This is a genomic window from Pseudomonas sp. B21-059 (assembly GCF_026016285.1).
Taxonomy (GTDB): Bacteria; Pseudomonadota; Gammaproteobacteria; order Pseudomonadales; family Pseudomonadaceae; genus Aquipseudomonas; species Aquipseudomonas danubii.
The window spans coordinates 1-54702 of the sequence record NZ_CP087201.1; the positions used below are offsets into that span (position 1 = coordinate 1).

Here is a 54702-nt window from a genome sequence, read left to right on the forward strand (position 1 = left end):
GTGTCAGTGGAACTTTGGCAGCAGTGCGTGGAGCTTCTGCGTGATGAGCTGCCTGCCCAGCAATTCAACACTTGGATCCGTCCGCTACAGGTCGAAGCCGAAGGCGACGAGTTGCGTGTCTACGCACCGAATCGTTTTGTTCTCGATTGGGTCAACGAAAAGTACCTGGGCCGCGTGCTCGAGCTGCTGGATGAACACGGCAACGGCAGTGCGCCGGTTCTTTCCTTATTAATAGGCAGCAAACGCAGTTCGGCGCCTCGCGCTGCACCTAATGCGCCACTGGCCGCCGCTGCCTCGCAAGCGCTGCAAGCGTCAGCAGCCAATGCCACCCCGGCGGCGGCTCCTGCGCCAACTCCGGCACCGACTTCAGCTCCGGCCAAGAAAGCCGCGGCGCAGAAGAGTGCCGAGGTCAGCGAAGAACCCTCTCGTGACAGCTTCGACCCGATGGCGGGCGCCAGCTCGCAGCAGGCACCGGTACGCGCTGAGCAGCGTACTGTCCAGGTAGAAGGTGCGCTCAAGCACACCAGCTACCTGAACCGCACCTTCACCTTTGAAAACTTCGTCGAGGGTAAGTCCAACCAACTGGCTCGGGCAGCGGCCTGGCAGGTGGCGGACAACCCCAAGCATGGCTATAACCCGCTCTTCCTTTATGGCGGCGTCGGTCTGGGTAAGACCCACTTGATGCATGCCGTGGGTAACCACTTATTAAAGAAGAACCCGAATGCCAAGGTCGTGTACCTGCATTCCGAGCGTTTTGTTGCGGACATGGTCAAGGCGTTGCAGCTCAACGCCATTAACGAATTCAAGCGCTTCTATCGTTCGGTCGACGCATTGCTGATCGACGATATCCAGTTCTTCGCTCGCAAGGAGCGTTCCCAGGAAGAGTTCTTCCACACCTTCAATGCCCTCCTCGAAGGCGGCCAGCAGGTGATTCTCACCAGCGACCGTTATCCGAAGGAAATCGAAGGCCTGGAAGAACGCCTCAAGTCCCGCTTCGGCTGGGGCCTGACGGTAGCGGTCGAACCGCCGGAACTGGAAACGCGGGTGGCGATCCTGATGAAGAAGGCCGACCAGGCCAAAGTCGAACTGCCCCACGATGCGGCGTTCTTCATTGCTCAGCGAATTCGTTCCAACGTCCGTGAACTGGAAGGCGCACTCAAGCGAGTCATCGCCCACTCGCACTTCATGGGGCGCGACATCACCATCGAGCTGATTCGCGAATCGTTGAAGGACCTGCTGGCGCTGCAGGACAAGCTGGTGTCTGTGGATAACATCCAGCGCACCGTCGCCGAGTACTACAAGATCAAGATTTCTGATCTGCTGTCCAAGCGACGTTCGCGTTCGGTAGCCCGCCCCCGCCAGGTGGCCATGGCCCTGTCCAAGGAACTGACCAACCACAGCCTGCCGGAAATCGGTGATGTGTTCGGTGGCCGCGACCACACTACGGTGCTGCACGCCTGCCGCAAGATCAATGAACTTAAGGAATCCGACGCGGACATCCGCGAGGACTACAAGAACCTGCTGCGTACTCTGACCACTTGATGACTCCAACGCAGCTTATTAAGGCAAGGGACTAGACCATGCATTTCACCATTCAACGCGAAGCCCTGTTGAAACCCCTGCAACTGGTCGCCGGCGTCGTCGAACGCCGTCAGACCTTGCCGGTACTTTCCAACGTGCTGCTGGTTGTCGAAGGCCAGCAACTGTCGCTGACCGGTACCGACCTGGAAGTCGAGCTGGTCGGTCGTGTGCAACTTGAAGAGCCCGCAGAGCCGGGGGAAATCACCGTTCCCGCGCGCAAGCTGATGGACATCTGCAAGAGCCTGCCCAACGACGCGCTGATCGACATCAAGGTCGACGAGCAGAAACTGGTGGTGAAGGCCGGTCGTAGCCGCTTCACCCTGTCGACCCTGCCTGCCAACGACTTCCCGACCGTGGAAGAAGGCCCGGGTTCGCTGACCTGTCAGCTGGAGCAGAGCCGCCTGCGTCGCCTGATCGAACGCACCAGCTTCGCCATGGCCCAGCAGGACGTGCGCTACTACCTCAACGGCATGCTGCTGGAAGTGTCCGCCGGGATCATCCGCGCCGTGGCCACCGACGGTCACCGTCTGGCCATGTGCTCGATGCAGGCGGATATCGGCCAGCCCGATCGCCATCAGGTGATCGTGCCGCGTAAAGGCATCCTGGAGCTGGCCCGTCTGCTCACCGAGCCGGATGGCAACGTCAGCATCGTCCTGGGTCAGCACCACATTCGCGCCACTACCGGCGAGTTCACCTTCACCTCCAAGCTGGTGGACGGCAAGTTCCCTGACTACGAGCGCGTGCTGCCAAAAGGCGGTGACAAGCTGGTACTGGGTGACCGTCAGGCCCTGCGTGAAGCTTTCAGCCGTACCGCGATCCTGTCCAACGAGAAGTACCGCGGTATCCGTCTGCAGCTGGCCAATGGTCAGTTGAAGATCCAGGCCAACAACCCGGAGCAGGAAGAAGCGGAAGAAGAAGTGGGTGTGGAATACAACGGCGGCTCGCTGGAAATCGGCTTCAACGTCAGCTACCTGCTGGACGTACTGGGCGTGATGACCACTGAACAGGTGCGCCTGATCCTGTCCGATTCCAACAGCAGTGCGCTGGTGCAGGAATCCGACAACGACGACTCGGCTTACGTTGTCATGCCGATGCGCCTGTAATCATGCTCAGCAGAAGCTAGATGTCCCTCAGTCGCGTCTCGGTCACCGCGGTGCGCAATCTGCACCCGGTGACCTTCTCCCCCTCTCCCCGCATCAACCTTCTCTACGGCGCCAACGGCAGTGGCAAGACCAGCGTGCTGGAAGCCATCCACCTGCTGGGGCTTGCCCGCTCGTTTCGCAGTGCCCGCCTGTTGCCGGTGATCCAGTATGAACAGCTGGCTTGTACGGTCTTTGGCCAGGTGGAGTTGGCCCAGGGTGGGCACAGCAGCCTGGGGATATCCCGGGATCGTCAGGGGGAGTTCCAGATCCGCATCGACGGTCAGAATGCCCGCAGCGCGGCGCAGCTGGCGGAAATCCTGCCGCTGCAACTGATCAATCCGGACAGCTTTCGTCTGCTGGAAGGCGCTCCAAAGATCCGCCGACAGTTCCTGGACTGGGGAGTGTTCCATGTGGAACCTCGCTTCATGTCCACCTGGCAGCGCTTGCAGAAGGCCCTGCGGCAGCGGAACTCATGGCTGCGGCATGGTACACTTGACGCCGCTTCGCAAGCGGCCTGGGACCGGGAACTGTGTCAGGCCAGCGCTGAAATCGATGAATACCGCCGCGCATACATCAAAGCCTTGAAACCAGTCTTTGAGCGGACCTTGGGCGAGTTGTTGCAGCTCGAGGGCCTGACGCTTAGCTATTACCGTGGTTGGGACAAGGACCGAGAGCTCAGTGAAGTGCTCGCGGCCGCCCTGCACCGTGATCAGCAAATGGGTCATACCCAGGCCGGTCCACAACGTGCTGATTTGCGTCTGCGCTTAGGCGGACACAACGCCGCGGACATCTTGTCCCGTGGCCAGCAGAAGTTGGTGGTCTGTGCCTTGCGCATTGCCCAGGGGCACCTGGTGAGCCAGGCCCGTCGCGGTCAGTGTATTTATCTGGTGGATGACTTGCCGTCCGAGTTGGACGAGCAGCATCGCCGCGCACTTTGTCGCTTGTTGGAAGACTTACGCTGCCAGGTGTTTATCACCTGTGTAGACCACGAATTATTGAGGGAAGGCTGGCAGACGGAAACGCCAGTCGCTTTGTTCCACGTGGAACAAGGCCGTATCACCCAGACCCACGACCATCGGGAGTGAAGGCATGAGCGAAGAAAATACGTACGACTCGACCAGCATCAAGGTGCTGAAAGGTTTGGATGCCGTACGCAAACGTCCCGGTATGTACATTGGCGACACCGATGACGGCAGCGGTCTGCACCACATGGTGTTCGAGGTGGTCGACAACTCCATCGACGAAGCGCTGGCCGGTCATTGCGACGACATCAGCATCATCATCCACCCGGATGAATCCATCACCGTTCGCGATAACGGTCGCGGTATCCCGGTAGATGTGCATAAAGAAGAAGGCGTCTCGGCGGCAGAGGTCATCATGACCGTGCTCCACGCCGGCGGTAAGTTCGACGATAACTCCTACAAGGTATCCGGCGGTCTGCACGGCGTAGGTGTATCGGTAGTGAACGCCCTGTCCGAAGAGCTGATCCTCACTGTGCGCCGCAGCGGCAAGATCTGGGAACAGACCTATGTCCACGGTGTTCCGCAAGAGCGGATGAAGATCGTTGGCGACAGCGAAACCACCGGTACCCAGATCCACTTCAAGCCTTCGGCTGAAACCTTCAAGAACATCCACTTCAGCTGGGACGTCCTGGCCAAGCGGATTCGTGAACTGTCCTTCCTCAACTCCGGTGTCGGCATCATCCTCAAGGACGAGCGCAGCGGTAAGGAAGAGTTGTTCAAGTACGAAGGTGGCCTGCGGGCGTTTGTTGAATACCTGAACACCAACAAGACAGCGGTCAACCAGGTGTTCCATTTCAACGTCCAGCGTGAAGACGGCATTGGCGTGGAAATCGCCCTGCAGTGGAACGACAGCTTCAACGAGAACCTGTTGTGCTTCACCAACAACATTCCACAGCGCGATGGCGGCACCCACCTGGTGGGCTTCCGTTCTGCTCTGACGCGTAACCTGAATACCTACATCGAAGCCGAAGGCCTGGCCAAGAAGCACAAGGTTGCCACCACCGGTGACGACGCTCGTGAAGGCCTGACCGCGATCATCTCGGTGAAGGTGCCGGACCCTAAGTTCAGCTCCCAGACCAAGGACAAGCTGGTGTCTTCCGAAGTGAAGACCGCTGTCGAACAGGAAATGGGCAAGTACTTCTCCGACTTCCTGCTGGAAAACCCCAACGAAGCCAAGTTGGTGGTGGGCAAGATGATCGACGCTGCTCGTGCTCGTGAAGCGGCGCGTAAAGCCCGTGAAATGACCCGTCGTAAAGGCGCGCTGGATATCGCCGGCCTGCCGGGCAAACTGGCGGACTGCCAGGAAAAGGACCCTGCCCTGTCCGAACTCTACCTGGTGGAAGGTGACTCTGCTGGCGGCTCCGCCAAGCAGGGACGCAACCGCAAGACCCAGGCGATCCTGCCGCTCAAGGGCAAGATCCTCAACGTCGAGAAGGCGCGCTTTGACAAGATGATCTCCTCGCAAGAGGTCGGCACCTTGATCACCGCGCTGGGCTGCGGCATCGGCCGCGAAGAGTACAACATCGACAAGCTGCGTTATCACAACATCATCATCATGACCGATGCTGACGTTGACGGTTCGCACATCCGTACCCTGCTGCTGACCTTCTTCTTCCGTCAGTTGCCGGAGCTGATCGAGCGCGGCTACATCTACATCGCCCAGCCGCCGCTGTACAAGGTCAAGAAAGGCAAGCAAGAGCAATACATCAAAGACGACGAGGCCATGGAAGACTACATGACCCAGTCGGCTCTGGAAGATGCCAGCCTGCACCTGAACGACGAAGCTCCAGGGATCTCCGGCGAGGCGCTGGAGCGCCTGGTCAACGATTTCCGCATGGTGATGAAGACCCTCAAGCGCCTGTCGCGCCTGTACCCGCAGGAACTGACCGAGCACTTCATCTACCTGCCGGCCGTGACCATGGAGCAACTGTCCGATCACGCCGCCATGCAGGATTGGCTGGCCAAGTACGACGCCCGCCTGCGCACCTCCGAGAAGTCGGGCCTGGTCTACAAGGCCAGCCTGCGGGAAGACCGTGAGCGTAATGTCTGGCTGCCAGAGGTCGAGCTGATCTCCCACGGCCTGTCCAACTACGTCACCTTCAACCGCGACTTCTTCGGCAGCAACGACTACAAGACCGTCGTCTCCCTGGGCGCTCAACTGAGCACCCTGCTGGACGAAGGCGCGTATGTTCAGCGCGGCGAACGCAAGAAAGCGGTCACCGAGTTCAAGGAAGCCCTGGACTGGCTGATGGCGGAAAGCACCAAGCGCCACACCATCCAGCGATACAAAGGTCTGGGCGAGATGAACCCTGACCAACTGTGGGAAACCACCATGGACCCAAGCATGCGCCGCATGCTCAAGGTGACCATCGAGGACGCCATCGGCGCCGACCAGATCTTCAACACCCTGATGGGTGATGCGGTCGAGCCACGTCGCGACTTCATCGAAAGCAACGCCCTGGCGGTGTCCAACCTGGACTTCTGATCCAGGGACACAGCTGAAAATAAAAAGGCCGACGCTTGCGTTGGCCTTTTTTATTGGCAGATTGTTCAATCCCTCATCCATAACGATTTACGTTTTTATCCGGACAAGGCAGTCATGACGAATGCTCAAGAAAATCATTGAAGATGAATATGCCGGTAATCGTTGCCACACCCATGAGTGGTTGAACCCCGACTCGACGCAGGTGCTGTCCGCGCTCAACCGCCTGGACGGAAAGGCTTTCAGCTCGACGGTTTTTTTCTTCAGCGACGAGACCCTGATGCATATCGGGGGCGGTGCGGCCGATCAGTATGTGGTCTTTATTGCCCAGGACGTCGACCAATCGTTGCAGACCCTGCTCAGCGCAGACAGTCCTGACGATCAGCGGGTTGAATTGGTCGTGGGCGGCCAGTCCGGCAGTTACCCTCGGTATCAGTGTGTGGTTAAAGAGCGAGCGAGACAGGCCCTGGCTTATTTCTCGGCCTATGGCTCGGCTGATCCCGATCTGGCCTGGGAAGTGGAAGGCTAACTGGACAGTAAGGACGTTGACCTTGGCAGGTACAAGCAGCCACCTATGCGATGAAGCACGCTTCCCCATCGCCTGGCGTTTCAATGCCGCAGATTGTGGTCTGGGTGCTGACGACAAACAGCGCGTTGTGCTGTTTGATCAGGCAGAGTCACAGGTGCTGTGGGACCGGTTCATTCCAGTGCCCAGTCTGATCACTGGGCTGCCCAGCCTGTTTCAATGCCATGAAAAACCCACGCTGGATTTTGCCCAGCGCGGTGAGTCGTCATTGTTCTTCGAGCGGCGGCTGGGCCCGGCCAGGCTCTTTTCACCCTTTTTTTACAACAGCAATCGCTCGGAAATTTGTTATGGATGATGAAAACCAGGAAATATCGATCCGGGTTGTTGCGGGGCAGAACAGCCACGGCCCGGTCTATGAGCCGCTGCATGTACGGCGGATCGATGAGGACAGTTACGAGATTCTCTACTCACCGGGGCTGACGCTGAACCTGGCCAAGGGCGACATCATTTCGATCAAGGACCCCCAGGCCCCCGCCGTGGTGCTCAAGCGAGGCGGCAACTTCTGCATCCACATTTATGCAGATCATATTCCTGAAGAACATATCGTTGCCCTGGCGGCGGATGTGGCGAGCGAATTGGGCGGCATGCTCGACGGGCGCTATAAGGGCAATCTGACATTGTCGGTGCCGGCGCGAAACGGCATGGACAACATCGCCCTGTTCTTCAACCGCTTCCGCGAGACCACGGGCATCGAGTGGTACTACGCCAACATCTATAAAAACCTCGATGACACCGATGACGAGACCTTGCTCAATTGGTGGCTGGCCGAATGAACGAAAGACAGCAGCTTATCTGTGAGCGCTACGATCTAGCTCCCCAGGCACCGGAGCCGATGATTGCACTGGCCACCGGTTCCTTGGCACAGTCGCCCATCTATGGCACCCGGGTCGAGTTGCCGGAGAACGGCACGATCAGTTGGTTTATCCACTGCGGCGAACATTCCACAGCCTTGGATTTCTACCAGCCTCTGTGCGTCGAGCACCTGCCCGAGCTGTTGCCGGAGGTGATCGATTACCTGTATCTGCCAAGCGGGACGCGTTTCATCATCGACCGCGCCGGCTATGAAGATGTCTGGCAGGACCCGCAGTGATTTCAAGCCGCTTTTGACGGCAAGCAGTCAGTTGCCCTGCTCGTCAGGCGACGCGACACTTTCCAGCCGGTAGCCGTAACCGTAGATCGTCAGCAACTGCCAGCCACGGTCCGCGGTCAGTCCGAGCTTGTTGCGCAGACGGTAGATGTGGGTATCCAGGGGGCGCGAGGAAATGATTTCCTCGTGGGTCCAGAACCGTTCGTACAGGTACTCCCGGGACAGCGGCCGGCCCAGGTTGGCGAACAGGCAGCGGGCCAGACGGTACTCGCGCTCGGTCAGGCTGATGGGGGCACCGGCGCGGGTGACGGTCAGTTCGGCGTCATCGAAACTCAAGTCATTGAAGGTCAGGACCTCCTCGCTGTTGCTGCGCTGCAGGCCGTGGCGGCGCAGCACCGCATTGACCCGGGCCTTGAGTTCGTTGGGACGAAAAGGCTTGCTCAGGTAGTCATCGGCGCCGGTGTTCAGGGCCTGGACGATGTCGCTCTCGGCATCACGGCTGGTGAGCATGATGGCCGCCGGAGGGGAGTCCATGTGCTCGCGGGTCCAGCGCAGCAACGACAGGCCGCTGAGGTCCGGCACTTGCCAGTCGAGAATCAGCAGGTCGAAGGTTTCCCGCCGCAGTTGGCGTAGCAGGTCTTCGCCCCGTTCGAAGCGATGCAGGGACCAGGCGGCTTCACCGGGGCCGGGAATTTCTCGCAGTGTCTGTTCCACCCGTGCCAGTTCTGCGGGTTCGTCATCCAGTATCGCGACACGCATGCCAGGCAGTTCCTTATGGTTCGAAGAGCACCTGAGACGCAGATCCAGCGGCTTCAGGCTGGGGGAAGTTTAGGTGCCTTGGCTGATTCTGAACAATTATGGCGAATTGCTCTTGAGCCCCTGCTCCCTCGGTACGCTGATATCAAATAGCCGGTAAGGCACCTGGAGCACGGGTGCCTGGGGGGCTATCGCAGCAGCACGATACCGGCTCGCTCAAGCAAGGAAAAGAACCATGGGGAACATGTTCAGCAAAGGCCAGGTCGCGTTGGTCAGAATGTTCAGCGGCGATGATCCGCTGCGCCTGGTCAGTTTGATGCTGGCGGCTTATCTGGGGATCAGTGCCAGCGTCTTGCCGTCGCCATCCGCTTCCTGCTGTGAGGCGGCCAAGGCCGAGGTTTACTCGACACTGGCCTCGCCCGACAGCCATGAAACCCGCCTGACCCTGGATGCCGAACCGGTACTGGGCAGAACAGCCCTGCCTGCGGATTGGCAGGCACCTGCACCACGCTGGGTCTTTTAGCAGGCGGGGCGATGATTCTGAACAAATATTGCAAATCCGTCGCAGTCTCTCGGCCAGCGTTACATTGCTCCTCGCTGAGTGGCACACGGGGGCACCTGGAAGTGCTCCGACACAGGGAGTGTCAACCGCCAGGCTGGCGGCACAACGCGCGCTTGCGTGCGTCGTTGAAGGGGAATACAGGGAGTGCCTCCTCAGGACTTTGGGCCGGGCGACCTGTCGCCTCGGTTCCGACACAGGGACGTGTCACTTTCTTCGCTCCCTGTGCGCTTCCCTCCCGGTTCCGACTCGTCCTCTCTCCTTTGGGCGACGCCGCGCAGCGTCCGGCTTTCTGCCCACGCGCTGCCTCAGGTATGGTGCGTAGGATTTCGCCGTGGTTTTCCCAAAGGCTCAAAGCATATTCATGAATGACCTCTGCCCTTCTCCGTCCGTTGGCCGGTTGCAGGTGGCGTGCGCCGCATTGCTGCTAGCGGGTCTGATCCTGCCATCGTGCGCCGTGCAGGCTGCCCCGCAACGCCTTCCCTATATAGATGACAACCAGCAATGCCGTGGCCAGCCCTTGCCGGCTACCGTCGAGCATCTGACGGGTGATGCCTGGAAACTGGATGCCAAGGGCCGCGAGGTGGCCCTGGAAGAAGGCATGAGCATCGATGAGAAAGAAGGGGTGAAAACTTCGCCATCGGCTTTCGTCAGCCTGTCCCTTGGGGATGGTTCGCGAGTGGTGTTGCCCTCCAGTTCCCAGATCACCCTGCAACTCAATACGCAATACAGCATTCCTCAGGTGGTCCTGGAACAGGGCCAGATCGAGTCCTATGTGATCAAGCGCAACAGCGACCACGACCGCTTCCAGATCGTGACCCCCGTGGGCGTGTTGGGGGTACGAGGGACTCATTTCCGGGTGCGTAATGACGATCAGCAATCCCTGGTGGAGGTGCTCAACGGCCAGGTGGCGGTGAGCCGCGAAGACGAGCCGCCGAGCAAGGCTGCTCGACGTTCCGGCAAGCGCGTTGTGGATAAACCTGCAGGTCCGCGGCCAGGGGAAGTCCAGGTCATGGCGCGCCAGGGTTTGCGCATTCAGAAGCAGGGCGAGCTCAAACCAGTGGAACTGCTGGCCGCGCCCCGGCTGCTGGGGCAGGCCGGACAAACCGGCGCCCTGCCCGTCTGGCAGCTGATCCTGCAACCTTTGCCGGGTGCCCGTCGCTATCGGGCACAGGTGGCCACCGACAAGGGTTTCCTCAACATCAAGCAAGAACAGTTCTCCAGCACCCCGGAAGTGAACTTCACTGGCCTGAAGGCGTTTTTCTATCATGTACGGCTCTCGGCGTTCGACGAGCATGGCCTGGAAGGAGAAACCGGGGTCTATGACATCTTCTACTACCCCAGGACCACTCGTGTTCAATAACCCGTCGGCGGGCCGCCGATGAGTCTCTGGAAGCAAAGGGCCAACGGCCGTGAACCGACCCAGGCCCAGCGCCTGTTTCGCCGCCTGGTACGTGAATGGTTGTGGGTTGGCCTGATTCTTCTGCCCCTGACTGCCTTACTGTCCCTGAGCCACGGCCTGGCTTTGAACAACCTGTTCTATGACAACCTGCGACGTTTTACCCCGCTGCTGGTAGACCCGCGCATTCTGTTGGTGACCATCGACGACTACAGCCTGCAGCAACTGGGACGCTGGCCCTGGCCACGGGCGCTCCATGGACAGTTGCTGGACCGGCTGACGGACGCCAAGGTCAAAGGCGTGCTGTTCGATGTGATCCTCAGCGAACCCGGCAGCACTGTAGAAAACGACACGCAGTTGGCCGCCGCCCTGTGTCGCTCCGGCACGGTGTTCCTGCCGGTGCTGCGCGAGGGGGTTGCTCGCTATGGCCAGGACCTGGAGGAGATCCCTCCGGTGCCGGTGCTGCGCCACTGTGCTCGGGGGCTCGGGCATATCAACGCAGAAGCGGATGCCGACGGCACCGTGCGCAGTGTCTACCTGCGCGAAGGTCCGCAGCAGGCGCCGCGGGCGCAACTGACCTGGTTGCTCTATCAGCTCACCGAAGCCGATCCGCTGTCGTCGCTGATGCCGGGCCCCGCGACTGCGCAGATCAGCAGGGGCTGGCTGCGAGCCAACCCGGTACGTATTGCCTTTATCGATAAGGCGGCGGGCTTTCCCAGCGTGCCCTATGTCAGCGTGCTGCGTGGCGAGGTGCCTGCCGAGTTGCTGCGTGACCGGCTGATCCTGGTGGGGTCCACCGCACCGGGGCTGGGCGACCGTTATGTCACCCCGCAATCCGGCAGCCAGGGCACCACCCCGGGCGTGGAGATCCAGGCCAACCTGCTCAATGGCCTGTTGCAGCATCGCAGCATCGTCGCCCTGGGCCAGTGGCCGGGGATGCTGTGGTCCATGGCCCTGACCGCAGCCTTGCTCGGATTGTTGCTGTGGCGTCCGCGCCACGCCTTGTGGATAACCCTGGGCTGCATGGGCCTGGCCCTGTTGGGATCGGTGCTGATGCTGCGCTTGGGCTACTGGTGGTCGCCGGTGGCCAGCCTGCTGGGCATGCTGCTGGCGTACCTGATCTGGAACTGGCGTCGGCTCAGCGTGATCCTGGCCTATTTCGGTTGGGAGCTGGAGCGCCTGGACAACGAGCCCAAGGTGTTGCCGGAGCGCCGTCGTGGCCAGACCCCCGCCGGTGATGTGCTGCAAGGGCAGATCGTCGCCCTGGAACAGGCCCTGAGCCGGACCCGGGATACCCGGCGCTTTATCGCCGACGGCTTGGAGTACTTGCCGGTGGCGACCCTGATCAGCGACCCGGACGGCAAGATTCTGCTGGCCAATCGCAATGCCCGGGAAGTGTTCGCCCACTCACTGGTCGGGCAGCCCTTGATCGCGCAATTGGCCGCCCTGGGCTATCCGGGCCTGACGGAACCTGCGCACTATCCCAGGCTTGAGCAACTGACGGCGCTGGAGTTTCGCGACATTCAGCAACGCAGCCTGCGCATGGAACTGGCGCCGCTGCTGCCGGTGGACAGTGACAACGCCATCGGTTGGTTGTTGAGCCTCACCGACCTCAGCGTCGAGCGGGACGCCGAACAGCAACGGGGCGTATTGCTGCGTTTTCTTTCCCATGACCTGCGCGCGCCCCATTCGGCGATCCTCGCGCTGCTGGACGTGCAGAGCCGCCAGCCATCGCCACCCAGGCAGGTCTACAGCCAGATCGAGCAGCAGGTGCGTCGAGCCCTGGGGCTGACCGAGGCATTCGTGCAATTGGCCAAGGCCGAGTCGGAGGCCTATCAGTTTGCGCCGAGCATGTTTGCCATGCTGGTCCTGGACGCCTTCGACCAGGCCACGACCCTGGCCCAGTTGAAGCATATCCACCTGGTGCACGACCTGGATGAGGATGGCGAGAGCATGATCCTGGCGGATCAGCCGCTGCTGACCCGGGCCCTGTTCAATCTGCTGGAAAACGCCATCAAGTACAGCCCGGCGAATTCCACCGTCAATGTTCGGGTGAGCTGTGCCGAGGGCTGGCTGCGTTGCGAAATCATCGACCAGGGCCGGGGCATTGCGGCCCAGGAACTGCCCCTGTTGTTTGGTCAGTACCAGCGGTTTGCCTCGGCCAAGGGCATCGACGGCCTGGGCCTGGGACTGTCCATGGTCAAGGCGGTGGTGGACCGGCATCAAGGGCGGATCAGCTGCCGCAGCGAGGTGGGCCAGGGTTCCTGTTTCATCCTTGAGCTGCCCTTGTTGGAGGAATAAGGGCGCGGGGATATTCCAGGCGAAAAAAAACCGGCATCAAGGCCGGTTTTTTTGGCTGCGGTAAAACTTATGCACGTTTTTCCACATTTTATGAGCTTGGGAAATATACATATAAATCAGTGATTTATAGGTCGATTTCAGCCGTTGTACGAATAGTCGTACACAGGTTATCCACAGAAGCTCATACAGCAACCTTATCCGTGGAAGTCGCCAATGGTGGCAATGAGCCCATATCTCGCTGGGCCTGTTCATTCCAGGCGGCAACCCGGTCGTTGAGCTCGGCGATGGCGCGTGGGCCGCTGCCTTCGGCGTACATCGGCGCGCCAATGGTCACGGTGATGGTGCCCGGGCGCTTGGCCCAGCCGGTCTTCGGCCAGAACTTGCCGGCGTTGTGGGCCACTGGCAGCACGGGCAGGTCGGCGTTTACCGCCAGGGCACTGCCACTGCGGGAGAACTTGCCGACGGTGCCATAGGGCACGCGAGTGCCTTCCGGAAAGATCAGCACCCAGACATTGTCTTTGAGCAGTTCGTCGCCCTTGCTCGCCACTTGCTTGAGGGCCGCCTTGGGGTTGTCGCGGTCGATGGCGATGGGGCGCAGCATGGCCATGGCCCAGCCGAAGAACGGCACATACAGCAACTCACGCTTGAGGACCTGGCTCAAAGGCTCGAAGTAGGCCGAGAGGAAGAAGGTCTCCCAGGTGCTCTGGTGATTGGAGACGATCACGCAGGGCCGCTCGGGGACGTTTTCAGCGCCCTTCACTTCCACGCGAATGTTCAGAAATACCTTGGTCAGCCACAGCGCGCAGCGACACCAGTAGACGTTGATAAAGCGGTAGCGCGCCTTGAAGGGCAGGAACGGCGCGATAAAAAAGCTCAGGGAGCACCACAGCAAGGAACTGGTGCCCAACAGCAGGTAAAAGAAGAAGGTTCTGATGGCCTGCAGGATCGACATAGCGGCATTTACCATTGCGGGCATGCCCGCCTGTTAAAAAGCGCTCTCCCGAACAGTCCTTGGTCAGGATGCCAGAAGGGGCCTAATTGTGGATAAGTTCAGCGGCAACGGCCGCCAGGTCGTCAAAAATCAAGGTGCCTACCGGCAGGGTTTTCCCCAGGGTCTTTTCGCCTTTCCCGGTCTTTACCAATACTGGCTGAGAGTCGACGGCTTTTGCGGCCTCCAGGTCACCGAGACTGTCACCGACAAACCATAGACCTGTCAGTTCTGCCTGGTAATGCTCGGCAATGGTCCGCAGCATGCCCGGTTTCGGTTTGCGACAGGCGCACCCTTCGTCGGGGCCGTGGGGACAATAGACGATCAGCCCGACCTCGCCGCCCTGCTCCGCCACCAGCTCGCGCAGGCGCGCATGCATGGCGTCGAGGGTGGCCAGGTCGTAGTAGCCGCGAGCGATGCCGGACTGGTTGGTGGCGACCGCCACCGTCCAGCCGGCCTTGCTCAACTGCGCAATGGCTTCGATCGAGCCGGGGATTGGAATCCACTCCTGCACCGATTTGATGTAGGCATCGGAGTCGTGATTGATCACGCCGTCACGGTCGAGTATCAGCAGTTTCACAGCAGTTCCTTACCTGATCAGCTCAGTACCGAAATGTCCGCCACACCCAGGAACAGGCCCCGCAGACGCGCCAGCAGCGCATAGCGGTTGGCCCGCACCTTGGCATCCTCGGCATTGACCATCACCGCCTCGAAGAAGGCGTCCACCGGCTCGCGCAGAGCGGCCAGGCGGGCCAGGGTCTCGCTGTACTGACGCGCTGCGGCCATCGGCTGTACAGCCTGGTCCGCCTGCTGGATCGCCGAGTACAGGGAGAACTCGTTGGCGTTGTCGAAGTACTTGGCTTCGACGGTGGTCGGCACATTGCCTTCGATCTTGCTCAGCAGGTTCGACACGCGCTTGTTCACCGCGGCCAGGGCGGCGGCTTCCGGCAACTTGCGGAAGGCCTGCACGGCTTGTACGCGCTGGTCGAAGTCCAGGGCCGAGCCCGGCTTCAGGGCACGTACCGACAGGTAGGTGGCCACATCCACGCCTTCGTCTTCATAACGGGCACGCAGACGGTCGAAGATGAACTCCAGCACCTGGTCGGCCAGGCCGGCGGCCTTGACCTTGCTGCCGAAGGCGCTGACGGCGAAGGCCACGGCGTCGTTCAGGTCGAGGTCGAACTTCTTCTCGATGAGGATACGCAGCACGCCCAGGGCCGCGCGACGCAGGGCGTAGGGGTCCTTGCTCCCGGTGGGCAGCATGCCGATGCCGAAGATCCCCACCAGGGTGTCCAGCTTGTCGGCGATGGCCACGGCGGCACCGGTCACGGTGCTTGGCAGCTCGGCGCCGGCGCCACGCGGCATGTACTGCTCGTTGAGGGCCAGGGCCACGTCTTCCGGCTCGCCGTCATTGAGGGCGTAGTAGTAGCCGGCGATGCCTTGCATCTCCGGGAACTCGCCGACCATTTCGGTGGCCAGGTCGCACTTGGACAGCAGGCCGGCACGGGCGGCGCGCTGGGCGTCGCCGCCAATGCGCGGGGCAATGAAGGCGGCCAGCTTGGAAATCCGCTCGGCCTTGTCGTAGACGCTGCCGAGTTTTTCCTGGAACACCACGTTCTGCAGGCGCAGGTTGAAGTCTTCGAGCTTCTGCTTCTTGTCCTGCTTGAAGAAGAACTCGGCGTCGGTCAGGCGTGGGCGCACGACTTTCTCGTTGCCCTCGATGATCTGGCGCGGGTCCTTGCTCTCGATGTTGGCCACGGTGATGAAGCGCGGCAGCAGCTTGCCGTCCACGTCCAGCAGGCAGAAGTATTTCTGGTTGTCCTGCATGGTGGTGATCAGGGCTTCCTGGGGCACTTCAAGGAAACGTTCCTCGAACGAGCACACCAGTGGCACTGGCCATTCCACCAGGGCGGTCACTTCGTCCAGCAGGTCCGCCGGGACGATCGCCGTGCCTTCTTGCAGGGTGGCCAGTTCCGCGGTGCGCTTGCTGATCAGCTCGCGGCGCTCGTTGGCGTCGGCCAGCACGTAGGCGGCACGCAGGTCGGCCAGGTAGTTGGCCGGCGAGGTGATGCGCACGCTTTGCGGGTGGTGGAAGCGGTGACCACGGGAGTCGCGACCGGCCTTCTGGGCCAGGATGGTGCAGTCGATGACGTCGTCACCCAGCAGCATCACCAGCCATTGGGTCGGACGCACGAACTCTTCCTTGCGCGCCGCCCAGCGCATGCGCTTGGGAATCGGCAGGTCGTTCAGCGAGTCTTCGACGATGGTCGGCAGCAGGCTGGCGGTCGGCTTGCCCTTGATGCTCTGGCTGTAGCGCAGTTTCGGGCCGCTCTGGTCGATCTCGCTGAGTTCGACGCCGCACTTCTTGGCAAAACCCAGGGCCGCCTGGGTCGGGTTGCCTTCAGCATCGAAGGCCGCCTGGCGTGGTGGGCCGTCGAGGTTGATGCTGCGATCCGGCTGCTGGGTGTCCAGCTGGGTGATCAGTACCGCCAGGCGCCGTGGCGCGGCGTACACGTGCTTGGCCTGAAAGCTCAGGCCGGCGCTCTGCAGGCCTTTCTCGATGCCGGCCAGGAAGGCTTCGGCCAGGGTGTTCAGGGCTTTGGGTGGCAGTTCTTCAGTGCCCAGTTCAACCAGAAAATCTTGCGCACTCATTGTGCCGCCTCCAACTTAGCCAACACTTCATCACGCAGGTCCGGGGTCGCCATGGGGAAGCCCAGCTTGGCGCGAGCCAGCAGGTAGGCTTGCGCCACGGAACGCGCCAGGGTGCGCACACGCAGGATGTACTGCTGACGCGCAGTCACCGAGATCGCCCGGCGTGCATCCAGCAGGTTGAAGGTGTGCGAGGCCTTGAGGACCATTTCATAGCTCGGCAGCGGCAGCGGCTGATCCAGCTCGATCAGGCGCTTGGCCTCGCTTTCGTAGAAATCGAACAGTTCGAACAGCTTCTCGACGTTGGCGTGTTCGAAGTTGTAGGTCGACTGCTCCACTTCGTTCTGGTGGAACACATCGCCATAGGTGACCTTGCCGAACGGGCCGTCGGCCCAGACCAGGTCGTACACCGAGTCCACGCCCTGCAGGTACATGGCCAGGCGTTCCAGGCCGTAGGTGATCTCGCCGGTCACCGGGTAGCACTCGATGCCACCGGCCTGCTGGAAGTAGGTGAACTGAGTCACTTCCATGCCGTTGAGCCAGACTTCCCAGCCCAGGCCCCAGGCGCCCAGGGTCGGCGATTCCCAGTTGTCCTCGACGAAACGGATGTCGTGCACCAGCGGGTCCAGGCCCACGTGCTTCAGGGAACCCAGGTACAGCTCCTGGAAGTTCTCCGGGTTGGGCTTCAAGACCACCTGGAACTGATAGTAGTGCTGCAGGCGGTTGGGGTTTTCGCCGTAGCGGCCGTCAGTCGGGCGACGACTGGGCTGCACATAAGCGGCGTTCCAGGTTTCCGGGCCAATGGCCCGCAGGAATGTGGCGGTGTGGAAAGTGCCGGCGCCTACTTCCATATCGTAGGGCTGAAGTACCACACAACCTTGCTCGGCCCAGTACTGCTGGAGGGCGAGGATCAAGTCTTGGAAGGTACGCACGGCTGGCGTAGGCTGGCTCACGAAATTCACCTGTTACTTGGGCTGCGATTTAAGGAGCGGGAGTATACCCGATTCAGTCCTGCGCACGCCCCCTGGAGCCTTATGCCACGCTGCTTTTGGTGTTCCGACGATCCGCTGTACATGGCTTATCACGATCAGGAGTGGGGCGTGCCGCTGCGCGATGGGCAGCGTCTGTTCGAGTTGTTATTGCTCGAAGGGTTCCAGGCCGGGCTGTCCTGGATCACCGTGCTGAAGAAGCGCGAGCGCTATCGTCAGGTGCTGTTCGGCTTCGATGTGCAGCGCGTGGCGCAGATGAGCGACGCCGAGATCGAGGACCTGATGCAGGACCCCGGTATCATCCGCAACCGCCTCAAGCTCAACGCCGCCCGGCGCAATGCCCAGGCCTGGCTGGAGCTGGAAGACCCGGTGGCCTTTCTCTGGTCCTTCGTCGGTGGTGTGCCCAAAATCAATCATTTCCGGGACCGCAGCGAAGTGCCGGCGGTGACCCCGGAGGCCGAAGCCATGAGCCGCGGCCTGCAGAAAGCCGGTTTCACCTTCGTCGGCCCGACCATCTGCTACGCGCTGATGCAGGCTTCGGGCATGGTCATGGATCACACCCGCGACTGTGATCGTTACGCCATCCTCTCCAACGCGCGGTTAGAATAGCCGGCTCGCGACACGCTTCAGACCGACAGATCAGGAGTCATTTGTGGATAAGTTTAAAGGCGCCCTGCTGGTGGGCGCTCTGCGGTTGTTTGCCCTGCTGCCCTGGCGCGCGGTGCAGGCGGTCGGCGCGGCCATCGGCTGGATCATGTGGAAGACCCCCAATCGCTCCCGCGACGTGGTGCGCATCAACCTGGCCAAATGTTTTCCACAGATGGACCCCGCCGAGCGCGAGCGTCTGGTGGGACAGAGCCTGAAAGACATCGGCAAGTCCCTGACCGAAAGCGCTTGCGCCTGGATCTGGCCGGCGGAGCGCTCCATTGCTCTGGTGCGGGAGGTCGAGGGCCTGGACGTACTCAAGGACGCCCTGGCCTCGGGCAAGGGCGTGGTCGGCATCACCAGCCACCTGGGCAACTGGGAAGTGCTCAACCACTTCTATTGCAGTCAGTGCAAACCGATCATTTTCTATCGTCCGCCCAAGCTCAAGGCCGTGGACGAGCTGCTGCGCAAGCAGCGGGTGCAACTGGGCAACCGCGTGGCCGCCTCCACCAAGGAAGGCATCCTCAGCGTCATCAAGGAAGTGCGCAAAGGCGGTGCGGTGGGCATTCCCGCCGACCCGGAACCGGCCGAATCCGCCGGGATCTTCGTGCCCTTCTTCGCCACCCAGGCGCTGACCAGCAAGTTCGTGCCGAACATGCTGGCCGGCGGCAAGGCCGTGGGGGTGTTCCTTCACGCCCTGCGCCTGCCGGATGGTTCGGGCTACAAGGTGATCCTCGAAGCGGCCCCGGACGACATGTACAGCACCGACACCGAAACCTCCTGTGCGGCCATGAGCAAGGTGGTCGAACGCTATGTCGGGGCGTATCCGAGCCAGTACATGTGGAGCATGAAACGCTTCAAGAAGCGCCCGCCGGGTGAGGCACGCTGGTACTGACCGAGCTGGCACGATCTGTGGATAACTTCGCGTAGGGCGTTATCCACAGCACACACAACAAGGGCGCAGAAGATGTCCGAGCACCGCAAGTCGTTTCGCATCAAGATTTCCCACGAGAGCATTGGCGAATGCCTGGGGCAGACTCGCAACCTGTCTGCCAGTGGCGTCTATGTGCAAAGCCCGGTCCTGGCGCAGTTGCCCAAGGGCGCGGTGGTCTATGGCCAGGTGCAGGGCTTGCCGGCGGCGGCGCCCAGGGTGCGCATGGAAGTGGTCCAGGCGGACGCGGAAGGGATCGCCCTGCGCTACCTGTGAAATCGTCCTGTAGCCGCTGCCGAGCCCGCGAGGCTGGGAAAAGGACCGAAGGGCCTTGCTTGGCGATCTCCAGCCGAACCTGTGTCGTCTCAAGATATTTGCGTCCCTGCGGGCCGTTCGCAGCCTTCGGCAGCGGCTACAGGGGATAGGGGTCAGCCTTGAGACTGGCGATCGAGTTTTTTCAGGAACACGGTCATTTCCTTTTCTGCCTGTTTGTCGCCATGCCCCCGGGCCGCTTCCAGGCCCTGTTCCCAGGCCTGACGCGCCGCCGCCAGGTCGCCCTGTCCCTGGCAGGCCTTGCCCAGCAGCTTCCAGGCCGCCGAATACTTGGGATCGAAACTCACACAGTGCTGCAGGTGCTCGGCGGCCTTGGCGAAATCGCCCTGGTCCAGATAGCCCTTGCCCAGGCCAAAGCGCAGCAAGGCGTTATCCACACCCTTGGCGAGCATTTTTTCCAGCGATTCAAGCATCGTTGTCACTCCTGTGGGCTCATGTAGCCGCCGCAGGCTGCGCAAGGGCAGCGCCTGCGGTGCAGTCGATCGCAGCCTGCGGCAGCGGCTACACAGTGGTTGATCAGAAGAAGCTCAGGCCGACGTGGAACAGTTTCTCCACGTCGCGAATGTGCTTTTTATCCACAAGGAACAGGATCACGTGGTCGCCGGCTTCGATCACCGTGTCGTCGTGAGCGATCAGCACTTCTTCATCGCGAATGATCGCGCCGATGGTGGTGCCCGGCGGCAAGCCGATGCTCTCGATGGCGCGGCCGATCACCTTGCTCGACTTGGCGTCGCCGTGGGCGATGGCCTCGATGGCTTCCGCCGCGCCACGGCGCAGGGAGTGCACGCTGACGATATCGCCGCGGCGCACGTGGGCCAGCAGGGTGCCGATGGTGGCCAGTTGCGGGCTGATGGCAATGTCGATATCGCCGCCCTGGATCAGGTCGACATAGGCCGGGTTGTTGATGATGGTCATGACCTTCTTCGCCCCCAGGCGCTTGGCCAGCAGCGAGGACATGATGTTGGCCTCGTCGTCGTTGGTCAGGGCCAGGAAGATGTCGGCGTCGGCGATGTTCTCTTCCAGCAGCAGATCGCGGTCCGAGGCGCTGCCCTGCAGCACCACGGTGCTGTCCAGGGTGTCGGACAGGTAGCGGCAGCGGGCCGGGTTCATCTCGATGATCTTCACCTGATAGCGGCTTTCGATGGCCTCGGCCAGGCGCTCGCCGATCTGCCCGCCACCGGCGATGACGATGCGCTTGTAGGACTCTTCCAGGCGGCGCATCTCGCTCATCACCGCGCGGATGTGGGCCTTGGCAGCGATGAAGAACACTTCGTCGTCGGCTTCGATCACCGTATCGCCCTTGGGCATGATCGGCCGGTCGCGGCGGAAGATCGCCGCCACCCGGGTATCGACATTGGGCATGTGCTCGCGCAACTGGCGCAGTTGCTGGCCCACCAGCGGACCGCCGTAATAGGCCTTGACCGCCACCAGTTGTGCCTTGCCTTCGGCGAAGTCGATCACCTGCAGGGCGCCGGGGTGTTCGATCAAACGCTTGATGTAGTTGGTCACCACCTGCTCGGGGCTGATCAGCACGTCCACCGGGATCGCGTCGTTGTCGAACAGCCCGGCGCGGGTCAGGTAGGCGGCTTCGCGCACCCGGGCGATCTTGGTCGGGGTGTGGAACAGGGTGTGGGCGACCTGGCAGGCAACCATGTTGGTTTCGTCGCTGTTGGTCACCGCCACCAGCATGTCGGCGTCGTCGGCGCCGGCCTGGCGCAATACCGTCGGGAACGAGGCGCGGCCCTGCACGGTGCGGATGTCCAGGCGGTCGCCGAGGTCGCGCAGGCGTTCGCCGTCGGTGTCGACCACGGTGATGTCGTTGGCTTCGCTGGCCAGGTGTTCCGCCAGCGTGCCACCCACTTGCCCGGCGCCGAGGATGATGATCTTCATCCAGTCACTCCCTTAAAACCGTTTAGCCGCGAGCTGCGGCGATCTTGATCAGTTTGGCGTAATAGAAGCCGTCGTGGCCGCCCTCTTGCGCCAGCAACTGGCGTCCGTGGGGCTGCTTGAGGCCGGCCGCAGGCTGCCCCAGTTGGCCGCCGATGTCCAACTCACGAGCTCCCGGGGTGCGGGACAGGAAGGCCTCGATCACTTCGGTGTTCTCGGTGGGCAGGGTCGAGCAGGTGGCGTAGAGCAGGATGCCGCCCACTTCCAGGGTCTGCCACAGGGCGTCCAGCAGTTCGCCTTGCAATTGCGCCAGGGCGGCGATGTCTTCGGCTTGGCGAGTGAGTTTGATATCCGGGTGGCGACGAATCACCCCGGTGGCCGAGCAGGGAGCGTCCAGCAGGATGCGCTGGAACGGCTGGCCGTCCCACCAGGCCTGGGTATCCCGGCCGTCGGCGGCAATCAGCTGGGCATCGAGCCCCAGGCGGTCGAGGTTTTCTCGCACTCGCACCAGGCGCTTGGCTTCCAGGTCCACCGCCACCACGCCAGCCAATTGCGGCTGCACTTCGAGGATGTGGCAGGTCTTGCCGCCCGGGGCGCAGCAGGCATCCAGCACCCGCTGCCCCGGGGCCAGTTCCAGCAGATCGGCAGCCAGTTGCGCGGCTTCGTCCTGGACGCTGACCCAGCCTTCGGCAAAGCCCGGCAGGCTGCGCACATCACCGGCTTCGTCGAGGACGATGCCGTCCTGGCTGTAGACGCAGGCCTTGGCCGCAACCCCCGCTTGGCTCAACAGCTTCAGGTAGGCATCCCGGGAGTGATGACGGCGATTGACCCGCAGGATCATCGGCGGGTGAGCGTTGTTGGCGGCGCAGATGGCTTCCCATTGCTCAGGCCAGAAGGCCTTGAGGGACTTCTGCAGCCAGCGTGGGTGGGCGGTGCGCACCACCGGATCATGTTCCAGCTCGGCCAACAGGGCCTCGCTTTCACGCTGGGCGCGGCGCAGCACGGCGTTGAGCAGAGCCTTGGCCCAGGGTTTTTTCAACTTGTCGGCGCAGCCCACGGTTTCGCCGATGGCGGCGTGGGCCGGCACCCGGGTGTAGAGCAACTGATAGAGACCCACCAGCAGCAGCGCCTCGACATCGGCATCGGCGGCCTTGAACGGCTTCTGCAGCAGCTTGGCCGCCAGCGCCGACAACCGCGGCTGCCAGCGTGCTGTGCCGAACGCCAGGTCCTGGGTGAAGCCGCGGTCCCGGACCTCGACCTTGTCCAGCTGGACCGGCAGCGAGCTGTTGAGCGAGGCCTTGCCGTTGAGGACCGCGGTCAGGGCCTTGGCGGCGGCCAGGCGCGGGTTCATTGGGCGTCCGCCGTCTGGCCGAGGACGGTGCCGATGGCGAATTTCTCGCGGCGGCTGTTGAACAGGTCGCTGAAGTTCAGCGCCTTGCCCCCGGGCAGTTGCAGGCGGGTCAGGCACAGCGCCTGTTCACCGCAGGCGACGATCAGGCCGTCCTTGCTGGCGCCGAGGATCTCGCCCGGGGTGCCACGGCCTTCGGCCAGGGTGGCTGCCAGGACTTTCAGGGCTTCGCCATTGAGGGTGCTGTGGCAGATCGGCCAGGGATTGAAGGCCCGGACCAGGCGCTCCAGCTCCACGGCCGGGCGATTCCAGTCGATGCGCGCTTCATCCTTGTTCAGCTTGTGGGCGTAGGTCGCCAGGCTGTCGTCCTGGATTTCGCCTTCCAGGGTGCCGGCGGCCAGGCCTTCGATGGCTTGCAGCACTGCCGGCGGGCCCAGCTCGGCCAGGCGGTCGTGCAGACTGCCGCCGGTGTCCTGGGCGCTGATTGGGGTGCTGACCTTGAGCAGCATCGGCCCGGTGTCCAGGCCGGCTTCCATGCGCATCACGGTCACCCCGCTTTGCGCGTCGCCGGCTTCTACGGCGCGCTGGATCGGCGCGGCACCGCGCCAGCGCGGCAGCAGGGAGGCGTGGCTGTTGATGCAGCCCAGGCGCGGAATATCCAGCACCACTTGAGGCAGGATCAGGCCGTATGCCACTACCACCATCAGGTCCGGCTTGAGCGCCGCCAGTTCGGCCTGGGCCTCGGCATTGCGCAGGGTGGGCGGTTGCAGCACCGGGATCTGGTGCTCCAGGGCCAGCTGTTTGACCGGGCTTGGCATCAGCTTCTGCCCGCGCCCCGCCGGACGGTCCGGCTGGGTGTAGACCGCGACAATCTGGTGAGGGCTGTCGAGCAGGGCCTTGAGGTGTTCGGCGGCGAATTCGGGGGTGCCGGCAAAGACGATGCGCAGTGGCTCAGTCATGGGAATTCTCGATGTTAAACATGCGGAAAAGAAAAAGGCTTGCCGTGGCAAGCCTTTGCAAGACGGTCATCAAGCCTGCTGGCGATGCTGCTTTTCCAGCTTCTTCTTGATCCGGTCACGCTTGAGCGTGGACAGGTAGTCGACGAACAGCTTGCCGTTGAGGTGGTCGCATTCGTGCTGGATGCACACCGCCAGCAAACCTTCGGCGATCAGCTCATAGGGCTGGCCATCGCGGTCCAGGGCCTTGATCTTGACGCGCTGCGGACGGTCGACGTTCTCGTAGAAACCCGGCACCGAAAGGCAGCCTTCCTGATACTGGTCCATCTCGTCGGTCAGGGCTTCGAACTCGGGGTTGATGAATACCCGGGGCTCGCTGCGATCTTCGGACAGGTCCATGACCACGACGCGTTTGTGCACGTTGACCTGGGTCGCCGCCAGACCAATGCCTGGGGCCTCATACATTGTTTCAAACATGTCATCGACCAACTGACGCACTTCGTCGTCCACTACGGCCACGGGTTTGGCGATAGTGCGCAGGCGCGAATCGGGGAATTCGAGGATGTTTAAAATGGCCATAAGCGTAATTGCTACACGTGTGAAGTAAGGGCGGAGTCGGCGTCCTGGCAGGTCCTGGACCTGGGCCGCCGATGCAAAACGTGCTCTGCAAAGGAGCGAGCCGCGCAGGCTCTGGCGTTTTACGCGAACGCACATAATAAAGGGATTCAGCCCCTGAGGAAATGTCTGTTCGCCCTGCTGCTATTGGGCTGGACCGCCATCGGTCGGACCTGCAAGCGGCTGCGTCAGGCTTGATTGGCGTGCTTGCGGTTGGCTGCACGGGTGGTTGGGCAGAGCAAGACCGACCTCGGCAGGGCATCTCCCTGGCGCAGCAGGAAACCTTTCCTCAACAAGTTACCAACAGACTTATCCACAGCTTGTTCCGGCTTTCGCCGGACCGATGACGATCAAGGATGATCCATGTCGCACTCGATCAGTGCCGCCATTTCCCCCGCGGAACTGGAAGCCCGTTTACGTTTGCATGGCCTGCCCGCCCTGGGCGCCATGCGCTTTGGGCGTTTGCTCCAGGCCTTCGGTTCAGCCTCCAAGGCCCTCAGTGCTCCGGCCAGCGCCTGGCACTCCCTGGGTCTGCCGACGGCCTGTACCGATGCCCGGCGCAGTGTCGAAGTTCGGGAAGGCGCCCGCCGCGCACTGGCCTGGATAGACAACCAGGCCCAGCATTTGCTGATGTGGGACCAGCCCAACTATCCCCCGCTGCTGGCGCAACTGGAGGATGCGCCACCGCTGTTGTTCGTGGCCGGCGATCCGTCGATTCTTCAACGGCCGCAGCTGGCGCTGGTGGGCAGCCGTCGGGCTTCGCGTCCGGGACTGGACACGGCCGCGGCGTTTTCCCGGAGTCTGGCCGCCGCCGGATTCGTGATCACCAGCGGCCTGGCCCTGGGGATCGATGGCGCTGCGCACCAGGCGGCCCTGGACGTGGGTGGGCGTACCGTGGGGGTGTTGGGCACGGGCCTGGAAAAATGTTATCCACAGCGGCATCGGGCCTTGGCCAGGGCGATGATCGAGCAGGGCAGCGCAGTGATTTCCGAGTTCCCCCTGGACACTGGCCCACGTCCGGAGCACTTCCCCCGGCGCAACCGGATCATCAGTGGCTTGTCCCTGGGGGTGCTGGTGGTGGAAGCCAGTGTCGCCAGCGGCTCGCTGATCACCGCCCGCCTGGCGGCCGAGCAAGGCCGCGAGGTGTACGCGATCCCCGGTTCGATTCATCACCCCGGTGCCCGGGGGTGTCATCAACTGATCCGTGATGGCGCGGTGCTGGTGGAAAGCGTGCAGCACATCCTGGAAACCCTGAGAGGTTGGCAACACCTGCCACCGCCTGCCGCCGCGCCGCTGGAGGCCAGCGAGCATCCGCTGTTGGCGCTGCTTCAGGCGGCCCCCCACAGCAGCGAGGCCCTGGCGCTTGCTAGCGGCTGGTCCCTGCCCCGGGTGCTGGCGGCACTGACCGAGCTGGAAATCGAGGCGCGGGCCGTCAACGAAAACGGCCGCTGGTTTGCGCGTCTGAGCTAGGTTTTATAGGCAGGATCGGTAAACTGCGCACAGCTTTTATCTGGAGATTCGGCAATGGTCAGCAGTTGGCGTGTGCAGCAAGCCGCACGAGAGATTCGCGCAGGGGCGGTGATTGCCTATCCAACCGAAGCGGTCTGGGGCCTGGGGTGCGATCCGTGGAATGAAGAGGCGGTGGATCGCCTGCTGGCAATCAAGTCACGGTCGGTGGACAAGGGCCTGATCCTGATCGCCGACAACATCCACCAGTTCGACTTCCTCTTCGAGGATTTCCCGGATACCTGGATCGAGCGCATGTCCAGTACCTGGCCGGGTCCCAACACCTGGCTGGTGCCCCATCAGAACCTGCTGCCGGAGTGGGTGACCGGGGTGCATGACACGGTGGCGTTGCGGGTCAGCGACCATCCGCTGGTCCGTGAACTCTGTGCCTTGGTGGGGCCGTTGATTTCCACTTCGGCCAATCCCCAGGGGCGGCCGGCGGCGCGTACGCGGCTGCGCATCGAGCAATATTTCCGTGGACAACTGGACCTGGTGCTCACCGGTAGCCTGGGCGGGCGCAAGAACCCAAGCCTGATTCGGGATCTGGCCACCGGCAAGGTGGTGCGGCCTTCCTGAACCGCTTCGCCGGCAAGCCGTCTCCTATGAACATCCGTAGGAGCCGGCTTGCTGGCGAAAGCGCTTAAGGCAACAACACGGTCGAGCCGGTAGTACGCCGGGCCGACAACTCGATATGGGCCTTGGCCGCGTCCGCCAGAGCGAAGCGCTGGCCAATCTCGATCTTCAGCTTGCCGCTGGCAATCATGCCGAACAGGTCGTCGGCCATGAGCTGCAGGTTCTCGGCATTGTTGGCGTAGCTGGCCAGGGTCGGCCGGGTCACGTACAGCGAGCCCTTGGCCGAGAGAATCCCCAGGTTCACCCCGTCCACCGCTCCCGAGGCATTGCCGAAGCTGACCATCAGCCCGCGCGGTGCCAGGCAATCCAGGGAGGTCAGCCAGGTGTCTTTGCCGACACCGTCATACACCACCGGGCACTTCTTGCCATCCGTCAGTTCCAGCACGCGCTTGGCGACGTCTTCATGGCTGTAGTCGATGGTTTCCCAGGCGCCGAGGGCTTTGGCAATGGCGGCCTTCTCCGGCGAGCTGACGGTACCGATCAGTTTTACCCCAAGGGCCTTGGCCCATTGGCAGGCCAGGGAACCGACGCCCCCCGCTGCGGCGTGAAACAGTACGGTTTCGCCACCCTTGAGTTCATAAGTCTGACGCAGCAGGTACTGCACGGTCAGGCCCTTGAGCATCACCCCGGCGGCCTGCTCGAAGCTGATGGCCTCTGGCAGATGCACCAGATTGGCTTCCGGCAGTACATGCACATCGCTGTAGGCGCCCAGTGGGCCGCTGCCATAGGCCACGCGATCACCTACCTTGAAGCGCGTCACAGCGCTGCCCACCGCTTCCACCACGCCGGCGCCTTCGGCGCCGAGGCCGGACGGCAATGCTGGTGGGGCATACAGGCCGCTGCGGAAATAGGTGTCGATGAAGTTCAGGCCGATGGCCTTGTTGCTGACGCGAACCTGCTGTGGTCCCGGTTCGGCGGGCTGGTAATCCACATACTCGAGTACTTCGGGGCCGCCATGGGCACGGAACTGGATACGTTTGGCCATCTGCACTCTCTCCTTGGTCGTGTCGTGAAAGTGCTCTATCGGACTCCTGTGCTTGACCTTCGTCAACTGCGGAGCGCCCCGACGCGGTGTTATGCTACGCGCCCATTTGCGCGCGTCCCCTGCTCCATCCCTAGCGCCGCGTAGCTTTGCCCGATTCAAGGTGATGCCATGACTACCCGCACCGAGGCCGTAAAAGCCTACCTGCTCGACCTGCAAGACCGCATTTGCGCTGCACTGGAAACCGAAGACGGTGGCGCACGCTTTATCGAGGACGCCTGGACCCGCCCTGCCGGCGGTGGCGGACGCACCCGGGTGATCGGCGACGGTGCAGTGATCGAAAAGGGTGGGGTCAACTTTTCCCATGTGTTCGGCAGCGGCCTGCCACCTTCGGCCAGTGCCCACCGTCCGGAACTGGCCGGCCGGGGTTTCGAGGCCCTGGGCGTGTCCCTGGTGATTCACCCGCACAACCCTCATGTGCCGACGTCCCACGCCAACGTGCGGTTCTTCATCGCCGAGAAGGAAGGTGAAGAGCCGGTCTGGTGGTTCGGTGGCGGTTTCGACCTGACCCCCTACTACGGCAATGAAGAAGACTGCGTGCATTGGCACCGGGTTGCCGAGCGCGCCTGCGCGCCTTTCGGTGCTGACGTCTACCCGCGCTACAAGGCCTGGTGCGACAGCTATTTCCACATCAAGCACCGCAACGAACCGCGGGGCATCGGCGGCCTGTTCTTCGACGACCTCAACGAATGGGACTTCGACACCAGCTTCGCCTTCATGCGCGCCATCGGCGATGCCTACATCGAGGCCTACCTGCCCATCGTCCAGCGCCGCAAGGCTGCCGCCTATACCGAGCAGCAGCGCGAGTTCCAGGAGTTCCGCCGCGGTCGCTACGTCGAGTTCAACCTGGTCTACGACCGTGGCACCCTGTTCGGCCTGCAATCGGGCGGTCGCACCGAGTCGATCCTCATGTCGCTGCCGCCGCAAGTGCGCTGGGGCTACGACTGGAAGGCCGAGCCGGGCAGCGAAGAAGCGCGCCTGACCGAATACTTCCTGCAAGACCGCGACTGGCTGGCCGCCAGCAACTAAACCGCACCCACTGCGCAGGAGCCGGCTTGCCGGCGAAGAGGCCTTCAAGGCGGACGCGGTTCCTGCCAGTGTGTTGAGCAAATGGGATGAGAGATGGATCAGTACGTTGTCTTTGGTAATCCGATCGGCCACAGCAAATCACCCTTGATCCATCGGCTGTTCGCCCAGCAGACCGGCCAGCAACTGGAATACAACACCCTGCTGGCGCCTCTGGACGATTTCGCCGGCGCCGCCCGCGATTTCTTCGCCCAGGGCCGCGGTGCCAACGTCACCGTGCCGTTCAAGGAAGACGCCTATCGCCTGTGCGACAGCCTGACCGAGCGCGCCCAGCGGGCCGGTGCGGTGAACACCCTGAGCAAGCAAGCGGACGGCACTCTGCTGGGAGACAACACCGACGGCGCCGGACTGGTACGCGACCTGACGGTGAACGCCGGGGTCAGTCTCAAGGGCAAGCGCATCCTTTTGCTGGGGGCCGGTGGCGCCGTGCGTGGAGCCTTGGAACCCCTGTTGGCGCAGCGGCCGGCGTCGGTGGTGATTGCCAATCGCACCGTGGAAAAAGCCGAGTTGCTGGCCGAACTGTTCGCCGACCTGGGGCCGGTGTCGGCCAGCGGCTTCGACTGGTTGCAGGAGTCGGTGGACCTGATCATCAATGCCACTTCCGCCAGCCTGTCGGGGGACTTGCCGCCGATTGCCAGCAGCCTGATCGAACCGGGCAAAACGGTGTGCTACGACATGATGTACGCCAAGGAGCCGACGCCGTTCTGCCGTTGGGCCAGTGAACATGGCGCGGCGCTGGTGCTGGATGGTTTGGGCATGCTGGCCGAACAGGCGGCGGAAGCCTTCTACCTGTGGCGCGGCGTGCGCCCGGACAGTGCCCCGGTGCTGGCCGAACTGCGCCGCCAGTTGGCGCAGTAACCCCTCCCCCTCGTAGGAGCTGGCTTGCCAGCGAAGGCGGCCTCAAGACTGGCGCCAGGTCCAAGGGCCTCTTCGCCGGCAAGCCGGCTCCTACGGATGGGGTTCAGTCTTCGAAGCGGATCGGGCAGTGCTCTGGTCCTTCGAGCTTGATCAATTCCTCTTTCACCGTCTGCCGTGCCCGGCGCAGGGTCAGGCTGCGGTCCTGGCGTTTCAGCCGGCGCGCCTCCTGATGCAGCATCTCCACCCCTGAATAATCGATGAAGTTGATCTGCCGGGCGTCGATCACCAGGTTCGGTGCGTGGCAGCGTTGCATGCGCACTTGCAGGTAATGACTGGCGCCAAAGAAGATCGAGCCACCCACCCGCAGGATGTCTGCATCGCCCTCGCTGGAATGCTGCACCCGTGGCTGGGAGGTGCGCTTGAGGTAGAAGAACAGCGACGCCAGGACCCCGGCATAGATCGCCGTCTGCAACTCCAGGAGCAAGGTGGCGATGCAGGTCAGGCTCATCACCAAAAATTCGGCGCGGCTGACTCTGAACAGCGCGCGGATGCCCCGATGATCCACCAGGCCCCAGCAGATCAGCAGGATGCTGCCGGCCATGGCCGGAATCGGGATATGGGCGATCAGCCCGGCGCCGGCCACCGCGAACAGCGCCACCCACAGCGCCGAGAACACCCCGGCCAGGGGCGAGCGGGCACCGGCTTCATAACTCAAGCCCGAGCGGGTGAAGGAGCCGGAGGACAGGTAGCCGGAGAAAAACGCCCCCACCATGTTCGACAAGCCCTGGGCGCGGACTTCCTGGTTGGCGTCGAGCAGCTGTTCCGAACGTGCCGACAGTGAGCGGGCAATCGACAGGCTGGTCACCAGCCCTAGCATCCCCACCGCCACGGCACTGGGCAGCAGCCGCAGGACCAGATCCAGGTCCAGTGGCAACGGGCTCAAGGGCGGTAGCCGGCCCACGAAGGCGCTGACCAATTTGACGTGGCCGAACACCCCCGGCAGCAGCCAGACCACCAGCGCACTGAGGACCAGGCTGAGCAACAGGCTGGGCCAGCGCGGCGCCAACAGCTTCAGGCCGAGGCCGACGATCAGGGTGCCCAGCCCCAGCAACAGCGAAGGCTTGTCCACAGCGTCCAGGTGTTCCAGCAGCGAGGTCAGGCTATTGAGGGCGGTGGCCTGGTTCGGCAGCTCCAGGCCCAGGAGGTTGGGCAATTGCCCCAGGGCGATCACCACCGCGGCACCGAGGGTGAAACCCAGCACCACCGAATGCGAGACGAAGTTCACCAGGGCGCCGAAGCGCAGCAGCCCCAGCAGCCACTGGAAGATCCCCGCCAGCAAGGTCAGCAGCAGGATCAGGGTGATGTAGTCCTCGGATGCCGGCACCGCCAGAGGGCTGACACTGGCATACAGAACAATGGAGATCGCTGCCGTGGGCCCGCAGATCAGGTGCCAGGACGAACCCCAGAGGCAGGCGATCAGCACCGGGACTATGGCCGCGTACAGGCCGTACTCCGGCGGCAGGCCGGCGATCAGCGCATAGGCGATGGATTGCGGCAGGGCGAGAATCGCGCCACTGAGGCCCACCAGCAGATCCCGGCCAACGCTGGCCCGGGTCTGCTGTGGCAGCCAGCCGAGGAAAGGCAGGAGTGAATGGCGGTTGGGCCAGGCCATGGTTCCTCACGGTTGGGTAGATTCAGGGGGGGCCAGGGTAAAGCATTGTCCGGCCTTGGGCATGTGCCGAGGCCGGCCCCTCCTCTCCGAGGAGCCGGCTTGCCGGCGCACCTTGGGCTACAACTTGGCCTTCACCGCCGCCAGGGCCTCTTTGTCATCAATGGTCCGCACCCCTTCCAGCCATTGCTCCAGCACCGCCGGATTGGCCTTGATCCAGGCCTTGGCGGCGTCGGCGTTGCTGACCTTCTTGTTCACCACCTCGGCCATGATGGCGTTCTCCATGTCCTGGGTGAACCGCAGATTGGTAAGGAGCTTGCCGACGTTCGGGCAGGCCTGTGCATAACCCTTGCGCGTCAGGGTGTAGACGCTGCCGCTGGCGCCGAAGTACTTCTCGCCCCCGGTCAGGTAATGCATTTTCAGCTGCACGTTCATCGGGTGCGGGGTCCAGCCGAGGAAGGTCACGAAGCGCTGTTTTTTCGTGGCCCGGGACACTTCGGCGAGCATCGCCTGCTCGCTGGACTCGATCAGCTTCCACTGGCCGAGGCTGAACTCGTTGTTCTTGATGATCTCCTGCAGCGACAGGTTGGCCGGGGCACCGGAGCCGATGCCGTAGATCTTCTTGTCAAACTTGTCGGCGAACTTGCTCAGGTCGGCAAAGTCGTGCACCCCGGCGTCCCACACGTAATCCGGAACTGCCAGGGTGAACTCGGTGCCTTCCAGGTTCTTCGCCAGCTGGATCACCTCGCCATTGGCCACGAACTTGTCGTAGAAGCCCTGCTGCGCCGGCATCCAGTTGCCCAGGAACACATCCACCTGGCCGTCCTTGAGGCCGCCGTAGGTGATCGGCACCGCCAGGGTGTCGATCTTGGCCTTGTAGCCCATGCCGTCCAGTAGAAAGCTGGCGATGGCGTTGGTGGCGGCGATGTCGCTCCAGCCCGGATCGGCCATTTTCACGGTTGCGCACGAGTCGGCCCAGGCGGTTGTGCTGCCCAGAGCCAGGAACCCGACGGCCAGCGCTGTGGATAACTTTTGCATGCTCTTCCCCTTGGATTATTGGTGTTGGCAGGGTTGTGGATAACGCGCCTTGCGCTCCAGATCGTCGAGGTCGATGTGGTTGCGCATGTATTGCGCACTGGCGTCTACCAGCGGCTGGTGATCCCAGCTCTTGCGCGTGCCCCGGCCCAGGGCGTCGGCCACCAGGCGGCGACGGCGCTGGCTGGCCAGGACCTGTTGGTGAAGGGTGGGGATGTCCCACTTGGCCCGGGCTTCGGCGAGGAAGGCGTCGAACAGCGCTCGATGCTCGGCCGACTGGCTGAGGTCGCGGTGTTCCTGAGGGTCGTTGGCTACATCGAAGAGTAGGCAGGGGTCGTCTTCGCTGTAGATGAATTTGTAGGCGCCCCGACGAATCATCATCAGCGGGCTGATGGTGCCTTCGGCCATGTATTCGCCGAAGACCTCATCGTGGCCGCCCTGCCCCAGCAGATGGGGAACCAGCGAGCGGCCGTCCAGGGGCAGGTCCGCCTCCACCCGGCCGCCGGCCAGTTCCACCAGGGTCGGCAGCAGGTCGGCGGTGGAAACTGCCGCGCTGACTCGCCCGGCGGCGAACTGCCCCGGCGCATGGATCAACAGCGGCACCCGGGCGGCCATTTCGAACCAGTGCATTTTGTACCAGAGGCCGCGCTCGCCGAGCATGTCGCCGTGGTCGCCGGAAAACAGGATCAGGGTGTTGTCCGCCAACCCGGTGTCTTCCAGGGTCTGCAGCAGCTTGCCGACGTTGCTGTCGATGTAGCTGCAGGCGCCGAAGTAGGCCCGCCGCGCATCGCGGATCTTATCCACAGGCAGCGGCTTGTCCCACAGGTCGTAGACCTTGAGCAGGCGCTGGGAATGCGGGTCCAGTTCGCTCTGCGGTGGGGTCTGGGGCAGTGGGATTTCGTCGTCGCGGTACAGTTCCCAGAAGGCCTTGGGAATGGTGTAGGGATCGTGGGGATGAGTCATGGACACGGTGAGGCAGAACGGCTGGTCGCCGGCTTCGCGCACATGGTCGAACAGGTACTGCTGGGCCTTGAACACCACCTCTTCATCGAAATCCAGCTGGTTGGTGCGCACGCAGGGCCCGGCCTGCAGCACCGAGGACATGTTGTGGTACCAGCTGGGACGCACCTCGGGCTCATCCCAGTTCACCGCCCAGCCGTAGTCGGCGGGGTAGATGTCGGTGGTCAGGCGCTCTTCATAGCCGTGCAACTGATCCGGGCCGCAGAAGTGCATCTTGCCCGACAGCGCGGTGCGGTAGCCCAGGCGCCGCAGGTAGTGGGCGTAGGTGGGCACGTCGGCGGGAAAGTCCGCAGCGTTGTCGTAGGCGCCGATCCTGCTCGGCAACTGCCCGCTGACCAGGGTAAAGCGCGACGGCGCGCACAGTGGGCTGTTGCAGTAGGCGGCATCGAATACCACGCCCTGGGCAGCCAGGCGGCTCAGGTGCGGCAGCTTGATCGGTGATGAACCGTAGAACGGCAGCAAGGGCGCGGCCATCTGGTCGGCCATGATGAAAAGAATGTTCTTGCGCTTCATGGATTCGCGGCATTCCATAGTCGATGGTTATGCGAAAGTGCTGCGATCGAGCATGTATTCCATGTCTTTGGCGGTAAAGCCCATGCACGGCAATGACTAGGATAAGCACAGCTTATGTATGAAGCCCTTGGCGACCTGTCCCTGGACCTGCTCCGGGTGTTTGAAGCAGCGGCCCGTTTGCGCAGCTTCACCGCCGCGGCGGTGGAACTGGGGACCACCCAGCCGGCCATCAGCCAGCAGATCAAACGGTTGGAGGAGCGGTTGAACGTGCGCCTGTTCGACCGGATCTACCGCGGTATCGAACTGACCGAATCCGGCGCCTTGCTACTGGAACAGGTGCAGGTCGGCTTGCAGAGCATCGATGCCGGCCTCAGTGCTCTGAGCCAGCAGCATCAGCACGAGGTGCTGCAGGTGGCCACGGACTTCGCCTTCGCCGCCTATTGGCTAATGCCGCGCCTGCATCGTTTTCATGAGGCCAATCCCCAGGTGGACGTCAGCCTGGTGACCAGTGAACGCAGCCACAGCATGCTGCGCAGCGATATCGACGTGGCGGTGCTGTTCGGCGACGGGCGTTTCAAGCACGGCGAAAGTCGCTGGCTGTTCAGCGAGGAAGTGTTTCCGGTGTGCAGCCCGCTGCTGCTCAAGGAGCGTCTGGCTCCCCTGCCCGCCCATGCCCTGCTGGAGATGCCGCTGCTGCACCTGCGGGGTGAAAACGCCAGCCACTGGTTCGACTGGAGCGGGGTGTTCCGCGAACTGGGCCTGGCTGGCGCCCCGCCCCCCGGGCAATTGCGTTTCGACAACTACACCCTGCTGATCCAGGCGGCCATCGGCGGTCAGGGCGTGGCCATCGGCTGGCGTCATCTGGTGGACGATTTGCTGGCGCAGGGGCTGTTGTGCCGGCCGATCGCCCAGAGTGCGCTGTCCGGCTACGGCTATTACGTGGTGCTGCCGCCACGCAAGCGCCGTGGCCCATTGATCCAGCGCTTCGTCGACTGGCTGATGGCCGAGCAAGCCGGCAGCGCTCAATCCCTCAATGGGCTGTTGTTGCCGTCCATTGCCTTGTAGGCGGCGCCTTGAACAGGCTCAACAGGGACAGTGCGCCGTTGCCCAGGCACACCAGCGACACCGACACCACCGCCAGGAAGGCCAGGTATTCCCAGCCGCCGCCCGGGCTGGTGTAGATCCAGCCGTGGGCGCCATGGACGAAGACAATCGCCCCCAGCAGCATCGGCAGCAGCCCCAGGGCGATCCAGCGCACGCCGACTCCGAGTATCAGCAACAAGCCCCCCACCAGCTCGGCGCACACCGCCGGGTAGGTCATCCACTCGGGCATGCCGGTGGCGCCGAACAGCTTGAGGGTGCCCGGCCAACCCAGGACCAGGACTTTGAACAGCGCATGGGCGATGTACATGGCGCCCAGGGCCAGGCGCAGGAACAGGGCGGCCCATTGTTCCGGTGCCGAGAGTGGTGATGCGATTGAGCGGGCAGGCATATGACAAGTCCTTGTGTGGTTGGGAATGTTGCCGATTGCTGAGTGTTCAGCGGTTAAACGATGGCCACCGAGGCGCCGGCCAGGAGCAGCACGCCGACGTGGAAGTTGCTGCGAAACAGGTCGTTGCAGGGCTCCGGGTGGTCCGGACTGAACAGGTTGAGCTGGTAGGCCAGGGACAAGGCGATCGGCAGCAGCACGATGAAAAAGCCCGGGTTGGCACCGGCCAGCAGGCCCGCGCCGCACCAGCACAGCACGGTCATGGCGTAGAACCCGGCGATCCAGGTCTTGCCCCGTTCGGCGAACAGCGTCGCGGTGGAGCGCAGGCCCATTTTCAGGTCGTCCTCACGGTCGCTGTAGGCATAGAGCGTGTCGTAGCCCAACTGCCAGAACAGGCAGCCCAGCCACAGCGCCAGCGCACTGGCTTGCAGGCTGCCGGTGGTTTCCACACTGGCCATGAGCACGCCCCAGTTGAACACCGCGCCGAGAAACGCCTGGGGCCAGTGGGTGAAGCGTTTGAACAGCGGGTAGATCAGGGTCAGCGGCACGCAGCCCAGGGCCAGCAGCACCGTCAGTGGTTGCAGCAAGGGCAGTAGTGCGGCCGCCAGCAGCAAGAGTACGACCAGGCAAGCCAGGGCCTGACTCAGGCTCAGTGAACCGTTGGCCAGGGGCCGCCGGCGGGTGCGGTTGACCTGGGCGTCAAAGCGTCGGTCGAGGATGTCATTGATGCAGCAGCCGGCACTGCGCATCAGCAGGGCGCCGAGGGCGAACACCAGCACCGTGCCGACCTGCGGAATACGTCCGGCGCAGAGTATCAACGCGGCCAGGGCCGGCAGCAGGGTCAGCCAGGTGCCGATGGGCCGGTCCAGGCGCATCAGGCGGGCGTAGGCCTGCCAGGAGCGGGGCAGCCGGGTGGCGACCCAATCGTGGGCGCGAATGTCATTGAGGTCGGGGCTTGTGGGCATCTTCGTTCCCTGAACTTGAGCACGGTCTTGATCGCAACTGAGGACGAGGTTTCAAGGGGTCGAAAAACACTCAGGTCAGTTGCTTTCACTGAACTTCGGGCAAGCCGTGGCCGTGATCGCACAGTTTGATTTTCAGTGCCATCTGCTCGCTTGTCGGATGCGCTAAAGTTGCCCGCGCCCGCCCCTTGGGGCAAGGGAACAATCCGCAATAGCCTCCTGCAGGATATGCAATATGCTCCGTGATGAAGTGCCCCGCGTCCCGCGTATCGACCTCAACCTGCTGCGGGTTTTCGATGCCGTCTATGAGGACCGCAGCATCCTGCTGGCCAGCAAGCGCCTGCATCTGAGCCAGTCGGCGGTCAGCCATGCCTTGACCCGGTTGCGTGAGTCCCTGCAGGACGAGTTGTTTATTCGCACCGCCAAGGGCATGCAGCCGTCGGCCCGTGCCGAAGCAATTGCCGGCCCGCTGCGCGAAGCACTGCTGACCATTCAGCGCACCGTGGGCGTGGAGGCGTTCGACCCCGCCAGCGCAACGCGGACCTTCACCCTTGCCGCCAATGACTATCTGAGTTCGGTGCTGCTGGCACCGCTGTTGCGGCGCCTGGCCCAGGAGGCTCCGGGGGTGGACCTGGTGGTGCGCCCGGCGACCCGCCTGGATCTGGCCGAGCAGATCGACGTCGGGCGCATCGACCTGGCCGTCGGGGTGTTTGCCGAGCTGCCGCAGCGAGTGCACAGCGCCCGTCTCTGGCAGCAGCAGGATGTGTTGCTGATGTGTCCCGAGCATCCCTTGCTCGACCTGCCCGAGTTGACCCTTGAGGCCCTGGCGGACCAGCCATTGATCACACTGTCGGTAGGCGGGCAGGAGGAAGGCGCGGTCAACGGCTACATTCTTGAGCGCGGTATTGCCCGGCAGTCGGAGATGTTCGATCGCCAGCGCCTGGAGCAGGCGCTGGCGGCGATTGGCCGCCGTCCCCAGTACAAGGTCACCCTGCCCCATGCCCTGGTGCTGCCGCAGTTGCTGGAACAGTCGCGGCTGGTGGCGATTGTGCCGGGGCCACTGGCCCGGGCTTTCGAACAGCGCTTTGGCCTGTGTCAGCGGGCGCTGCCACTGGCGGTTGAAGCGTCGTCGCTGTTGGCGATCTGGCATGGACGCAACACGGCAGACCCGGCCCATCTCTGGTTGCGCCAGCAGTTGCTGGAGGTGGCAGGCGCGCTGGCGCAACCGCTTTGAGCTGCTCGGCTTTCGGTGTTTTCATGGGGCCGGTGTTTTTTTCCACAGAGGGTGCTCAGCCTCTGTGACGAGCCTTGAGGCTTGGTCTTTTATCGCGAGGGTTTGCATGCAACGGATCAAGGGCTATCACGCCCACGTCTACTTCGACGCCAGTACCATCGGCCAGGCCCGGGCCTTGTGCGAGCAGGCCGCGCAGCTGTTTGACCTGAAAATGGGTCGGGTCCACGAGCGGCCGGTGGGGCCCCATCCGGACTGGAGTTGCCAGTTGGCGTTCGCCCCTGAGGTGTTTGCCCAGGTAGTGCCGTGGCTGGCCCTCAATCGCCGGGGGCTGGTGGTGTTCCTGCACCCCGATACCGGGGACGACTTGCTCGATCACACCGATCATGCGATCTGGATGGGGGCCATGCGGCCGCTGGATCTGACGGGGTTCTAAGGGGCTGGTGATTGCTTGTGCACACCATGCAAAAAGGGGGCGCAACCTTTGGTTGCGCCCCCCTGATCTTGCGGTCTGGTCTTTACCTTCAGCTGACCCGAGCCTTGCGTACGCCTTCGGAAAGGGCTGCGCACAGGCTCAGAACGCCATCCACCGCTTGCTCGGAAGACTCGGCATTGGCGATGTGGTCGATCAGCGCCGAGCCCACGACCACGCCGTCTGCCAGACGGGCGATGGCGGCGGCCTGCTCCGGGGTGCGGATGCCGAAACCGATGCTGATGGGCAGGTCGGTGTGGCGACGCAGGCGGGTCACGGCCTCTTCCACATGTTCCAGGGTGGCGGCGCCGGCACCGGTCACCCCGGCTACCGAAACGTAGTAGACAAAGCCGGAACTGCCGTCGAGCACCTTGGGCAGGCGCGCGTCGTCGGTGGTTGGGGTGGTCAGGCGGATGAAGTCGATGCCGGCGGCCTGGGCCGGGTCGCACAGCTCGCTGTTATGTTCCGGCGGCATGTCCACCACGATCAGTCCATCCACACCAGATGCCTTGGCGTCGGCAATGAAGCGCGCCACGCCGTAATGGTGAATCGGGTTGTAGTAGCCCATCAGCACCAGCGGGGTTTCATTGTTGCCTTCGCGGAACTCGCGGACCATCTGCAGGGTTTTCGCCAGGTTTTGCTTGGCCCCCAGGGCCCGGATGTTGGCCAGCTGGATCGCCGGGCCGTCGGCCATCGGATCGGTGAAGGGCATGCCCAGTTCGATCACGTCGGCACCCGCTGCGGGCAGGCCCTTGAGGATCGCCAGGGAAGTGTCGTAGTTCGGGTCGCCGGCAGTGACGAAGGTCACCAGGGCGGCGCGGTTCTGTTCCTTGAGCTTGGCAAAGCGGGTGTGCAGGCGGCTCATCAGTGTTTCTCCTGCTGGGACTGTTGCATGTGGTGCATGACGGTTTGCATGTCTTTGTCGCCGCGGCCCGAGAGGTTGACCACCATCAGGTGATCCTTGGGCAGGGTCGGCGCGCGCTTGAAGACTTCGGCCAGGGCGTGGGCGCTTTCCAGGGCCGGGATGATGCCTTCCAGGCGGCAGCACTGGTGGAACGCGGCCAGGGCTTCGTCGTCGGTCACCGAGGTGTATTCGACGCGGCCGATGTCGTGCAACCAGGCGTGTTCCGGGCCGATGCCGGGGTAGTCGAGGCCGGCGGAAATCGAGTGGGCGTCGATGATCTGGCCATCGTCGTCCTGCAGCAGGAAGGTGCGGTTGCCGTGCAGCACGCCCGGTACGCCGCCGTTCAGGCTGGCGGCGTGCTTGCCGGTCTCGATGCCGTAGCCGGCGGCTTCAACGCCAATGATCTGCACGCTTTTGTCGTCGAGGAACGGGTGGAACAGGCCCATGGCGTTGGAGCCGCCGCCGATGCACGCCACCAGGCTGTCCGGCAGGCGGCCTTCCTGGGCTTGCATCTGCTCGCGGGTTTCCTTGCCGATCACGGCCTGGAAGTCGCGGACCATGGCCGGATAAGGGTGCGGGCCGGCCACGGTGCCGATCAGGTAGAAGGTGCTGTCGACGTTGGTTACCCAGTCACGCAGGGCTTCGTTCATCGCGTCTTTCAGGGTGCCGGTGCCGGCGACGACCGGGATCACTTCGGCGCCCAGCAGCTTCATGCGGAACACGTTGGCCTGTTGGCGTTCGATGTCGGTGGTGCCCATGTAGATCACGCAATCCAGGCCAAAACGCGCGGCCACGGTGGCGGTGGCCACGCCGTGCATGCCGGCGCCGGTCTCGGCGATGATGCGTTTCTTGCCCATGCGCCGGGCCAGGAGGATCTGGCCGATGCAGTTGTTGATCTTGTGCGCGCCGGTGTGGTTCAGCTCTTCGCGCTTGAGGTAGATCTTGGCGCCGCCGCAGTGTTCGGTCAGGCGTTCGGCGAAGTACAGCGGGCTGGGACGGCCGACGTAGTCGCGCTGGAAGTAGGCCAGCTCCTTGAGAAACTCGGGATCTTCCTTGGCCTTTTCGTATTCACGGGCCAGGTCGAGGATCAGCGGCATCAGGGTTTCTGCCACATAACGGCCGCCGAACGCGCCAAACAGGCCGTTGTCGTCAGGACCATTACGCAATTGGGACTGGGTCATTGGAGCGCTCCCGGGGAAGTGTGTGGAATGACAGATTCGTGGAAGGACAATGGAGCCCACTCTACCCCTGACACTGGAGCCTGAAAACCGATAAGATCGCCGCAACCTGTCAGGAAAACTCACCTATCCCATGAGCCGCGACCTGCCCCCCCTGAACGCCCTGCGGGCCTTCGAAGCCACTGCCCGGCTCAACAGCGTCAGCCAGGCTGCCGAACAACTGCACGTGACTCACGGTGCGGTCAGCCGGCAGTTGAAGGTGCTGGAAGAACACCTGGGCCTGAGTCTTTTCGTCAAGGATGGCCGTGGCATTAAACTCACAGATGCCGGGGTTCGCCTGCGCGATGCCAGCAGCGAGGCCTTCGAGCGTCTGCGGGACGTCTGTGGCGAACTGACCCGGGGCAGTGCCGATGCGCCCTTCGTGCTCGGCTGCTCCGGCAGCCTGCTGGCGCGTTGGCTGATTCCGCGCCTGGGGCGCCTGAATGCCGACTTGCCGGACCTGCGCCTGCACCTTTCCGCTGGTGAAGGCGATCTGGACCCCCGGCGCCCGGGGCTGGATGCCTTGCTGGTGTTTGCCGAACCCCCCTGGCCGGCGGACATGCAGGTCTATGAGCTGGCCAGCGAGCGAATCGGGCCGGTGCTCAGCCCGCGCTATGCCGGTTACTCGCATTTGCGCGAAGCGCCAGCGGCGGCCCTGGCGGCGGAGTCGCTGCTGCACACCACCTCGCGTCCCCAGGCCTGGCCCAGTTGGGCACGGCACAACGGCATCAGCGCCGAGGCGCTGAAGTACGGGCAGGGTTTCGAGCATTTGTATTACTTGCTGGAAGCGGCCGTGGCCGGGCTGGGCGTGGCAATCGCTCCAGAGCCGCTGGTGGCCGAGGACTTGCTGGCGGGCAGGCTGGTTGCCCCGTGGGGGTTTTCCGACACCCCGGGGCAACTGGCGCTGTGGTTACCCAAGCGCGCCGCCGATGGGCGCGCCCGGCAATTGGCGCAGTGGTTGAAAAACGAACTGCGCCAGGCGCTTTAGTTACCGCGCTTGCACAGCAGGTAGGCGGCCAGCAGGCCGATGGCGCCTACCGCCACACCCGCGGTGGCCCAGGGGTGTTCCTGGGCGTATTCGCGGGTGGCGATTCCGGTTTCGCGGGTTTTCACTTTGACTTCTTCGTAGGCATCGCTGATCAGGCTGCGGGAATGCTTGAGCGCATTCTCGGCGTTGCTCTTGAGGGCCTTGAGGGTTTTGCGCGATTCGTCAGTCGCATCGTCCTTGAGGCTTTCCAGGGATTTGAGCAGGCTTTCGATCTCGGCTTCCATACTTTCCAGTGAGGCTTTGCGTAACGAGGTGTTGGCCATGTCGGCTCTCCTGAGGGGTAGTGAACGGACTCTGTAGGTTCCGACTGCGGCCTGTTCAGAAAGTGCAGAAAATCTGAACTAGCCGTGAGCAATGGCGCCCCAAGTAATAAGAAAAATCACTGCTAGGCTGTATTTCACAGCAAAAAAGGAGAGCGCCATGACCGATCATCACACCTACAAGAAAGTCGAACTGGTGGGTTCGTCGCCGAACAGCATCGAAGAGGCAATCAACAACGCGCTGGCCGAGGCGCACAAGAGCATCAAGCACCTGGAGTGGTTCGAAGTGACCGAAACCCGGGGTCATATCAAGGACGGTAAAGCGGCGCATTTCCAGGTCACCCTCAAGGTAGGCTTCCGGATTGCCAATAGTTGAAAGCTTGGGCTAGGCTCTGGAACTTGTGCGCTGGCCGAGTGCCATAGGAAGTGGCAAAGCGCTACAACTGTCTTGAGCCTCTGTCAGGCTGGCTGCAACGCCGCCTCTTTTGATCCGACCAGGGAATGTGACCGATGAAAAAACTAGTATTAGCTGCTGCTTTGTTGAGTCTTGCGGGAACTGCCCTTGCCGCCGGCAAGCCGTGCGAAGAGCTGAAAAGCGAGATCGCCGCGAAGATCGATGCCAAAGGCGCCACTCACTATTCACTGGAAGTGGTCGACAAAGGCGCGGCGGCTGACGGCAAAGTGGTTGGCTCCTGCGAAGCCGGCACCAAGGAGATTGTCTACAAGCGCGGTTGAGCCTTTGTAGAAGCCCATTGAAAAGCCGACGCATCAGCGTCGGCTTTTTTGTGCCCGAAAGCAGCCTTAGCCCTTAATCACCTGGGCCAGCAACTCATAGGAGTGCAGGCGATCGGCGTGTTCGTACAGGTCGCAGGTAAAGATCAGCTCGTCGGCGCCGGTCTGCTCGATCAGCACCTCCAGCTTGGCGCGGATCTTCGCCGGGCTGCCGATCATCGCCAACCCCAGGAAACTCGACACCGCCTCCTTCTCATGGGGCAGCCACAGGCCGTCCATGCTGTTGACCGGCTTGCGCTGGACCAGGCTCTGGCCGCGCATCAGGGCGAGAATCCGCTGGTACACCGAGGTGGCCAGGTAATCCGCGTGTTCATCGGTATCCGCGGCTACCAGAGGCACGCCTAGCATCACGTAAGGCTTGTCGAGCACCGCGGAAGGCTTGAAGTGATTGCGATAGACGCGAATCGCCTCATGCATGTAGCGCGGTGCGAAATGCGAGGCGAAGGCGTAAGGCAAACCCCGCTCTCCGGCCAGTTGCGCACTGAACAGGCTGGAGCCCAGCAGCCACACCGGTACGTTGGTGCCGGTGCCCGGTACTGCGATCACCCGTTGCTCCGGAGTTCGTGGGCCGAGGTAGGCCATCAGTTCCGCCACGTCCTCGGGGAAATCGTCGGCGCTGCCGGAGCGTTCCCGGCGCAGGGCGCGGGCGGTCATCTGGTCGGAACCCGGGGCGCGCCCCAGGCCCAGGTCAATGCGTCCCGGGTACAGGCTTTCCAGGGTGCCGAACTGTTCGGCGATCACCAGCGGTGCGTGGTTGGGCAGCATGACCCCGCCGGAGCCGACGCGAATGCTCGATGTCCCACCGGCCAGATAACCCAGCAACACCGAAGTGGCGGAACTGGCGATGCCATCCATGTTGTGGTGTTCGGCGACCCAGAAGCGGGTGTAGCCGAACTTTTCCACGTGCTGGGCCAGGTCCAGGGAATTGCGCAGGGATTGCGCCGGGCTGCCGTCTTCACGCACGGGCACCAGGTCGAGGGTCGAGAATTTAACAGCGGACAGCGGTTTCATAGGCCTGCTTCTCCATAGGGGTGCAGGCCTTTGTCATGAGCCAAAACCTGCCGAAATTTGTAAGTCAGACTCATGCAATGTGGGCATATACCCGAGTTTCAATAGTCAGAGTGAATTTGTCGGGTAAATAGACGTCGCGCACACCGGCTGAACTTTGCCGCCGGATCTATCCTCAGAACCCTTAGGCAACAGAAACAAGCGCGGTGCGACCCTTCGCACCCGGTTCTTGAGGAGAAAGAGATGAGTATCAAAAAGAAGGCTTCGGCTCATTGGGAAGGTGATCTGAAAACCGGCATCGGCTCGATCTCGACCGAAACCGGGGTGTTGCGTGAGGCGCCCTATGGCTTCAAGGCACGTTTTGAAGGTGGCAAGGGCACCAATCCGGAAGAGTTGATCGGTGCGGCCCATGCGGGCTGCTTCTCCATGGCGTTTTCGATGATTCTCGGTGATGCCGGGCTCAAGGCCGACAGCATCGATACCCAGGCCGAAGTGACCCTGGATCAGGTGGACGGCGGCTTCGCCATCACGGCGGTGCACCTGATCCTCAAGGCGAAGATCCCCGGCGCCAGCCAGCAGCAGTTCACGGAGCTGAGCAACAAGGCCAAGGAAGGGTGTCCGGTGTCCAAGGTGCTCAATGCCAAGATCAGCCTGGAAGCGACGCTGCTGGGTTGATCGTTGCGTCGGCAAGCCAGCTCCTGCTTCGGTTGGTAGGAGCCGGCATGCCGGTGAATGCGTCTGTGCGGCGGACAAGAACCTGTGGTCGAATACGCGACTGCGGCTTCAGCGCACGCTCGTGCGCGCCGTAGCAAGGGAGCTTGAGATCATGAAACGTTTTGCCTTGGCGGTTGTTTGCTGTGCGCTGGCCACATCGGCCTTCGCCGCCCCCAAGCCCTGCGAGGAACTCAAGGCCGAGATCGAAGCCAAGATCCAGGCCCAGGGCGTTGCCTCCTACACGCTGGAAATCGTCACCAACGACGAGGTCCACGACAACAATATGGTGGTCGGCAGCTGTGAGAACGGCACGAAGAAGATCATCTATCAGAAGAACGATCGCTGAGCCGGCTCACGGCACGCAGTTGATCAGGCGCTCCTCGGCGACGATCTCGCGCTTGGCGTTGTACAGCCGGGCGCTGGGAGTGAAGGCCAGGTTGCGCGCCTCCAGGCGATAGCGCTGGCCGGCTTCAAAATGGTCGTAGCGCAGGCTCAGGTAGCACAGTCGCTCCTGGGGATCGGTGGTCATGCCCATGCCGCCGCCGAACACCTCGAAGTCGAAACGCACCATCAGCTCGTGGCTGCCGGGGCTGACCTGGAAGAAACGCCCGTCCCGCAGGCGCTGGTTGTCCAGGCGCTCGGCCATGACCAGCTTGCCCCCCGGCGTCGGCGTGGCCAGGTCGATCCAGGCCTGTTGCGGATCGACACTGGGCAGGGGCGTGCTGCAGGCACTGAGGGTGGCAAGGGCGAGGATCAACAGAAGTGGGCGCATGACGGAGGCCGAGTAAGCGAAAGGCCCTCAGCATAGCGCCGATCAATTGCGCTGGCAGCCCGCCGCCAGCAGGGTGTGCTGCTCATCAGCCAGCAGGTGGCGGTCCTGGGGGCGGCGTGAGGTCGATCCAGGCTTGCGCCGGGGCCGGTTCGGGCAGTCCGGCGTCGCCGGCGAAAGACAAGAGTGCGGCCGTCGGCAGCAACACGCACGTGGCGAAACTCCAGGTTGGCGAGATAGTCTTGCGGGCAGACTCTCTGTGGATGATTCCAATTGAATAGGCCGCGTTCAAGCCATGGGTTACTTGATCCTCTTTTGCGCTTTTTGTTTGCGGCCCTGACGCTTTTGCTGCTCAACGGTTGCAGCAGCGTTGCGTACTACAGCCAGTTGGCCAGCGGCCAGATGCACCTGTTGCGGGCTCGCACGCCGGTGGCCCAGGTGGTCGCCGACCCCACCCGCGACCCGACCCTGCGGGCCCATCTGGCCCAGTCGCAACGGGCCCGTAGCTTTGCCAGCCAGCATCTGCACCTGCCGGATAACAACAGCTACCGGCTGTACGTCGACATCGGCCGGCCCTATGTGGTGTGGAACGTGTTTGCTACCCCGGAGTTTTCCCTGAGCCCGCAGACCCATTGCTTCCCCATTGCCGGTTGCGTGGCCTACCGCGGCTACTACAACCAGGGCGCCGCCCGGGGCGAGGCGGCGCTGCAGCGGCAAAAAGGCATGGACGTGGCGATCGGCGGGGTGGAGGCCTATTCGACCCTGGGCTGGTTCGATGACCCGATCATCAGTTCGATGATGCATTGGGGCGATGAGCGTCTGGCGACCCTGATCTTCCATGAGCTGGCGCACCAGCGCTTCTATGTGAAGGACGACACCGAGTTCAATGAATCCTTCGCCACTTTCGTCGAGCAGGAAGGCACTCGCCAGTGGCGGGCCTATCGTGGGTTGCCGCCCCAGGACAACGCTGATGTCCGTCAACGGGATCAGTTCATCCAGCTGTTGCTGGATGCTCGCAAACGCCTGGAGCAGCTGTATGCCCAACCCTTGTCCGCCGAGCAGATGCGCCAGCGCAAGGCCCAGGAGTTCGAGGTGCTGCGCCGGGATTATCGGCAGCTGCGGGACCGCGAGTGGGCCGGTTCCAAGCGCTATGACGCCTGGATCAACGCACCGTTGAACAACGCCCGGCTGCTGCCCTTCGGTCTGTACGACCAATGGGTGCCGGCGTTTGCCGCGCTGTTCAAGGAGGTCAATGGCGACTGGCCGGCGTTCTTCCTTGCAGTGGAGAAACTGGGGCGCCTGCCGGCCGAGCAGCGCAAGGCTGATTTGCTCAGGCTGCAGAGCGCCTTATCCGCCAAGCCGGCTCCCACCCCTGACCTGTAGGCGCCGGCTTGCCGGCGAACAGCGGTTCTAACGCCGCAAAAACGCCTGATGCAACTCGGCCAGCGTCTCAAAGTGATAGGCCGGAGCTTCGGCACTCAGTTCCTCACGGCTGCCGAATCCATACCCCACCGCCGCCGCATCCAGGCCATTGCGCTTGGCGCCGATCAGGTCGTGCTTGCGATCGCCGATCATCAGGGTGCTGGCCGGGTCCAGCTGTTCCTGCTCCAGCAAATGGGCGATCAGCTCCACTTTGTCGGTGCGGGTGCCGTCCAGTTCGCTGCCGTAGATCACCTTGAAGTGCCGGGCGAAGTCGAAATGGCGGGCGATTTCCCGGGCGAACACCCAGGGCTTGGAGGTGGCGATGTACAGCTGGCGCCCTTGCCCGCCGAGGGTTTCCAGCAGCGGCGCGACCCCGTCGAAGACCCGGTTCTCATACAGGCCGGTGACCTTGAAGCGTTCGCGATAGAAGTTCACCGCCTCCCAGGCCCGGGCTTCGTCGAAACCATAGAACTGCATGAAGGCCTGCAACAGCGGCGGGCCGATGAAGTGCTCCAGCCGGGTCAGGTCCGGCTCGTCGATCCCCAGCTTGCCCAGGGCGAACTGGATCGAGCGGGTAATGCCTTCGCGGGGATCGGTCAGGGTGCCGTCGAGGTCGAACAGGACGGTTTGGTAATGCATGGCAGTTCCTCGGCAGTCAGTAGCAGATCAGGGACGGTCGTAGCCTTCGGCCAGGTGCAGGTCCTTGAGCTTCACGTAGTTGGCGGCGCTGTAGGTGAAGAAGGCGCGCTCCTTGTCGGTCAGCGGGCGCGACTGCTTCACCGGGCTGCCGACGTAGAGAAAGCCGCTTTCCAGGCGCTTGCCCGGTGGCACCAGGCTGCCGGCGCCGACGATCACGTCGTCTTCCACCACCGCGCCGTCCATGACGATGCTGCCCATGCCGATCAGCACCCGGCTGCCGATGCGGCAACCGTGGAGCATGACTTTGTGGGCGATGGTCACGTCGTCGCCGATCAGCAGCGGGAAGCCGTCGGGGTTGAAGGGGCCGGCGTGGGTGATGTGCAGCACGCTGGCATCCTGCACGCTGGTGCGCGCGCCGATGCGGATGCGGTGCATGTCGCCGCGGATCACCGTCAGGGGCCAGACCGAGCTGTCGGCGCCGATCTCGACGTCGCCGATGACCACTGCCGAGTGGTCGACAAAGGCCCGTTCGCCCAGGCTCGGGGTGTGGTTCTGATAGCTGCGAATGGCCAAGTGCGAATGCCTCTCTGAGATTTATTAATGGGGGCTATAGCTGCGGTGGCTGCTCATTGTAATTAAGATGGTGCTACGTTTCCCTGCATGTTTCTTCCAGCCAAGGTGCCCACCGTGAGTGTGAACAACCCTCTTCTGCAGCCCTACGACCTGCCGCCGTTCTCGGCGATCCGCGCCGAGCATGTGCAACCGGCCATCGAACAGATCCTGGCTGACAACCGCGCCGCTATCGCTGAAATCCTCAAGACCCAAGCCACCCAGCCCACCTGGGCCGGTCTGGTATTGGCCATGGACGAGCTCAATGACCGCCTGAGCGCGGCCTGGAGCCCGGTCAGCCACCTCAACGCGGTGTGCAACAGCGCCGAACTGCGTGAAGCCTACGAGGCCTGTCTGCCGGCCTTGAGCGCCTACTCCACGGAAATGGGCCAGAACCGCGAGCTGTTCCAGGCCTTCGACGCCCTGGCCAAGAGCCCCGAAGCCGCCGGTTTCGACGTGGCGCAGAAAACCATCCTCGAACACTCCCTGCGGGACTTCCGCCTGTCGGGTATCGACTTGCCGCCCGAGCAGCAACAGCGCTACGCAGAGGTACAAAGCCGGCTCTCGGAGCTGGCCAGCCGTTTCTCCAACCAGTTGCTGGACGCCACCCAGGCCTGGACCAAGCACATCACCGACGAAGCGGCCCTGGCCGGCCTGACCGACTCGGCCAAGGCGCAAATGGCCGCCGCGGCCCAGGCCAAAGGCCTGGACGGCTGGCTGATCACCCTGGAATTCCCCAGCTACTACGCGGTGATGACCTACGCCCAGGACCGTGCCCTGCGTGAAGAGGTCTATGCCGCCTACTGCACCCGGGCGTCGGACCAAGGCCCTAACGCCGGTCAGAACGACAACGGCCCGGTGATGGAAGAGATCCTCGACCTGCGTCAGGAACTGGCCAAGCTCCTGGGCTTTGCCAGCTTTTCCGAGCTGAGCCTGGCCACCAAGATGGCCGAGTCCAGCGATCAGGTGCTGAGCTTCCTGCGGGACCTGGCCAAGCGCAGCAAACCCTTTGCCGCTCAGGACCTGGAACAGCTGCGCGCCTATGCCGCCGAACAGGGTTGCCCCGACCTGCAAAGCTGGGACAGCGGTTTCTATGGCGAGAAGCTGCGCGAGCAGCGTTACAGCGTGTCCCAGGAAGCCCTGCGCGCCTACTTCCCCATCGACAAGGTACTTGGCGGCCTGTTCGCCATTGTCCAGCGCCTGTACGGCATCGAGATTGCCGAGCAGCAGGGCTTCGACAGCTGGCACCCGGACGTGCGCCTGTTCGAAATCAAGGAAAACGGTCAGCACGTTGGCCGTTTCTTCTTCGACCTCTACGCCCGCTCCAACAAGCGTGGCGGTGCCTGGATGGACGGTGCCCGCGACCGTCGCCGCACCGTTGACGGTGTGTTGCAGAGTCCGGTGGCCAACCTGGTGTGCAACTTCACCCCGGCCGACAGCGGCAAGCCTGCACTCCTGACCCACGACGAAGTCACCACCCTGTTCCACGAGTTCGGCCATGGCCTGCACCACCTGCTGACCCGGGTCGAGCATGCCGGAGTCTCCGGTATCAATGGCGTGGCCTGGGACGCGGTGGAGCTGCCGAGCCAGTTCATGGAGAACTGGTGCTGGGAGCCCGAAGGCCTGGCGCTGATCTCCGGTCACTATGAAACCGGCGAGCCGCTGCCCCAGGACCTGCTGCAGAAGATGCTGGCAGCGAAGAACTTCCAGTCCGGGCTGATGATGGTGCGCCAGCTGGAATTCTCGCTGTTCGACTTCGAACTGCATGCCACCCACGGCGATGGCCGCAGCGTGCTGCAAGTGCTGGAAACCGTGCGTGACGAGGTCTCGGTGATGCGTCCGCCGGCCTACAACCGCTTCCCCAACAGCTTCGCCCACATCTTTGCCGGCGGTTATGCCGCGGGTTACTACAGCTACAAGTGGGCGGAAGTGCTGTCGGCCGATGCCTTCTCCAAGTTCGAGGAAGATGGCGTGCTCAACCCGGCCACCGGGCGGGCGTTCCGCGAGGCGATCCTGGCCCGTGGCGGCTCCCAGGAGCCGATGGTGCTGTTTGTCGATTTCCGCGGACGGGCGCCGTCGATTGACGCACTCTTGCGCCACAGCGGCCTCAGCGAGGACGCGGCAGCATGAGTGACGCACCCGTGAAGACCAAAAAACGCTTTATCGCCGGGGCGGTATGCCCGGCGTGCAGTGAGCAGGACAAGCTGATGATGTGGAGTGAGGACGACGTACCCCATCGCGAGTGCGTGGCCTGTGGCTACTCCGACACCCTCAACGAGCAGGGCCTGTCGGTGCCCAAGGAACTCGGGACCCGGGTCAACAGCGCGACGCCCAAGGTGGCCGACACCAAGGTGCAATCGGTGCAGTTCTTCCCCAATCCCAAGTTGAAGAAAAAAACCGACTGACCACGCCAGACAAAGCCGGCTCCCTCTTAGGAGCCGGCTTGCCGGCGAAACGATTCGCCCCCCTTCCTTCGCCCCGTGGGCTTTGGCGAGCCAGCTCGCTCCTACGTGGCCCCCTGACCCCCCACCGTTTCGAACCAGCTTTTCACCGAACAGGTGGCGAACACACGGGTGCTGCAGCCGCCATTGGCCAGCAATGCCCCGTGAGCCAACTGTCATAGAAACCTGAAGCTGATACGTAATTTTCCGCCGCTTCTGATCTTTTTTTCGCCTGAAACGGTTCATCCAAATGCTTAGCCTGCTACCATTTGTAACCAAATTTTGCTGATGTGCTCATAAAAACCGGGCCTTGCCCGGCCTTCTGCGTTGCCAAAACACAAAGTCGCGCCATGACGCGGCTGACCTTTCCATCAATGCCTGATGAGGTGCACCCATGTCTGATCAAGATCGAGACAACCCGCGGCGTGAGTTTTTGCGTAAATCCTTGACCTTGATCCCTGTGGTCACTGTCGCCAGTACCGGCCTGGGCAGTTCCATGCTGGCGGCCGCGCCCGAGACGGCCGTCGCTGCCAGGCCGGCGGCGCCGAGCAAGCTGCCCAGCGGCAGCCAGAACTATGAGCCTAGTTACTTCAGCGCCGAAGAGTGGGCCTTCATCAAGGCGGCGGTGGAACGCCTGATCCCGGCGGACGAAATGGGGCCAGGTGCCCTGGAAGCCGGGGTGCCGGAGTACATCGACCGTCAAATGAACACCCCCTACGCCGCCGGCGCCCTGTGGTACATGCAAGGCCCGTTCAAGGCCGACGCCGCACCGGAGATGGGTTGGCAGAGCAAGCTGGTGCCCAAAGACATCTATCGCCTGGGCATTGCCGCTGTGGATGCATGGTGCAAAGACCTCAAGGGTCAAGTTTTTGCTGCGCAAGACAGCGCTACCCGAGACGCTTTGCTCAAGCAGCTGGAAGCTGGAACCCCGCAGTTCGATGCGCTCCCGGCCAAGCTTTTCTTCAATCTGCTGTTGCAGAACACCAAGGAAGGCTTCTTCAGCGATCCGATCCACGGCGGCAATAAAGGCCTGGTGGGCTGGACCCTGATCGGCTTTCCCGGCGCGCGCGCCGATTTCATGGATTGGGTGGAGCGCAACGAGCAATACCCCTTCCCGGCAGTATCGATTCGCGGCCAGAGGGCTTGAGCATGGCAACAGTGATGAAGAAGGTCGACGCGGTGATCGTCGGTTTCGGCTGGACCGGCGCGATCATGGCCAAGGAGCTGACCGAAGCCGGGCTCAACGTGCTGGCGCTGGAGCGCGGGCCAATGCAGGACACCTACCCTGACGGCAGTTATCCCCAGGTGATCGACGAGCTCACCTACAGCGTGCGCAAGAAACTCTTCCAGGACATTTCCAAAGAAACGGTGACCATTCGCCACAGCGTCAACGACGTGGCCTTGCCCAACCGGCAACTCGGCGCCTTCCTGCCGGGCAACGGCGTGGGCGGTGCCGGCCTGCACTGGTCTGGCGTGCACTTTCGCGTCGACCCCATCGAACTGCGCATGCGTAGTCACTACGAAGAGCGCTACGGCAAGCATTTCATCCCCAAGGACATGACCATCCAGGACTTCGGCGTCAGCTACGAAGAGCTGGAGCCGTTCTTCGACTTCGCGGAAAAGGTCTTCGGCACCTCGGGCCAGGCCTGGACCGTGAAGGGCCAGTTGGTGGGCGACGGCAAGGGCGGCAACCCTTATGCACCGGATCGCTCGGACCACTTCCCCCTGGAGTCGCAGAAAAACACCTATTCCGCACAGCTGTTCCAGAAAGCCGCCCATGAAGTGGGCTACAAGCCCTACAACCTGCCGTCGGCCAATACCTCAGGGCCTTACACCAACCCTTATGGCGCGCAAATGGGCCCGTGCAATTTCTGCGGCTTCTGCAGCGGCTACGTCTGCTACATGTATTCCAAGGCCTCGCCCAACGTGAACATCCTGCCGGCCCTCAAGCCGTTGCCGAATTTCGAGTTGCGCCCCAATTCCCACGTGCTCAAGGTCAACCTCGACAGCAGCAAGACCCGCGCCACGGGCGTCACCTATGTCGACGGCCAGGGCCGGGAGATCGAGCAGCCGGCGGACCTGGTGATCCTCGGCGCCTTCCAGTTGCACAACGTGCGGCTGATGCTGCTGTCGGGCATTGGCAAGCCCTACGACCCGATCAGCGGCGAAGGCGTGGTGGGCCGGAACTTCGCCTACCAGAACATGGCCACCATCAAGGCCTACTTCGACAAGGACGTGCACACCAACAACTTCATCGGCGCCGGCGGCAATGGTGTGGCGGTGGACGACTTCAACGCCGACAACTTCGACCACGGCCCGCACGGCTTCGTCGGCGGCTCGCCGATGTGGGTCAACCAGGCCGGCAGCCGGCCGATCGCCGGCACCTCGAACCCGCCGGGCACCCCGACGTGGGGCAGCGCCTGGAAGAAGGCCACTGCCGATTACTACACCCACCAGGTATCCATGGACGCCCACGGCGCGCATCAGTCCTACCGTGGCAACTACCTGGATCTGGACCCGGTTTACCGCGATGCCTACGGCTTGCCTCTGCTGCGGATGACCTTCGACTGGCAGGAAAACGACATCAAGATGAACCGCTTCATGGTCGAGAAGATGGGCAAGATCGCCGAGGCGATGAACCCCAAGGCCATTGCCCGGTTGGGCAAGCAGGTGGGCGAGCACTTCAACACCGCGTCCTACCAGACCACCCACCTGAACGGTGGCGCGATCATGGGCACCGATCCCAAGACCAGCGCCCTGAACCGCTACTTGCAGAGCTGGGACGTGCACAACGTCTTCGTTCCCGGGGCTTCGGCCTTCCCCCAGGGCCTGGGCTACAACCCCACCGGCCTGGTGGCGGCGCTGACCTACTGGTCGGCCCGGGCGATCCGCGAGCAGTACCTGAAAAACCCCGGCCCGCTGGTGCAGGCATAAGGAGCGATGACCATGAAAGCACTCGTTATCGCTACCCTGGCGCTGCTGGGCAGCGCCTCTGTCAGCGCCGCCGAAGTGGATCAGCAGGCCCTGGTGAAGCAGGGCGAGTACCTGGCCCGTGCCGGTGACTGCGTGGCCTGCCACACCGCCAAGGACGGCAAGCCGTTCGCTGGCGGGCTACCGATGGAAACCCCCATCGGGGTGATCTATTCCACCAACATCACCCCGGACAAGACCGGTATTGGCGACTACAGCTTCGAGGACTTCGACCAGGCCGTGCGCCATGGCGTGGCCAAGGACGGCAGCACCCTGTATCCGGCCATGCCCTTCCCGTCCTATGCCCGGGTCAGCGACGCCGACATGCAGGCGCTGTACGCTTACTTCATGAAAGGCGTGGCCCCGGTGGTCAGGGACAACCAGGACAGCGACATTCCCTGGCCCCTGAGCATGCGCTGGCCGCTGTCGATCTGGCGCTGGATGTTCGCCCCGAGCGTGGAGACCCCGGCGCTCGCGACCGGCAGCGATCCGGTGATCAGCCGCGGTGCCTATCTGGTGGAGGGCCTGGGCCACTGTGGCGCCTGCCACACGCCACGGGCCCTGACCATGCAGGAGAAGGCCCTGAGCGCCAGCGACGGCAGTGCTTTCCTGTCCGGCAGTGCGCCGCTGGAGGGCTGGATCGCCAAGAGCCTGCGCGGTGACCACAAGGATGGCCTGGGCAGCTGGAGCGAAGAGCAGCTGGTGCAGTTCCTCAAGACCGGCCGCAGCGATCGCAGTGCGGTGTTCGGCGGCATGAGCGATGTGGTGGTGCACAGCATGCAGTACATGAGCGAGGCCGACCTGACGGCTATTGCCCGCTACCTCAAGTCGCTGCCGGCCAATGATCCCAAGGATCAGCCGCACTCGTATGACCAGCAGGTGGCCGAAGCCCTGTGGAAAGGTGACGACAGCCAGCCCGGCGCGGCGGTGTACATCGACAACTGCGCAGCCTGCCATCGCACCGACGGCCAGGGCTACACCCGGGTGTTCCCGGCGCTGGCGGGCAATCCGGTGCTGCAATCGGCGGATGCCACCTCGCTGATTCACATCGTGCTCAAGGGCGGCACCTTGCCGGCCACCCACAGCGCGCCGTCGACCTTCACCATGCCGCCTTTCGCCTGGCGCCTGTCGGACCAGGAGGTGGCCGATGTGGTCAACTTCATCCGCGGCAGCTGGGGCAACCAGGCGTCGGCGGTGAAGGCCGGGGACGTGGCGGCGTTGCGCAATGGCGACCTGCAGAGCACGTCCAACGATGATTTGGGGCCGTTCACTGGTCGCTAGCGTCGAGGCCGGCGCCCGCTGCGGGCGTCGGTCCGGTGGTGGCTGTTCAGTCCTGGGTGAAGCGCTGGATGCCCAAGCGGCTTTCCAGTTGATAGCCGGCGATGCAGTCCGCCAGTCCGGCGTTCATCAGGTCTTCCCAGCTGGCGGGGAGCAGGCCGATGCCATCGTGGTGGGGGCTCCAGCGCACCGCGGCGAACTTCGGGTCCGCTTCATCGAAAGGTTGCTGGTCGTTCACTGTGGCCTTTTCGATGTCCTGGGTGCACAGCTCGAATTCGCAGGCCAGGCCCCAGAGCTGGCCGTCGGGCGCCCTGACGATGATCAGGTCGGCGCCTTGTTCGTAGCTGGGGAGGTAGGCATCCGCTGCGTAGAAGATCTTTTCCAGCCTGCCAGGTGTCCTGGGCATGTTTGCGCTCCTGTTCTTTGAGCCTGCCTTATACCCCAACGCCACAAACCTGTAGGAGCCGGCTTGCCAGCGAAGGTGCGGCCTGTGTCGCGCCGGGGAGCGTTCACTTGCGGGGGGTGGGTTTCGGTCCGGCGGTGCTGGTCAGATAAATCCGGCTCCATTACTGTGTATGCATACAGTAATGGAGCGCTCCCATGTTCACCCCCCTGCCTCCCCGTGGTCGCGGTACCGCGAGCAATCCGCACAATCGTTTCGCGCCCAATCGTTCGGTGGCCGAGGACGACGGCTGGTACCAGGAAGTGCCGCTGACCCAGGGCACCGAGGTGCGTTTTGAAACGGCGAAATCCATCATTACCCGCAACACCTCGCCTGACCTGCCCTTCGATCGCTCGATCAACCCCTATCGCGGCTGTGAGCACGGCTGCATCTATTGCTACGCGCGGCCCAGCCATG

At 63.0% G+C, this 54702-nt stretch carries 57 protein-coding genes (1 of these 57 only partly in view); 33 read left to right on the top strand and 24 right to left on the bottom strand.

The genetic code is table 11. From position 1 onward, the window contains the following. The 8 genes from dnaA (at position 1) to LOY69_RS00040 (ending at position 7903) form a co-directional block, all read left to right on the top strand. On the top strand, positions 1-1542 hold the full coding sequence (dnaA, locus tag LOY69_RS00005; protein WP_265073971.1) for a chromosomal replication initiator protein DnaA: 1542 nt from the start codon (positions 1-3) through the stop codon (positions 1540-1542). Between the two features lie 38 nt (positions 1543-1580). Next, on the top strand, positions 1581-2684 hold the full coding sequence (gene dnaN, locus LOY69_RS00010) for a DNA polymerase III subunit beta (protein WP_011058392.1): 1104 nt from the start codon (positions 1581-1583) through the stop codon (positions 2682-2684). Between the two features lie 20 nt (positions 2685-2704). Then, positions 2705-3808, top strand: coding sequence for a DNA replication/repair protein RecF (gene recF / locus LOY69_RS00015; protein WP_102862424.1), 1104 nt, complete (start codon positions 2705-2707; stop codon positions 3806-3808). Positions 3809-3812: 4 nt separating this feature from the next. Beyond that, on the top strand, positions 3813-6230 hold the full coding sequence (gene gyrB, locus LOY69_RS00020; protein ID WP_110594153.1) for a DNA topoisomerase (ATP-hydrolyzing) subunit B: 2418 nt from the start codon (positions 3813-3815) through the stop codon (positions 6228-6230). A 121-nt stretch (positions 6231-6351) separates the two neighbouring features. Next, the gene (locus LOY69_RS00025; RefSeq protein ID WP_110652500.1) at positions 6352-6756 is read left to right on the top strand and encodes an Imm1 family immunity protein; all 405 of its coding nucleotides are present in this window, start codon (positions 6352-6354) and stop codon (positions 6754-6756) included. A 22-nt stretch (positions 6757-6778) separates the two neighbouring features. Then, positions 6779-7108, top strand: a complete 330-nt coding sequence (locus LOY69_RS00030; protein ID WP_110594151.1) for a hypothetical protein — start codon at positions 6779-6781, stop codon at positions 7106-7108. Beyond that, positions 7101-7586, top strand: coding sequence for a DUF4265 domain-containing protein (locus LOY69_RS00035; protein ID WP_123390188.1), 486 nt, complete (start codon positions 7101-7103; stop codon positions 7584-7586). Before LOY69_RS00030 ends, LOY69_RS00035 begins: the two co-directional genes overlap by 8 nt. Further along, positions 7583-7903, top strand: coding sequence for a hypothetical protein (locus tag LOY69_RS00040; RefSeq protein WP_180988448.1), 321 nt, complete (start codon positions 7583-7585; stop codon positions 7901-7903). The genes LOY69_RS00035 and LOY69_RS00040 overlap by 4 nt, the downstream gene beginning before the upstream one ends. Positions 7904-7930: 27 nt before the next feature. On the opposite strand, the gene LOY69_RS00045 is transcribed toward LOY69_RS00040, so the two are convergent. Next, positions 7931-8659, bottom strand: a complete 729-nt coding sequence (locus LOY69_RS00045) for a response regulator transcription factor (protein WP_102881402.1) — start codon at positions 8657-8659, stop codon at positions 7931-7933. 232 nt (positions 8660-8891) lie between these two features. Here LOY69_RS00045 and LOY69_RS00050 point away from each other — a divergent pair, with 232 nt between their 5' ends. The 3 genes from LOY69_RS00050 to LOY69_RS00060 all read left to right on the top strand — a co-directional run bounded on the left by LOY69_RS00050 (position 8892) and on the right by LOY69_RS00060 (position 12915). Further along, complete coding sequence (locus LOY69_RS00050; protein ID WP_102881403.1) at positions 8892-9179, top strand: hypothetical protein; 288 nt, start codon at positions 8892-8894, stop codon at positions 9177-9179. 400 nt (positions 9180-9579) lie between these two features. After that, positions 9580-10578, top strand: a complete 999-nt coding sequence (locus LOY69_RS00055) for a FecR domain-containing protein (protein WP_265073972.1) — start codon at positions 9580-9582, stop codon at positions 10576-10578. A gap of 18 nt (positions 10579-10596) precedes the next feature. After that, complete coding sequence (locus tag LOY69_RS00060) at positions 10597-12915, top strand: CHASE2 and HATPase_c domain-containing protein (RefSeq protein ID WP_265073973.1); 2319 nt, start codon at positions 10597-10599, stop codon at positions 12913-12915. A 181-nt stretch (positions 12916-13096) separates the two neighbouring features. On the opposite strand, the gene LOY69_RS00065 is transcribed toward LOY69_RS00060, so the two are convergent. The 4 genes from LOY69_RS00065 to glyQ all read right to left on the bottom strand — a co-directional run bounded on the left by LOY69_RS00065 (position 13097) and on the right by glyQ (position 17505). Further along, a complete protein-coding gene (locus tag LOY69_RS00065; RefSeq protein WP_102881406.1) occupies positions 13097-13867 on the bottom strand; it encodes a lysophospholipid acyltransferase family protein in 771 nt (256 codons plus the stop codon). An 82-nt stretch (positions 13868-13949) separates the two neighbouring features. After that, complete coding sequence (gmhB, locus tag LOY69_RS00070) at positions 13950-14483, bottom strand: D-glycero-beta-D-manno-heptose 1,7-bisphosphate 7-phosphatase (protein WP_092318060.1); 534 nt, start codon at positions 14481-14483, stop codon at positions 13950-13952. A 17-nt stretch (positions 14484-14500) separates the two neighbouring features. Further along, positions 14501-16555 (bottom strand): glycine--tRNA ligase subunit beta, encoded by a 2055-nt coding sequence (gene glyS / locus LOY69_RS00075; protein ID WP_102881407.1) that lies wholly within the window; start codon positions 16553-16555, stop codon positions 14501-14503. Further along, the gene (gene glyQ / locus LOY69_RS00080) at positions 16552-17505 is read right to left on the bottom strand and encodes a glycine--tRNA ligase subunit alpha (protein WP_003177094.1); all 954 of its coding nucleotides are present in this window, start codon (positions 17503-17505) and stop codon (positions 16552-16554) included. The genes glyS and glyQ overlap by 4 nt, the downstream gene beginning before the upstream one ends. An 81-nt stretch (positions 17506-17586) precedes the next feature. Here glyQ and tag point away from each other — a divergent pair, with 81 nt between their 5' ends. From tag to LOY69_RS00095, 3 genes are all read left to right on the top strand, one after another. Further along, the gene (gene tag, locus LOY69_RS00085; protein WP_102881408.1) at positions 17587-18150 is read left to right on the top strand and encodes a DNA-3-methyladenine glycosylase I; all 564 of its coding nucleotides are present in this window, start codon (positions 17587-17589) and stop codon (positions 18148-18150) included. 43 nt (positions 18151-18193) lie between these two features. Further along, positions 18194-19081, top strand: a complete 888-nt coding sequence (locus LOY69_RS00090; protein WP_102881409.1) for a lysophospholipid acyltransferase — start codon at positions 18194-18196, stop codon at positions 19079-19081. A 72-nt stretch (positions 19082-19153) separates the two neighbouring features. Further along, entirely contained in the window at positions 19154-19393 is a 240-nt protein-coding gene (locus LOY69_RS00095) for a PilZ domain-containing protein (protein ID WP_092318073.1), read from the top strand. Positions 19394-19545: 152 nt separating this feature from the next. On the opposite strand, the gene LOY69_RS00100 is transcribed toward LOY69_RS00095, so the two are convergent. The 5 genes from LOY69_RS00100 to def form a co-directional block, all read right to left on the bottom strand. Then, a complete protein-coding gene (locus LOY69_RS00100; RefSeq protein WP_170001370.1) occupies positions 19546-19863 on the bottom strand; it encodes a tetratricopeptide repeat protein in 318 nt (105 codons plus the stop codon). A 103-nt stretch (positions 19864-19966) separates the two neighbouring features. After that, positions 19967-21340 carry a Trk system potassium transporter TrkA gene (gene trkA / locus LOY69_RS00105; RefSeq protein ID WP_102862439.1) on the bottom strand — a complete coding sequence of 458 codons (1374 nt, stop codon included), beginning with the start codon at positions 21338-21340 and terminating at the stop codon, positions 19967-19969. Between the two features lie 22 nt (positions 21341-21362). Then, on the bottom strand, positions 21363-22688 hold the full coding sequence (gene rsmB / locus LOY69_RS00110) for a 16S rRNA (cytosine(967)-C(5))-methyltransferase RsmB (RefSeq protein WP_110594144.1): 1326 nt from the start codon (positions 22686-22688) through the stop codon (positions 21363-21365). Then, positions 22685-23644, bottom strand: a complete 960-nt coding sequence (fmt, locus tag LOY69_RS00115; protein ID WP_265073974.1) for a methionyl-tRNA formyltransferase — start codon at positions 23642-23644, stop codon at positions 22685-22687. Before fmt ends, rsmB begins: the two co-directional genes overlap by 4 nt. Before the next feature lie 69 nt (positions 23645-23713). After that, positions 23714-24220 carry a peptide deformylase gene (gene def / locus LOY69_RS00120; protein ID WP_102862442.1) on the bottom strand — a complete coding sequence of 169 codons (507 nt, stop codon included), beginning with the start codon at positions 24218-24220 and terminating at the stop codon, positions 23714-23716. Positions 24221-24619: 399 nt separating this feature from the next. Between def and dprA the strand changes: the two genes are divergently transcribed. After that, positions 24620-25726 carry a DNA-processing protein DprA gene (dprA, locus tag LOY69_RS00125; RefSeq protein WP_213664495.1) on the top strand — a complete coding sequence of 369 codons (1107 nt, stop codon included), beginning with the start codon at positions 24620-24622 and terminating at the stop codon, positions 25724-25726. Positions 25727-25780: 54 nt separating this feature from the next. Next, entirely contained in the window at positions 25781-26338 is a 558-nt protein-coding gene (locus tag LOY69_RS00130) for an L-threonylcarbamoyladenylate synthase (protein ID WP_102862444.1), read from the top strand. Positions 26339-26402: 64 nt separating this feature from the next. On the opposite strand, the gene LOY69_RS00135 is transcribed toward LOY69_RS00130, so the two are convergent. Continuing rightward, a complete protein-coding gene (locus tag LOY69_RS00135) occupies positions 26403-27380 on the bottom strand; it encodes an NADPH:quinone reductase (protein ID WP_102881414.1) in 978 nt (325 codons plus the stop codon). Positions 27381-27548: 168 nt separating this feature from the next. On the opposite strand from LOY69_RS00135, the gene hemF reads away from it, so the two are divergent. Together hemF and aroE are read left to right on the top strand one after the other, a co-directional pair. Then, the gene (gene hemF / locus LOY69_RS00140; protein WP_102881415.1) at positions 27549-28466 is read left to right on the top strand and encodes an oxygen-dependent coproporphyrinogen oxidase; all 918 of its coding nucleotides are present in this window, start codon (positions 27549-27551) and stop codon (positions 28464-28466) included. A gap of 93 nt (positions 28467-28559) precedes the next feature. Continuing rightward, complete coding sequence (gene aroE, locus LOY69_RS00145; protein ID WP_102881416.1) at positions 28560-29381, top strand: shikimate dehydrogenase; 822 nt, start codon at positions 28560-28562, stop codon at positions 29379-29381. Positions 29382-29484: 103 nt separating this feature from the next. On the opposite strand, the gene LOY69_RS00150 is transcribed toward aroE, so the two are convergent. From LOY69_RS00150 to betC, 3 genes are all read right to left on the bottom strand, one after another. Further along, positions 29485-31053 carry a SulP family inorganic anion transporter gene (locus LOY69_RS00150; RefSeq protein WP_265073975.1) on the bottom strand — a complete coding sequence of 523 codons (1569 nt, stop codon included), beginning with the start codon at positions 31051-31053 and terminating at the stop codon, positions 29485-29487. Between the two features lie 117 nt (positions 31054-31170). Continuing rightward, the gene (choX, locus tag LOY69_RS00155) at positions 31171-32088 is read right to left on the bottom strand and encodes a choline ABC transporter substrate-binding protein (RefSeq protein ID WP_102881418.1); all 918 of its coding nucleotides are present in this window, start codon (positions 32086-32088) and stop codon (positions 31171-31173) included. A gap of 15 nt (positions 32089-32103) precedes the next feature. Further along, entirely contained in the window at positions 32104-33618 is a 1515-nt protein-coding gene (betC, locus tag LOY69_RS00160; protein WP_265073976.1) for a choline-sulfatase, read from the bottom strand. 114 nt (positions 33619-33732) lie between these two features. On the opposite strand from betC, the gene LOY69_RS00165 reads away from it, so the two are divergent. Then, a complete protein-coding gene (locus LOY69_RS00165) occupies positions 33733-34683 on the top strand; it encodes a choline sulfate utilization transcriptional regulator (RefSeq protein WP_265073977.1) in 951 nt (316 codons plus the stop codon). Here LOY69_RS00165 and LOY69_RS00170 read toward each other — a convergent pair. Both LOY69_RS00170 and ubiA read right to left on the bottom strand, forming a co-directional pair. Further along, complete coding sequence (locus LOY69_RS00170) at positions 34649-35110, bottom strand: DoxX family protein (RefSeq protein WP_265073978.1); 462 nt, start codon at positions 35108-35110, stop codon at positions 34649-34651. The genes LOY69_RS00165 and LOY69_RS00170 overlap by 35 nt on opposite strands. Positions 35111-35163: 53 nt before the next feature. Further along, positions 35164-36072, bottom strand: coding sequence for a 4-hydroxybenzoate octaprenyltransferase (ubiA, locus tag LOY69_RS00175; protein ID WP_265073979.1), 909 nt, complete (start codon positions 36070-36072; stop codon positions 35164-35166). Between the two features lie 232 nt (positions 36073-36304). On the opposite strand from ubiA, the gene LOY69_RS00180 reads away from it, so the two are divergent. After that, positions 36305-37303: a LysR family transcriptional regulator gene (locus LOY69_RS00180; protein ID WP_253129081.1), complete on the top strand. Its 999-nt coding sequence runs from the start codon at positions 36305-36307 to the stop codon at positions 37301-37303. Between the two features lie 106 nt (positions 37304-37409). After that, the gene (locus LOY69_RS00185) at positions 37410-37736 is read left to right on the top strand and encodes a DOPA 4,5-dioxygenase family protein (protein ID WP_102881423.1); all 327 of its coding nucleotides are present in this window, start codon (positions 37410-37412) and stop codon (positions 37734-37736) included. An 88-nt stretch (positions 37737-37824) separates the two neighbouring features. Here LOY69_RS00185 and trpA read toward each other — a convergent pair whose 3' ends face one another. Together trpA and trpB are read right to left on the bottom strand one after the other, a co-directional pair. Further along, positions 37825-38637, bottom strand: a complete 813-nt coding sequence (gene trpA / locus LOY69_RS00190; protein WP_102881424.1) for a tryptophan synthase subunit alpha — start codon at positions 38635-38637, stop codon at positions 37825-37827. Continuing rightward, the gene (trpB, locus tag LOY69_RS00195) at positions 38637-39857 is read right to left on the bottom strand and encodes a tryptophan synthase subunit beta (RefSeq protein WP_102862457.1); all 1221 of its coding nucleotides are present in this window, start codon (positions 39855-39857) and stop codon (positions 38637-38639) included. The genes trpA and trpB overlap by 1 nt, the downstream gene beginning before the upstream one ends. A gap of 130 nt (positions 39858-39987) precedes the next feature. Between trpB and LOY69_RS00200 the strand changes: the two genes are divergently transcribed. Beyond that, positions 39988-40881, top strand: coding sequence for a LysR family transcriptional regulator (locus LOY69_RS00200; protein ID WP_102881425.1), 894 nt, complete (start codon positions 39988-39990; stop codon positions 40879-40881). Here the strand turns inward: LOY69_RS00200 and LOY69_RS00205 are convergent. Beyond that, complete coding sequence (locus tag LOY69_RS00205) at positions 40878-41204, bottom strand: DUF883 family protein (protein ID WP_102881426.1); 327 nt, start codon at positions 41202-41204, stop codon at positions 40878-40880. The two genes, LOY69_RS00200 and LOY69_RS00205, sit on opposite strands and share 4 nt — an antisense overlap. A gap of 157 nt (positions 41205-41361) precedes the next feature. On the opposite strand from LOY69_RS00205, the gene LOY69_RS00210 reads away from it, so the two are divergent. Beyond that, complete coding sequence (locus LOY69_RS00210; protein WP_016965134.1) at positions 41362-41577, top strand: dodecin; 216 nt, start codon at positions 41362-41364, stop codon at positions 41575-41577. A gap of 134 nt (positions 41578-41711) precedes the next feature. Beyond that, complete coding sequence (locus LOY69_RS00215) at positions 41712-41936, top strand: DUF1161 domain-containing protein (RefSeq protein ID WP_102862460.1); 225 nt, start codon at positions 41712-41714, stop codon at positions 41934-41936. Between the two features lie 66 nt (positions 41937-42002). Here the strand turns inward: LOY69_RS00215 and LOY69_RS00220 are convergent, their stop codons facing one another. Then, positions 42003-43004: an LLM class flavin-dependent oxidoreductase gene (locus tag LOY69_RS00220; RefSeq protein WP_265073980.1), complete on the bottom strand. Its 1002-nt coding sequence runs from the start codon at positions 43002-43004 to the stop codon at positions 42003-42005. Positions 43005-43244: 240 nt separating this feature from the next. On the opposite strand from LOY69_RS00220, the gene LOY69_RS00225 reads away from it, so the two are divergent. Together LOY69_RS00225 and LOY69_RS00230 are read left to right on the top strand one after the other, a co-directional pair. Next, the gene (locus LOY69_RS00225; RefSeq protein WP_102862462.1) at positions 43245-43676 is read left to right on the top strand and encodes an OsmC family protein; all 432 of its coding nucleotides are present in this window, start codon (positions 43245-43247) and stop codon (positions 43674-43676) included. A 151-nt stretch (positions 43677-43827) separates the two neighbouring features. Then, on the top strand, positions 43828-44061 hold the full coding sequence (locus LOY69_RS00230; RefSeq protein ID WP_102862463.1) for a DUF1161 domain-containing protein: 234 nt from the start codon (positions 43828-43830) through the stop codon (positions 44059-44061). A 6-nt stretch (positions 44062-44067) separates the two neighbouring features. On the opposite strand, the gene LOY69_RS00235 is transcribed toward LOY69_RS00230, so the two are convergent. Beyond that, positions 44068-44487 carry a hypothetical protein gene (locus LOY69_RS00235; protein WP_102862464.1) on the bottom strand — a complete coding sequence of 140 codons (420 nt, stop codon included), beginning with the start codon at positions 44485-44487 and terminating at the stop codon, positions 44068-44070. A gap of 270 nt (positions 44488-44757) precedes the next feature. Here LOY69_RS00235 and LOY69_RS00240 point away from each other — a divergent pair, with 270 nt between their 5' ends. Beyond that, on the top strand, positions 44758-45867 hold the full coding sequence (locus tag LOY69_RS00240; protein ID WP_265073981.1) for an aminopeptidase: 1110 nt from the start codon (positions 44758-44760) through the stop codon (positions 45865-45867). A gap of 27 nt (positions 45868-45894) precedes the next feature. Here LOY69_RS00240 and LOY69_RS00245 read toward each other — a convergent pair whose 3' ends face one another. Both LOY69_RS00245 and LOY69_RS00250 read right to left on the bottom strand, forming a co-directional pair. After that, entirely contained in the window at positions 45895-46545 is a 651-nt protein-coding gene (locus LOY69_RS00245; RefSeq protein WP_102862466.1) for an HAD family hydrolase, read from the bottom strand. A gap of 27 nt (positions 46546-46572) precedes the next feature. Further along, complete coding sequence (locus LOY69_RS00250) at positions 46573-47118, bottom strand: gamma carbonic anhydrase family protein (RefSeq protein ID WP_265073982.1); 546 nt, start codon at positions 47116-47118, stop codon at positions 46573-46575. Between the two features lie 87 nt (positions 47119-47205). Here LOY69_RS00250 and prlC point away from each other — a divergent pair, with 87 nt between their 5' ends. From prlC to LOY69_RS00275, 5 genes are all read left to right on the top strand, one after another. Then, positions 47206-49284 (top strand): oligopeptidase A, encoded by a 2079-nt coding sequence (gene prlC / locus LOY69_RS00255; RefSeq protein WP_170001361.1) that lies wholly within the window; start codon positions 47206-47208, stop codon positions 49282-49284. Next, positions 49281-49559: a YheV family putative zinc ribbon protein gene (locus LOY69_RS00260; RefSeq protein ID WP_047290196.1), complete on the top strand. Its 279-nt coding sequence runs from the start codon at positions 49281-49283 to the stop codon at positions 49557-49559. The genes prlC and LOY69_RS00260 overlap by 4 nt, the downstream gene beginning before the upstream one ends. Positions 49560-49989: 430 nt before the next feature. Then, the gene (locus LOY69_RS00265) at positions 49990-50742 is read left to right on the top strand and encodes a gluconate 2-dehydrogenase subunit 3 family protein (protein ID WP_102881430.1); all 753 of its coding nucleotides are present in this window, start codon (positions 49990-49992) and stop codon (positions 50740-50742) included. A gap of 2 nt (positions 50743-50744) precedes the next feature. Further along, positions 50745-52529 carry a GMC family oxidoreductase gene (locus LOY69_RS00270; protein ID WP_102862469.1) on the top strand — a complete coding sequence of 595 codons (1785 nt, stop codon included), beginning with the start codon at positions 50745-50747 and terminating at the stop codon, positions 52527-52529. Between the two features lie 12 nt (positions 52530-52541). After that, positions 52542-53846, top strand: coding sequence for a c-type cytochrome (locus tag LOY69_RS00275; RefSeq protein WP_265073983.1), 1305 nt, complete (start codon positions 52542-52544; stop codon positions 53844-53846). Positions 53847-53892: 46 nt separating this feature from the next. On the opposite strand, the gene LOY69_RS00280 is transcribed toward LOY69_RS00275, so the two are convergent. Further along, positions 53893-54249, bottom strand: coding sequence for a hypothetical protein (locus LOY69_RS00280; protein WP_170001358.1), 357 nt, complete (start codon positions 54247-54249; stop codon positions 53893-53895). 194 nt (positions 54250-54443) lie between these two features. Here LOY69_RS00280 and LOY69_RS00285 point away from each other — a divergent pair, with 194 nt between their 5' ends. Further along, positions 54444-54702, top strand: partial view of a PA0069 family radical SAM protein gene (locus LOY69_RS00285; protein WP_110594127.1) — the 5' end (the start) only. 800 nt of this gene lie beyond the right edge of the window; 259 of the gene's 1059 nt are visible here — the first part of the coding sequence; its start codon is at positions 54444-54446; its stop codon lies beyond the right edge, outside the window.

Excerpts from the sequence above, each read along its gene's own strand:
- LOY69_RS00235 (WP_102862464.1), bottom strand. The coding sequence starts at position 44,487 with ATGCGCCCACTTCTGTTGATCCTCGCCCTTGCCACCCTCAGTGCCTGC.
- LOY69_RS00205 (WP_102881426.1), bottom strand. The coding sequence starts at position 41,204 with ATGGCCAACACCTCGTTACGCAAAGCCTCACTGGAAAGTATGGAAGCC.
- LOY69_RS00270 (WP_102862469.1), top strand. The coding sequence starts at position 50,745 with ATGGCAACAGTGATGAAGAAGGTCGACGCGGTGATCGTCGGTTTCGGC.
- betC (WP_265073976.1), bottom strand. The coding sequence starts at position 33,618 with ATGAAGCGCAAGAACATTCTTTTCATCATGGCCGACCAGATGGCCGCG.
- LOY69_RS00045 (WP_102881402.1), bottom strand. The coding sequence starts at position 8,659 with ATGCGTGTCGCGATACTGGATGACGAACCCGCAGAACTGGCACGGGTG.
- LOY69_RS00135 (WP_102881414.1), bottom strand. The coding sequence starts at position 27,380 with ATGGCCAAACGTATCCAGTTCCGTGCCCATGGCGGCCCCGAAGTACTC.
- LOY69_RS00200 (WP_102881425.1), top strand. The coding sequence starts at position 39,988 with ATGAGCCGCGACCTGCCCCCCCTGAACGCCCTGCGGGCCTTCGAAGCC.
- LOY69_RS00215 (WP_102862460.1), top strand. The coding sequence starts at position 41,712 with ATGAAAAAACTAGTATTAGCTGCTGCTTTGTTGAGTCTTGCGGGAACT.
- ubiA (WP_265073979.1), bottom strand. The coding sequence starts at position 36,072 with ATGCCCACAAGCCCCGACCTCAATGACATTCGCGCCCACGATTGGGTC.
- LOY69_RS00180 (WP_253129081.1), top strand. The coding sequence starts at position 36,305 with ATGCTCCGTGATGAAGTGCCCCGCGTCCCGCGTATCGACCTCAACCTG.
- LOY69_RS00050 (WP_102881403.1), top strand. The coding sequence starts at position 8,892 with ATGGGGAACATGTTCAGCAAAGGCCAGGTCGCGTTGGTCAGAATGTTC.
- LOY69_RS00225 (WP_102862462.1), top strand. The coding sequence starts at position 43,245 with ATGAGTATCAAAAAGAAGGCTTCGGCTCATTGGGAAGGTGATCTGAAA.
- trpB (WP_102862457.1), bottom strand. The coding sequence starts at position 39,857 with ATGACCCAGTCCCAATTGCGTAATGGTCCTGACGACAACGGCCTGTTT.
- LOY69_RS00060 (WP_265073973.1), top strand. The coding sequence starts at position 10,597 with ATGAGTCTCTGGAAGCAAAGGGCCAACGGCCGTGAACCGACCCAGGCC.
- LOY69_RS00170 (WP_265073978.1), bottom strand. The coding sequence starts at position 35,110 with ATGCCTGCCCGCTCAATCGCATCACCACTCTCGGCACCGGAACAATGG.
- prlC (WP_170001361.1), top strand. The coding sequence starts at position 47,206 with ATGTTTCTTCCAGCCAAGGTGCCCACCGTGAGTGTGAACAACCCTCTT.
- dnaN (WP_011058392.1), top strand. The coding sequence starts at position 1,581 with ATGCATTTCACCATTCAACGCGAAGCCCTGTTGAAACCCCTGCAACTG.
- glyS (WP_102881407.1), bottom strand. The coding sequence starts at position 16,555 with ATGAGTGCGCAAGATTTTCTGGTTGAACTGGGCACTGAAGAACTGCCA.
- LOY69_RS00065 (WP_102881406.1), bottom strand. The coding sequence starts at position 13,867 with ATGTCGATCCTGCAGGCCATCAGAACCTTCTTCTTTTACCTGCTGTTG.
- LOY69_RS00210 (WP_016965134.1), top strand. The coding sequence starts at position 41,362 with ATGACCGATCATCACACCTACAAGAAAGTCGAACTGGTGGGTTCGTCG.
- LOY69_RS00095 (WP_092318073.1), top strand. The coding sequence starts at position 19,154 with ATGTCCGAGCACCGCAAGTCGTTTCGCATCAAGATTTCCCACGAGAGC.
- LOY69_RS00185 (WP_102881423.1), top strand. The coding sequence starts at position 37,410 with ATGCAACGGATCAAGGGCTATCACGCCCACGTCTACTTCGACGCCAGT.
- trkA (WP_102862439.1), bottom strand. The coding sequence starts at position 21,340 with ATGAAGATCATCATCCTCGGCGCCGGGCAAGTGGGTGGCACGCTGGCG.
- gyrB (WP_110594153.1), top strand. The coding sequence starts at position 3,813 with ATGAGCGAAGAAAATACGTACGACTCGACCAGCATCAAGGTGCTGAAA.
- aroE (WP_102881416.1), top strand. The coding sequence starts at position 28,560 with ATGGATCAGTACGTTGTCTTTGGTAATCCGATCGGCCACAGCAAATCA.
- dprA (WP_213664495.1), top strand. The coding sequence starts at position 24,620 with ATGTCGCACTCGATCAGTGCCGCCATTTCCCCCGCGGAACTGGAAGCC.
- LOY69_RS00100 (WP_170001370.1), bottom strand. The coding sequence starts at position 19,863 with ATGCTTGAATCGCTGGAAAAAATGCTCGCCAAGGGTGTGGATAACGCC.
- LOY69_RS00245 (WP_102862466.1), bottom strand. The coding sequence starts at position 46,545 with ATGCATTACCAAACCGTCCTGTTCGACCTCGACGGCACCCTGACCGAT.
- hemF (WP_102881415.1), top strand. The coding sequence starts at position 27,549 with ATGACTACCCGCACCGAGGCCGTAAAAGCCTACCTGCTCGACCTGCAA.
- trpA (WP_102881424.1), bottom strand. The coding sequence starts at position 38,637 with ATGAGCCGCCTGCACACCCGCTTTGCCAAGCTCAAGGAACAGAACCGC.
- LOY69_RS00275 (WP_265073983.1), top strand. The coding sequence starts at position 52,542 with ATGAAAGCACTCGTTATCGCTACCCTGGCGCTGCTGGGCAGCGCCTCT.
- LOY69_RS00165 (WP_265073977.1), top strand. The coding sequence starts at position 33,733 with ATGTATGAAGCCCTTGGCGACCTGTCCCTGGACCTGCTCCGGGTGTTT.
- choX (WP_102881418.1), bottom strand. The coding sequence starts at position 32,088 with ATGCAAAAGTTATCCACAGCGCTGGCCGTCGGGTTCCTGGCTCTGGGC.
- LOY69_RS00230 (WP_102862463.1), top strand. The coding sequence starts at position 43,828 with ATGAAACGTTTTGCCTTGGCGGTTGTTTGCTGTGCGCTGGCCACATCG.
- LOY69_RS00280 (WP_170001358.1), bottom strand. The coding sequence starts at position 54,249 with ATGCCCAGGACACCTGGCAGGCTGGAAAAGATCTTCTACGCAGCGGAT.
- tag (WP_102881408.1), top strand. The coding sequence starts at position 17,587 with ATGCCACGCTGCTTTTGGTGTTCCGACGATCCGCTGTACATGGCTTAT.
- LOY69_RS00025 (WP_110652500.1), top strand. The coding sequence starts at position 6,352 with ATGCTCAAGAAAATCATTGAAGATGAATATGCCGGTAATCGTTGCCAC.
- LOY69_RS00265 (WP_102881430.1), top strand. The coding sequence starts at position 49,990 with ATGTCTGATCAAGATCGAGACAACCCGCGGCGTGAGTTTTTGCGTAAA.
- LOY69_RS00040 (WP_180988448.1), top strand. The coding sequence starts at position 7,583 with ATGAACGAAAGACAGCAGCTTATCTGTGAGCGCTACGATCTAGCTCCC.
- LOY69_RS00220 (WP_265073980.1), bottom strand. The coding sequence starts at position 43,004 with ATGAAACCGCTGTCCGCTGTTAAATTCTCGACCCTCGACCTGGTGCCC.
- fmt (WP_265073974.1), bottom strand. The coding sequence starts at position 23,644 with ATGACTGAGCCACTGCGCATCGTCTTTGCCGGCACCCCCGAATTCGCC.
- LOY69_RS00035 (WP_123390188.1), top strand. The coding sequence starts at position 7,101 with ATGGATGATGAAAACCAGGAAATATCGATCCGGGTTGTTGCGGGGCAG.
- def (WP_102862442.1), bottom strand. The coding sequence starts at position 24,220 with ATGGCCATTTTAAACATCCTCGAATTCCCCGATTCGCGCCTGCGCACT.
- LOY69_RS00260 (WP_047290196.1), top strand. The coding sequence starts at position 49,281 with ATGAGTGACGCACCCGTGAAGACCAAAAAACGCTTTATCGCCGGGGCG.
- rsmB (WP_110594144.1), bottom strand. The coding sequence starts at position 22,688 with ATGAACCCGCGCCTGGCCGCCGCCAAGGCCCTGACCGCGGTCCTCAAC.
- recF (WP_102862424.1), top strand. The coding sequence starts at position 2,705 with ATGTCCCTCAGTCGCGTCTCGGTCACCGCGGTGCGCAATCTGCACCCG.
- LOY69_RS00130 (WP_102862444.1), top strand. The coding sequence starts at position 25,781 with ATGGTCAGCAGTTGGCGTGTGCAGCAAGCCGCACGAGAGATTCGCGCA.
- LOY69_RS00150 (WP_265073975.1), bottom strand. The coding sequence starts at position 31,053 with ATGGCCTGGCCCAACCGCCATTCACTCCTGCCTTTCCTCGGCTGGCTG.
- LOY69_RS00055 (WP_265073972.1), top strand. The coding sequence starts at position 9,580 with ATGAATGACCTCTGCCCTTCTCCGTCCGTTGGCCGGTTGCAGGTGGCG.